Origin of the sequence: Gordonia sp. NPDC127522 (genome assembly GCF_042672305.1) — a bacterium.
Taxonomy (GTDB): domain Bacteria; phylum Actinomycetota; class Actinomycetes; order Mycobacteriales; family Mycobacteriaceae; genus Gordonia; species Gordonia hongkongensis.
This window is the reverse complement of the sequence record NZ_JBHXVK010000006.1, coordinates 115,344-165,004: the sequence shown is the minus strand read 5'-3', so window position 1 is coordinate 165,004 and position 49,661 is coordinate 115,344. Positions and strand designations below refer to the sequence as shown.

At 68.8% G+C, this 49,661-nt stretch carries 44 protein-coding genes (1 of these 44 only partly in view); 14 read left to right on the top strand and 30 right to left on the bottom strand.

Features of this window, described 5'->3' with window-relative positions; genetic code table 11:
- Window positions 1–495 precede the first annotated feature (495 nt).
- From ACFVHY_RS13500 to ACFVHY_RS13490, 3 genes are all read left to right on the top strand, one after another.
- On the top strand, window positions 496–2,133 hold the full coding sequence (locus ACFVHY_RS13500) for a DUF222 domain-containing protein (RefSeq protein ID WP_390272467.1): 1,638 nt from the start codon (window positions 496–498) through the stop codon (window positions 2,131–2,133).
- Between the two features lie 91 nt (window positions 2,134–2,224).
- Window positions 2,225–2,608: a DUF5655 domain-containing protein gene (locus ACFVHY_RS13495; RefSeq protein ID WP_390272465.1), complete on the top strand. Its 384-nt coding sequence runs from the start codon at window positions 2,225–2,227 to the stop codon at window positions 2,606–2,608.
- 73 nt (window positions 2,609–2,681) lie between these two features.
- Window positions 2,682–3,047 carry a hypothetical protein gene (locus tag ACFVHY_RS13490; protein ID WP_390272463.1) on the top strand — a complete coding sequence of 122 codons (366 nt, stop codon included), beginning with the start codon at window positions 2,682–2,684 and terminating at the stop codon, window positions 3,045–3,047.
- On the opposite strand, the gene nadC is transcribed toward ACFVHY_RS13490, so the two are convergent.
- From nadC to ACFVHY_RS13470, 4 genes are all read right to left on the bottom strand, one after another.
- Entirely contained in the window at window positions 3,007–3,936 is a 930-nt protein-coding gene (nadC, locus tag ACFVHY_RS13485; protein ID WP_390272461.1) for a carboxylating nicotinate-nucleotide diphosphorylase, read from the bottom strand. The two genes, ACFVHY_RS13490 and nadC, sit on opposite strands and share 41 nt — an antisense overlap.
- Complete coding sequence (gene nadA, locus ACFVHY_RS13480) at window positions 3,933–5,006, bottom strand: quinolinate synthase NadA (protein ID WP_390272459.1); 1,074 nt, start codon at window positions 5,004–5,006, stop codon at window positions 3,933–3,935. Before nadA ends, nadC begins: the two co-directional genes overlap by 4 nt.
- A gap of 195 nt (window positions 5,007–5,201) precedes the next feature.
- Complete coding sequence (locus ACFVHY_RS13475) at window positions 5,202–5,708, bottom strand: DUF1990 family protein (protein ID WP_390272457.1); 507 nt, start codon at window positions 5,706–5,708, stop codon at window positions 5,202–5,204.
- Window positions 5,705–5,965, bottom strand: a complete 261-nt coding sequence (locus tag ACFVHY_RS13470) for a helix-turn-helix domain-containing protein (protein ID WP_055476572.1) — start codon at window positions 5,963–5,965, stop codon at window positions 5,705–5,707. The genes ACFVHY_RS13475 and ACFVHY_RS13470 overlap by 4 nt, the downstream gene beginning before the upstream one ends.
- A gap of 101 nt (window positions 5,966–6,066) precedes the next feature.
- On the opposite strand from ACFVHY_RS13470, the gene map reads away from it, so the two are divergent.
- Complete coding sequence (gene map / locus ACFVHY_RS13465; RefSeq protein WP_390272454.1) at window positions 6,067–6,840, top strand: type I methionyl aminopeptidase; 774 nt, start codon at window positions 6,067–6,069, stop codon at window positions 6,838–6,840.
- A gap of 354 nt (window positions 6,841–7,194) precedes the next feature.
- Window positions 7,195–7,923, top strand: a complete 729-nt coding sequence (locus tag ACFVHY_RS13460) for an NUDIX domain-containing protein (protein ID WP_390272451.1) — start codon at window positions 7,195–7,197, stop codon at window positions 7,921–7,923.
- Here the strand turns inward: ACFVHY_RS13460 and ACFVHY_RS13455 are convergent.
- From ACFVHY_RS13455 to ACFVHY_RS13430, 6 genes are read right to left on the bottom strand one after another with little or no spacing between them, the layout of a single operon-like run.
- Window positions 7,886–8,482: a DUF2567 domain-containing protein gene (locus ACFVHY_RS13455; RefSeq protein ID WP_390272449.1), complete on the bottom strand. Its 597-nt coding sequence runs from the start codon at window positions 8,480–8,482 to the stop codon at window positions 7,886–7,888. The two genes, ACFVHY_RS13460 and ACFVHY_RS13455, sit on opposite strands and share 38 nt — an antisense overlap.
- The gene (locus ACFVHY_RS13450) at window positions 8,479–8,718 is read right to left on the bottom strand and encodes a hypothetical protein (protein ID WP_055476568.1); all 240 of its coding nucleotides are present in this window, start codon (window positions 8,716–8,718) and stop codon (window positions 8,479–8,481) included. Before ACFVHY_RS13450 ends, ACFVHY_RS13455 begins: the two co-directional genes overlap by 4 nt.
- Window positions 8,719–8,751: 33 nt before the next feature.
- On the bottom strand, window positions 8,752–9,789 hold the full coding sequence (bioB, locus tag ACFVHY_RS13445) for a biotin synthase BioB (protein WP_055476567.1): 1,038 nt from the start codon (window positions 9,787–9,789) through the stop codon (window positions 8,752–8,754).
- 41 nt (window positions 9,790–9,830) lie between these two features.
- Window positions 9,831–10,667, bottom strand: a complete 837-nt coding sequence (gene bioD, locus ACFVHY_RS13440; RefSeq protein WP_390272446.1) for an ATP-dependent dethiobiotin synthetase BioD — start codon at window positions 10,665–10,667, stop codon at window positions 9,831–9,833.
- On the bottom strand, window positions 10,664–11,863 hold the full coding sequence (locus ACFVHY_RS13435; protein WP_390272444.1) for an 8-amino-7-oxononanoate synthase: 1,200 nt from the start codon (window positions 11,861–11,863) through the stop codon (window positions 10,664–10,666). Before ACFVHY_RS13435 ends, bioD begins: the two co-directional genes overlap by 4 nt.
- On the bottom strand, window positions 11,860–13,188 hold the full coding sequence (locus tag ACFVHY_RS13430; protein ID WP_390272441.1) for an adenosylmethionine--8-amino-7-oxononanoate transaminase: 1,329 nt from the start codon (window positions 13,186–13,188) through the stop codon (window positions 11,860–11,862). Before ACFVHY_RS13430 ends, ACFVHY_RS13435 begins: the two co-directional genes overlap by 4 nt.
- Before the next feature lie 132 nt (window positions 13,189–13,320).
- Between ACFVHY_RS13430 and ACFVHY_RS13425 the strand changes: the two genes are divergently transcribed.
- The 4 genes from ACFVHY_RS13425 (at window position 13,321) to treY (ending at window position 21,353) form a co-directional block, all read left to right on the top strand.
- Window positions 13,321–13,878 (top strand): TetR family transcriptional regulator, encoded by a 558-nt coding sequence (locus ACFVHY_RS13425; RefSeq protein WP_055476563.1) that lies wholly within the window; start codon window positions 13,321–13,323, stop codon window positions 13,876–13,878.
- 161 nt (window positions 13,879–14,039) lie between these two features.
- Window positions 14,040–16,217, top strand: coding sequence for an acyltransferase family protein (locus tag ACFVHY_RS13420; RefSeq protein WP_390272437.1), 2,178 nt, complete (start codon window positions 14,040–14,042; stop codon window positions 16,215–16,217).
- Between the two features lie 115 nt (window positions 16,218–16,332).
- Window positions 16,333–18,924, top strand: coding sequence for a glycogen debranching protein GlgX (gene glgX, locus ACFVHY_RS13415; protein WP_390272435.1), 2,592 nt, complete (start codon window positions 16,333–16,335; stop codon window positions 18,922–18,924).
- Between the two features lie 5 nt (window positions 18,925–18,929).
- Complete coding sequence (treY, locus tag ACFVHY_RS13410) at window positions 18,930–21,353, top strand: malto-oligosyltrehalose synthase (protein WP_390272433.1); 2,424 nt, start codon at window positions 18,930–18,932, stop codon at window positions 21,351–21,353.
- 81 nt (window positions 21,354–21,434) lie between these two features.
- Here treY and ACFVHY_RS13405 read toward each other — a convergent pair whose 3' ends face one another.
- From ACFVHY_RS13405 to ACFVHY_RS13365, 9 genes are all read right to left on the bottom strand, one after another.
- Complete coding sequence (locus ACFVHY_RS13405; RefSeq protein ID WP_390272431.1) at window positions 21,435–22,292, bottom strand: hypothetical protein; 858 nt, start codon at window positions 22,290–22,292, stop codon at window positions 21,435–21,437.
- Window positions 22,293–22,390: 98 nt separating this feature from the next.
- Window positions 22,391–23,563, bottom strand: a complete 1,173-nt coding sequence (locus ACFVHY_RS13400; protein ID WP_288812389.1) for an MlaD family protein — start codon at window positions 23,561–23,563, stop codon at window positions 22,391–22,393.
- Complete coding sequence (locus ACFVHY_RS13395; RefSeq protein WP_390272428.1) at window positions 23,560–24,708, bottom strand: MlaD family protein; 1,149 nt, start codon at window positions 24,706–24,708, stop codon at window positions 23,560–23,562. The genes ACFVHY_RS13400 and ACFVHY_RS13395 overlap by 4 nt, the downstream gene beginning before the upstream one ends.
- A gap of 11 nt (window positions 24,709–24,719) precedes the next feature.
- A complete protein-coding gene (locus ACFVHY_RS13390; RefSeq protein WP_390272426.1) occupies window positions 24,720–25,820 on the bottom strand; it encodes an MCE family protein in 1,101 nt (366 codons plus the stop codon).
- 26 nt (window positions 25,821–25,846) lie between these two features.
- Window positions 25,847–26,836, bottom strand: a complete 990-nt coding sequence (locus ACFVHY_RS13385) for an MCE family protein (RefSeq protein WP_055476590.1) — start codon at window positions 26,834–26,836, stop codon at window positions 25,847–25,849.
- Window positions 26,833–27,867: an MCE family protein gene (locus ACFVHY_RS13380; protein ID WP_390272423.1), complete on the bottom strand. Its 1,035-nt coding sequence runs from the start codon at window positions 27,865–27,867 to the stop codon at window positions 26,833–26,835. The genes ACFVHY_RS13385 and ACFVHY_RS13380 overlap by 4 nt, the downstream gene beginning before the upstream one ends.
- Complete coding sequence (locus ACFVHY_RS13375) at window positions 27,864–29,201, bottom strand: MlaD family protein (RefSeq protein ID WP_390272420.1); 1,338 nt, start codon at window positions 29,199–29,201, stop codon at window positions 27,864–27,866. Before ACFVHY_RS13375 ends, ACFVHY_RS13380 begins: the two co-directional genes overlap by 4 nt.
- 10 nt (window positions 29,202–29,211) lie before the next feature.
- Window positions 29,212–30,078, bottom strand: a complete 867-nt coding sequence (locus tag ACFVHY_RS13370) for an ABC transporter permease (RefSeq protein ID WP_055476553.1) — start codon at window positions 30,076–30,078, stop codon at window positions 29,212–29,214.
- A gap of 1 nt (window position 30,079) precedes the next feature.
- Window positions 30,080–30,937, bottom strand: coding sequence for an ABC transporter permease (locus ACFVHY_RS13365; RefSeq protein ID WP_211539312.1), 858 nt, complete (start codon window positions 30,935–30,937; stop codon window positions 30,080–30,082).
- Window positions 30,938–31,250: 313 nt separating this feature from the next.
- Here ACFVHY_RS13365 and treZ point away from each other — a divergent pair, with 313 nt between their 5' ends.
- Window positions 31,251–33,041, top strand: coding sequence for a malto-oligosyltrehalose trehalohydrolase (gene treZ / locus ACFVHY_RS13360; RefSeq protein ID WP_390272418.1), 1,791 nt, complete (start codon window positions 31,251–31,253; stop codon window positions 33,039–33,041).
- 45 nt (window positions 33,042–33,086) lie between these two features.
- Here treZ and ACFVHY_RS13355 read toward each other — a convergent pair whose 3' ends face one another.
- Together ACFVHY_RS13355 and ilvA are read right to left on the bottom strand one after the other, a co-directional pair.
- The gene (locus ACFVHY_RS13355) at window positions 33,087–33,413 is read right to left on the bottom strand and encodes a hypothetical protein (protein ID WP_390272415.1); all 327 of its coding nucleotides are present in this window, start codon (window positions 33,411–33,413) and stop codon (window positions 33,087–33,089) included.
- A gap of 147 nt (window positions 33,414–33,560) precedes the next feature.
- Window positions 33,561–34,937, bottom strand: coding sequence for a threonine ammonia-lyase IlvA (ilvA, locus tag ACFVHY_RS13350; protein WP_390272413.1), 1,377 nt, complete (start codon window positions 34,935–34,937; stop codon window positions 33,561–33,563).
- 233 nt (window positions 34,938–35,170) lie between these two features.
- Between ilvA and ACFVHY_RS13345 the strand changes: the two genes are divergently transcribed.
- A complete protein-coding gene (locus ACFVHY_RS13345; protein WP_390272411.1) occupies window positions 35,171–36,157 on the top strand; it encodes an SMP-30/gluconolactonase/LRE family protein in 987 nt (328 codons plus the stop codon).
- Here ACFVHY_RS13345 and ACFVHY_RS13340 read toward each other — a convergent pair.
- The 5 genes from ACFVHY_RS13340 to lspA form a co-directional block, all read right to left on the bottom strand.
- A complete protein-coding gene (locus ACFVHY_RS13340; RefSeq protein ID WP_055476140.1) occupies window positions 36,100–36,369 on the bottom strand; it encodes a hypothetical protein in 270 nt (89 codons plus the stop codon). The genes ACFVHY_RS13345 and ACFVHY_RS13340 overlap by 58 nt on opposite strands.
- Window positions 36,370–36,512: 143 nt before the next feature.
- The gene (gene dnaE / locus ACFVHY_RS13335; protein ID WP_390272409.1) at window positions 36,513–40,055 is read right to left on the bottom strand and encodes a DNA polymerase III subunit alpha; all 3,543 of its coding nucleotides are present in this window, start codon (window positions 40,053–40,055) and stop codon (window positions 36,513–36,515) included.
- A gap of 219 nt (window positions 40,056–40,274) precedes the next feature.
- Window positions 40,275–41,846: a serine/threonine-protein kinase gene (locus tag ACFVHY_RS13330; protein WP_390272407.1), complete on the bottom strand. Its 1,572-nt coding sequence runs from the start codon at window positions 41,844–41,846 to the stop codon at window positions 40,275–40,277.
- A 172-nt stretch (window positions 41,847–42,018) separates the two neighbouring features.
- A complete protein-coding gene (locus tag ACFVHY_RS13325; RefSeq protein ID WP_055476137.1) occupies window positions 42,019–42,945 on the bottom strand; it encodes an RluA family pseudouridine synthase in 927 nt (308 codons plus the stop codon).
- On the bottom strand, window positions 42,938–43,591 hold the full coding sequence (gene lspA, locus ACFVHY_RS13320; RefSeq protein ID WP_390272405.1) for a signal peptidase II: 654 nt from the start codon (window positions 43,589–43,591) through the stop codon (window positions 42,938–42,940). The genes ACFVHY_RS13325 and lspA overlap by 8 nt, the downstream gene beginning before the upstream one ends.
- Before the next feature lie 40 nt (window positions 43,592–43,631).
- Here lspA and ACFVHY_RS13315 point away from each other — a divergent pair, with 40 nt between their 5' ends.
- Window positions 43,632–44,579: a hypothetical protein gene (locus ACFVHY_RS13315; protein WP_390272403.1), complete on the top strand. Its 948-nt coding sequence runs from the start codon at window positions 43,632–43,634 to the stop codon at window positions 44,577–44,579.
- Between the two features lie 182 nt (window positions 44,580–44,761).
- On the opposite strand, the gene ACFVHY_RS13310 is transcribed toward ACFVHY_RS13315, so the two are convergent.
- The gene (locus tag ACFVHY_RS13310) at window positions 44,762–45,241 is read right to left on the bottom strand and encodes a hypothetical protein (RefSeq protein WP_390272572.1); all 480 of its coding nucleotides are present in this window, start codon (window positions 45,239–45,241) and stop codon (window positions 44,762–44,764) included.
- A 337-nt stretch (window positions 45,242–45,578) separates the two neighbouring features.
- Between ACFVHY_RS13310 and ACFVHY_RS13305 the strand changes: the two genes are divergently transcribed.
- The gene (locus ACFVHY_RS13305) at window positions 45,579–46,613 is read left to right on the top strand and encodes an asparaginase (RefSeq protein ID WP_390272401.1); all 1,035 of its coding nucleotides are present in this window, start codon (window positions 45,579–45,581) and stop codon (window positions 46,611–46,613) included.
- Window positions 46,614–46,678: 65 nt separating this feature from the next.
- On the opposite strand, the gene ACFVHY_RS13300 is transcribed toward ACFVHY_RS13305, so the two are convergent.
- Together ACFVHY_RS13300 and ACFVHY_RS13295 are read right to left on the bottom strand one after the other, a co-directional pair.
- Window positions 46,679–48,124 (bottom strand): DNA polymerase IV, encoded by a 1,446-nt coding sequence (locus ACFVHY_RS13300; RefSeq protein WP_390272569.1) that lies wholly within the window; start codon window positions 48,122–48,124, stop codon window positions 46,679–46,681.
- 91 nt (window positions 48,125–48,215) lie between these two features.
- A complete protein-coding gene (locus tag ACFVHY_RS13295; RefSeq protein WP_390272398.1) occupies window positions 48,216–48,671 on the bottom strand; it encodes a nitroreductase/quinone reductase family protein in 456 nt (151 codons plus the stop codon).
- A 115-nt stretch (window positions 48,672–48,786) separates the two neighbouring features.
- On the opposite strand from ACFVHY_RS13295, the gene ACFVHY_RS13290 reads away from it, so the two are divergent.
- On the top strand, window positions 48,787–49,479 hold the full coding sequence (locus ACFVHY_RS13290; RefSeq protein WP_390272395.1) for a TetR/AcrR family transcriptional regulator: 693 nt from the start codon (window positions 48,787–48,789) through the stop codon (window positions 49,477–49,479).
- A 68-nt stretch (window positions 49,480–49,547) separates the two neighbouring features.
- On the opposite strand, the gene ACFVHY_RS13285 is transcribed toward ACFVHY_RS13290, so the two are convergent.
- Window positions 49,548–49,661 carry the 3' end of an RNA polymerase subunit sigma-24 gene (locus ACFVHY_RS13285; RefSeq protein WP_390272393.1) on the bottom strand. The gene runs 798 nt beyond the window's last position, so the window shows 114 of its 912 coding nt (coding positions 799–912); the start codon falls outside the window, past its right edge; it ends in the stop codon at window positions 49,548–49,550.

Below are 49,661 nucleotides of genomic sequence, written 5' to 3'. Positions count from 1 at the left end.
ACGGCGCCGGGAGCGAAGCGAGCGGGCCGGATGACACGGCGCCGGGAGCGAAGCGAGCGGGCCGGATGACACGGCGCCGGGAGCGAAGCGAGCGGGCCGGATGACACGGCGCCGGGAGCGAAGCGAGCGGGCCCGATTCCGGAGCGAGGTCGACGGACTCCACCGGCGCATCGCGAAAGAGGAGGACGCCCTGTTTTCGTTCGGTGACGACTCTCGACTGCGATCAGTGGGCACCGCGACTAGCGCGTGGAGCGCGCACATCCCGGCGACTCGCTGCTCGACCACGGCGCGTAGGCGTCGGGAGGGTGCCCACACGCCGGCCTGACGTCGGTGGTCAGCCTGATTGAATGGCGCCTATCACAGCACACCGACAGTTCCCGCCATCCGCGTATCGAATCAATAACTCTGTGCGACAATATGATTCGAATCGAGCGCAGCCCGGTTTTCGTGTACACTCGAACGTACATTCGCAGCAACGGTTCTCGGGGGGTGGCCATGTCTGACGAGTCCGCGACGCCGCAACCGCGTGCCGTCGAGTTGGCAAGCGAGCTGCACGCGATCCTCGACGAAATGCAGTCGGTGGATCTGTCGCCGTGTACCGATGCCGAGTTGGCCGAGGTGGCCGCGGAGACCGAACGCGCCATCGCGCGCCTGACCGTTGCCGGTGACCGGCAGATCGATCAGGTCGAGGCCCGCGACCTGCCCCGCAAAACCGGGTGCCGAACACTCATGCAGTACATGACCCACCGGCTACGCGTCTCCAACCCGATGCGCCGCCGTAAGCAAATGGACGCCACCACCACCCGCACCAGCCTCGGCGGCGACATCCTGGAACCCGAACACCCCACCCTGGCCGAAGCATTCGCCGCCGGAGCGGTCGGCTCCGCACACGTACAGGCCGCCCTCGACGTCCTCGACCAGATCCCCCACGGAATCGACCACGACGTGAAAGTCGCGGCCGAACGGCAGATGGCCGAGATCGCCACCGACCACACACCCGCCGACATCACCCAACTCGGAGCCCGGCTGCTCGCCCACCTCGACCCCGACGGCACCCTCGCTGATGACACCGACCAGAAACGACGCCGCAACCTGTGGATCGGCCGGCAACGCGCTGATGGCACCGCCAAGATCTCCGGCACCCTCACTGCCGAACTCGCCGCCCGGCTGACGATGATGTTCGCGGTCTGGGGCAAACCCGGACTCAACAACCCCGACGACCCCGCCTCGCCCAGCGGGCCGGCCGGCGCCGCCGACCCCGACGCCCTGACCACCGCCGCCGACCGTGACAGCCGCACTCCCGCGCAGATCAACCACGACGCCCTCGACGCCGCACTCGCCGCAGGTTTCGCCGACGGAACACTCGGCACCACGCACCGCGGACTACCCGTCCAACTGATCGTCAAAGCCGACCTCGATGACCTCATCCGCGAAGCCGGACTCGCCACCACCGCCACCGGCACCCTGCTCCCCATCCCCGACCTCATCGCCATGGCCGGCGACATCCAACCCTGGTTGGCGATCTTCAAAAACCACACCGCCGTCCCGCTGCACTTCGGACGCGGGAAACGACTCGCCACCCGCGAACAACGACTCGTCTCCTTCGCCCGCCCCGACGGGGAAGTATGTTCGGCACCCGGCTGCGATCAGCCCGCCACCCACGTCGACATGCACCACGCCCAGAAAGACTGGGCCAAGGGCGGTCTCACCGACATCGACGACCTCGCCCCCGCCTGCCCACGCCACAACCGCATGGTCGGCGACCAACCCGGCCAGTACACCACCCGCATCGCACGGTCCGGACCCGACGAAGGCCGCTGCATCTGGCGACTCAACGCCGAACCCGGCACACCACCCAACCCCGACCGACTCAACCGCCGACCCGACATACCCCGGCGATTCACACACCACCTGAACACCGTGCGCGAGCAGATCCACGGACCCCCAACCAGGTCCGGCGATCAAACACGCCCAAACCAGTCGCGCCCCGAGTCGGCCCACCACCAAGACGCGCGCCGCTCATGGTCTAAAGCCAGCCACGTCATCGACGTCCGACCACCACGACCCGGCCAACGACAGCTTCGGGCCTCCCTCGTCGAAGGACACCTCATGAAGTTACTCGCCACCCTCTGACCGCCGCCCGGGATCACATCCTGCCGGCGGCAGAACCCCGGCCCTCCCGGACACGTCGACCACAGGATGAGGGGACCGGTCAGGTGGCACCATGAACACTGCGATGGGAACAGTTCCTGACGATGCCGCCGACTTCTTCTCCGGCTCGCCGACGGGCCTGGCGATCTTCCTCGCCATCACGAAGGCGGTCCGCGCAGTCGGCGAGGACGTCACCATTCGGATCACGAAGAGCCAGATCGCATTCCGGCGAAGGTCCGGCTTCGCCTACGTCTGGCGGCCGGGCCGCTATTTGCGATCCGAGGTGCCTGCGGTGCTGTCGATCCCCCTGCACCGATGCGTGAATTCGGCCCGCTTCAAAGAGGTTGCACACCCGTCTCCAGGCATCTGGATGCACCACATCGAGATGCACACAGACACCGAGGTCAACAGCGAGGTCCGTGACTGGCTGTCCGAGGCCTACGACGACGCGGGATGACGTGGCAGTGACGCCGGCGTACGACGCCGACAAACCCGTCGCCGGTCGCGACACACCGCGATAGCCTCCGGTCGTGCCGAACTCACGGTTGCCGATCCACCTCTGCTGTCTGCTCTGGGCGCACGACGACACAGCCGACGCGCTGACCCGGTACGAGGACACCGTTCTCGGCCTGCTCCCCGAGCACGGCGGCGCCGTGCTCAGCCGGGCAATCGGTGACGGACATGGTCGCGCTCCGCACGAGGTGCAGCTCCTGACGTTCCCGGACAGCTCGGCGATGGATGCCTTCCTCGCTGACCCGCGCCGCGCGGCGCTCTCCGACGAACGGGATCGGGTGATCGCGCGGACGGAAGTGTTCGGGGTCGAGGTCCGAACCGACACCGGGGTAGCCGAGCGACCTAGGGCGCCGGGATGTCCAGACCGAGGTCCAGGACGGTGACGGAGTGCGTCAGCGCGCCGACGGCCAGGTAGTCGACGCCGGTGCGGGCATAGTCGGCCGCGACGTCGAGCGACAGGCCTCCCGAGCTCTCCAGCTTGGTGCCCGGCGACCGGGTGTTGCGGCGCTGGACGGCCATCTGGGTCTCCCACGGCTCGAAGTTGTCCAGCAGGACCAACTGCGGTTCGAGTCCGAGGACCTCGTCGAGCTGGGCCAGCGAGTCGACCTCGACCTCGACCGGTAGGCCCGGCGCCGCCGCCCGGACCGCCTCCAGCGCCGCGGCGACCGAACCCGCGGCGACGACGTGGTTGTCCTTGATGAGGGCGGCGTCGCCGAGCCCCATCCGATGGTTGACTCCCCCGCCGGCACGAACGGCGTACTTCTGCAGATGCCGAAGACCCGGAAGTGTCTTGCGCGAGTCGCGGATTCGGGCGTCTGTACCCTCCACCGCCGCCACCCAGGCCGCGGTGGTCGTGGCGATCCCCGACAGGTGCGAGATCAGGTTGAGCGCCGTGCGTTCCGCGGTCAGCAGCGCTCGCGTCGGAGCATGGACGGCGAGCACGACGGTGCCGGGTTCGACGCTCGTCCCGTCGTCGACGCGCGACGTGATCGTGTACCCGCCAGCGCCGATCACCTCGTCGAAGACCGCCTCGACCACCGGTACACCGGCGATCACACCATGCCCGCGGCTGATGATCGCCGCGTCGACGACCGCGTCGGCGGGGACCGTGGACGTGGTCGTGACGTCGGGTCCGTATCGCAGATCCTCGTCGAGTGCGGTGCGGATCAGCGCGCGGACCTCGTCGGTGACCGCGGCGCCGAGTTCGCCGCCTGCGGCCTGGCCGACGAAGCCGTCGGCCGGGGCCGTCGTCGAGGGGGTGGAGCTGCTCACTCGCCCGATCCGGGGTTGCCGATCGCGATCATGCGCTCGACGCTCTTGCGCGCCTTCTCGGCGACATCGGCGTCGACGAACACCTCGTCGCGGCCTTCCCGCAGACACCGGAGCATGGCCGCCGGGGTGATCATCTTCATGTAGGGGCACGATGCCCGGTCGTTGACGGCCTGGAAGTCGACACCCGGTGCGGCCTTGCGCAACTGGTGCAGCATCCCGACCTCGGTGGCGACGAGCACCTGCTTCGCGCCGGTCTCGCGCGCGGCGTCGAGCATGCCGCCCGTGGACAGGATCTTCACCTTCTCCTCGGGCACGAAACCCTCGCCGGCCAGATACAGCGCCGAGGTCGCGCAACCGCATTCGGGGTGGATGAACAGGTCGGCGTCCGGGTGCGAGTTCGCCTGCGCGGTCAGCTCGTCACCGTTGATGCCGGCGTGCACGTGGCATTCGCCCGCCCAGATGTGGATGTTGTCGCGGCCGGTCTCGCGCTTGACGTGCGCGCCGAGGAACTGGTCCGGCAGGAACAGGACGTCGCGGTCGGGATCGATCGACGCGACCACGTCGACCGCATTCGACGACGTGCAGCAGATGTCGGTGAGGCCCTTCACCTCGGCGGTGGTGTTCACGTAGGACACCACCAGCGCATCGGGGAACTCGGCCTTCCAGGCCCGGAGTTCGTCCGCGGTGATCGAGTCGGCCAGCGAGCATCCGGCTCGCTCGTCGGGGATCAGGACCCGCTTCTCGGGACTCAGGATCTTGGCGGTCTCGGCCATGAAGTGGACGCCGCAGAAGATGATCTCGTCGGAGTCGACCTCGGCGGCGATCCGCGAGAGGGCCAGGGAGTCGCCGACGTGGTCGGCCACATCCTGGATGGCCGGGAGCTGGTAGTTGTGCGCGAGCAGCGTCGCGTTTCGCGCCTTGGCGAGGCGGCGGACCTCGTCCGCCCACTCCTGCGTCGGCTCCACGCCGGTGTAACCGCCCGGCGCGTCGTACCACGTCGCATCGACGAGCGCCGAATCCTCGACTGCGGGCGCGGTCATCGACGCGGGGCGATCACTGGTGATGCTCATGTGCCACTCCTCTGGCTACCCGGCGACGAGTTCCGTCCCCGGGACGCTGGTTCCCCAGATCACGGGCCGTGTGTCCGAGGCAGGTTTTCGACTCATGGTCGAAAACGCTATGCATCGTAACATTCGCCACACTCACGGCATTCCCATGACCTCGTCGCCGGCGTTCTCGGCCCGCGATTCAGGTGGACGACGAGTTCAGCCACACATCAGCGCGTCGAGGTAGCGCTCGGTGAATCGCGACTGCGCAACCCGCCCGATCGGCCCGCCCAGACGCGTGAACCAACGCCCCGGACGCGAGAACGCGACGACATGCCCGACCACGGTGTCGTCGTCGACCCATTCCACCCAGAAGCGCTCTTCGCCGATCTCGGGATGACCGAGCAGCGTGCCGTACGCGAAGCCGCGCTCGCGCGGGGCGTCGATCACCTCGACGACCCGGCACCGTGCGGTGATCGCGAGGGGGCCGAGACCGGCGCGCAGGTCGACGTCGGCGCCGACGGTGGCCGCGGGGGTCGATTCGTCGACACCGAAGCCGGCACGACGATGCATGTCCCAGTTCATGATTCGCCGGCCGGCCGTGGAGAAGCAGGCAGATCCCGAGCCGATGACCCGAGACCGGCGCAGATGGTGGTAACCGGACGGGAGCGTCCCCGCCGTCGCCCCGACCTCGGGATAGGTGAGACCCGATCGGTTCGCGGTCACCCGACTCGTGCCACCTCGGCGTCGAGCACGAGCGCCAGATCGTCGAGTGAGGTACCCAGCGCGCGAGCAAGCGCCGCGATCGTGGCGAAAGCGGGCGTCGGCATGCGTCCGGTCTCGATCTTGCGCAGGGTCTCCGGCGAGATACCCGCGCCCGACGCCACGTCGCCCAGCGGACGATCGCCGCGCAACTCGCGGAGACGGGCGCCGAGCCGGCGGCCGGCCGCGATCTGTTCCGGGGTCAGGGGGTTACGCACCATGTGGCGATTCTAGCGGGCCCGGTATACAAATACCGAGACGCGGTGGTATTTGTATACCGACCAGCGATCCGAGAGAACGCAATGACCACGAGAGGACGGGAATGGTCGAACTGAAGTCGCCTGCCGAGGTGGCCGCCATGGGAGTGACGGGGGCGTTCATCGCAGATCTCCTCGACGACCTCGCCGGACGCGCCGATGTCGGGGTCAATCTCCTCGAGCTCGAGGAACGCGCGCGGAAGCTCGTCAACGACCGCGGTGCACAGTCCTGCTATTGGGACTACTCGCCATCCTTCGGCCGCGGCCCGTTCCGCAATGTGACCTGCTTGTCGGTGAATGACGCTGTCCTACACGGACTCCCGCACGACTACGTCCTCGCCGACGGAGACCTGCTCTCGATGGACATCGCCGTCGGCATCGACGGCTGGGTGGCCGACTCCGCGCGCAGCGTCATCGTCGGCACCCCGCGGCCCGACGATCAGCGACTCGTCGCGGCCACGGAAGAAGCACTGGGCGCAGCCATCGACGCCGCTCGTCCGGGCGGTCGGCTCGGCGACATCTCGGCCGCGATCGGAGCGGTCGCCGCCGCACACGGGTATCGGGTCAACACCGAGTTCGGCGGACACGGGCTGGGCCGCACCATGCACGAGGATCCGCACGTGGCCAACGTGGGCCGGGCCGGACGCGGCATGAAACTACGCCCCGGCCTGACCCTCGCACTCGAACCGTGGTTCACGCTCGGTTCCGAGCGCATCAAGTTCGACGCCGACGGGTGGACCATCCGGTCGTTCGACGGCTCCCGCGGCGCGCACAGCGAACACACGATCGCCGTCACCGACGGCGAGGCGATGGTCCTCACGGCGCACGGGGGCGGGTAGTCGGGGTCACCAGGTGGCTTCGACACGGCGCCTCGCTTCGCTCGGAGCCGGCTCAACCAGCAGGAGGGTCGCCAGCACAACCAGCAAGGGGGCGCCGGCACAACCAGCAGGGGGTCTCCCACACACCCAGCGGGGGTAACCAGCACAACCAGCAGGAGGGTCGCCGGCACAACCAGCAGGGGTAACCGGCTCAACGAGCAGGAGGTCGCCGGCACAACCAGCAGAAGGGTCGCCAGCACAACCAGCAGGAGGGTCGCCAGCACAACCAGCAGGAGGGTCGCCAGCACAACCAGCAGGGGGTCTCCAACTCAACCAGCGGGGGTCACCAGCAGGGTGCACCCTACAATCGGGCGCATGCCATCCGCCGGGTCCGAGCCACCCATCGCCGACGGTGCGACCCTCCGGGTGGAAGTGCTGAGCGTCGTCTTCCAGATCCGCGTACCCCAGACCCGGAACACGCCGGACACCGACCACCCGTCGCTGTGCGTCCTGCTGTCGCGGTCCGCCGCCGGCGTGTGGACACTCCCCGGCGGCGGGGTCGGCGCGGAGGAGACGTTGTCGGCGAGCGCACGCCGGCTGGTCGCGGACGCGCTCGACGTCCGTGAGATCGCGCATCTGGAACAACTGTCGGTCTTCTCCGACCCGCATCGGGTGCCCACGGTCCGCACCATCGCGTCGACCTACATGGGCCTCGTGCCCTCCGACGCCGACGCGACACCACCCGACGCCGCGGGCTGGTTCGCCGTCGACGACTTACCGGCCCTGGCCTTCGATCACGCCGGGATCGTCGAGGCCGCCCGGCATCGACTCGCCGCCAAACTCTCCTACACCAACATCGCGTTCGCGCTGGCCCCCGCCCGGTTCCCGATGTCGGCGCTGTCGGAGATCTACTGCGCCGCACTGGGTTATCCCGTGGACACGACCAACCTGCTACGCATCCTGAGCCGGCGCGCGGTGGTGGTCGCCACCGGGACCGTCGGCAAGACCGGCCGCAACGGGGGTCGCCCGCCGGCGCTCTACGCCTTCGCGGAGAAGGAGTTACGCGTCACGGATGAGTTCGCGACGCTGCGCCCACCGATGTGAACACGTCCGCCGGCGGCTCGTCGGACTCGAGATCTCCGACGCCCAGATCGGCTGTCCGCGAGGACAACACGCAGACGAGGTACACCACGGCGAACGCGAACGGGGCACAGATGAGCAGCGTCCACGGCTCGCTCGAGCCGGACCGCGTCGCGCCGTCGAGCCACAGCTCCGGCGCGACTCGGTAGACGGCATCGACCGGCAGTGCGGTCGGATCGTCGTCGAAACGCAGGCCCGCGACCCACATCCCGACCGACGCCGCAAGCGCCGAACCTGCCACCGTCGCGAGTGCGGGCCACACGAATCCGACGACCCCGCGCCACGTCCGGGCCGCGAACCACACGGCGACGGCGGCGACCGCGCCGTACGCGAACATCGTCAGGGCGAAGGCGCCCACGCCGGCGAAGTCGGCGGGGATGTCCTCGCGACGCAGACCCTCGAACACGACGCCGGTGGTCGGCGGGGTGAGGAGCGCCCAGACCACCCCGGCGACGACGCCGATCAGGGCCACGCCGACGGTGACCGCGGCCAGTCGCGAGACCGTGCGGACCGGCGGTTTCACCGGCGACCCAGCTCCGACGAGTCGACCGTCCCGTGCCGCGAGCAGCGGGCATCCCATCCGTCGGGCCGCACCTGGACCACCATCCGGCGCCCGCACTGGCCACAGAAGCGAGGGGGTTCGAGACCCAACCGGGCGGCCGGCGGCACGGCGTCGGGAGCCTGCAGTTCCAGTTCGAGTCCGGTGAACACACCGAACCGGCACGGCTCGGCGAGAGGACCCGGGACGGTGTCGATCATGAGAACACGCTACCCATCGCTGCGACGAACCCGTCAGATCGTGTCGTTCAACGACTTGATCGGCATGGACAGATCACTGAGGAGATCGAGATCGTCCTCGGCGGGCCGGCCGAGGGTCGTCAGGTAGTTGCCGACGATGACGGCGTTGATGCCGCCGAGGATACCCTGCTTGGCCCCCAGGTCGCCGAGTGTGATCTCACGACCGCCGGCGAAGCGCAGGATGGTGCGCGGCAGCGCCAGACGGAAGGCAGCCACCGACTTGAGGGCCTCCGCGGCGGGGAGCACGTCGAGATCGCCGAACGGGGTGCCGGGGCGCGGGTTCAGGAAGTTCAGCGGCACCTCGTCGGGCTCGAGCGTCGCCAGTTCGGCGGCGAACTCGGCCCGTTGCTCCAGGGACTCGCCCATACCGAGGATGCCGCCGCAGCAGACCTCCATGCCCGCCTCCCGGACCATGCGCAGGGTGTCCCAGCGCTCCTCCCACGTGTGGGTCGTCACCACGTTCGGGAAGTGGCTGCGCGCGGTCTCGAGATTGTGGTTGTAACGGTGCACACCCATGTCGCGGAGCTGGTCGACCTGCTCCTGGGTGAGCATGCCCAGGCTGCACGCGATCTGGATGTCGACCTCGTTGCGGATGGCCTCGATACCTGCCGCGACCTGACTGAGCAGCCGCTTGTCGGGACCGCGGACCGCCGCGACGATGCAGAACTCGGTCGCACCGGTCTTCGCGGTCTGCTTGGCCGCCTCGACGAGGGAGGGGATGTCGATCCACGCACTTCGTACCGGCGAGGCGAAAAGTCCGGACTGGGAACAGAAATGGCAGTCTTCCGGGCACCCGCCGGTCTTCAGCGAGATGATGCCCTCGACCTCGACCTCGGGCCCGCACCAGCGCATCCGCACATCGTGGGCGAGCTGGAGCAGTTCGGTCAGCCGGTCGTCGGGCAACCGCAGAACCCGGAGAACCTGCTCCTGATCGAGCGGCTCGCCGCGGTCGAGCACCTGGTCACGGGCGATGGCGAGGATGTCGTCCGACGCCGGTGCCGAGGTGGTGGCGTCGACTGTTGCCTGGGTCACTGGTGATACTCCTTGGATGATTGTTCCCCTGCGGGAACGTGTTACGGCGTCCGGACGAGCTGTTCCGGATGGCTGGGAGAAAGGGTCGCGAGCCACTCGTCGTCGAACCACGACGCTGCGTGGCGGCGGAACTCGGCGGGTTCGAGGTTCGCGGCGCCGGCGGGCAGGACCCCGACGACCGGCACCCCGGTCACCCGCGGGAGGTCGGTGCGGTTGCACCGCATCGCGAGGTCGGGATCGTCCGGCCACCAACCGATCACGAGTCCGGCGGGACGCAGACCGCGCGCCCGCACCGCGTTCACGGTGAGCTCGGCGTGATTCAGCGCGCCCAGCCCCGGCGCCACCACGACCACCACACCGTCGACGGTGTCGGGGACGAGGGTCGCCGCGGCGATGTCGAGGATCGTGGCCGACTCCCCCAGCCGCACCAGCACTCCGCCGGCACCCTCGACGAGGGTCAGGTCGTGTGACGCGGCCAGATCGTCCACGGCGCGGACGATCACCGCCGGATCGGCCGGTGGCATCCCGGCGCGGCGCGCGGCGGTGTCGGGCGCGAGGGGTTCCGGGTAGCGGAGGAGCTCGACCGCGGTGACGTCGCCCGCCAGGCGTTGCACCTCGGCGAGGTCGCCGGGTTCGTCCGGACCGACGCCGGTCTGGACGGGTTTGCAGACGGCGACGCGGGTCACCGGCCCTTCGTGGCTCGTCGCTATCGCTCCCCGCACCTCAGGGAGCAGGGGGTCGGCCACCTCAGGGAGCAGAGGGTCGGCCACCTCGTGGAGCAGGCAGGCAGCGGCGAGTGCCGCGGTGGCGACGGTCTTTCCGACGTCGGTCGACGTCCCGGTGACGGCGAGGACCCTGCCGCGGCGTGCGGCGGTCACCGCGCACCGACTTCGCGCAGCGCGGCGTCGACGACGGCGGCCACGTGGTCGAGGGCAGCGGCATCGAGGTCGGCGCGCACCGTGATCCGCAGCCTCGAAGTCCCGTCCGGGACCGAGGGCGGACGGAAACACCCGACGAGGACGCCACGGTCCCGGCACGCGGCAGCAGCTGCCACCGCGCGTTGCGGATCCCCGACGACGATCGAGATGACCGCCGCGGCGGGCTCTTCGACGCCACACGCGAGCGCCAGGCGACGGGCGTTGTCGCGCAGTCGGTCCGGCAACCCGGGTTGCGCCCGCAGGATCGTCAGGGCGGCATGCGCGGCGCCGACCGCGGCCGGGTTCAGGCCGGTGTCGAAGATGAAGGTGCGGGCGCAGTCGATGAGGTGCGAGCGCAGCAGCTCCGACCCGAGGACCACACCGCCCTGCGCGCCGAGCGATTTCGACAGCACGGTCGTGACGACGAGATCGGGAGCACCCGAAAGTCCCTGTTCGGCGACGAGTCCGCGACCACCCGGACCACGCACCCCGAGAGCGTGGGCCTCGTCCACGAGCAGGACGGCCCCGTGCGCGCGTGCCGCGGCATACAGATCCGCGACCGGCGCCGGTTCACCGTCGATGCTGTACACCGAATCGGTGACGACGAGCGCCCGGGCCTCGGTACGTTCGGCGAGGGCCCGCCGGACCGCCTCGTGATCGCCGCGGTCGACGACCACCACCCGGGCACGCGACAACCGGCAACCGTCGATCAGCGACGCATGGGTGCCGGTGTCGCTGACGATCAGGTCGCCGCGCGTCGCCAGCGCGGTGATCGCACCGACATTCGCCAGATAGCCGGACGAGAAGACGAGTGCCGCATCGAATCCGAGGAAGTCGGCGAGATCGTGCTCGAGATCGATGTGTGCGCGGGTGGTGCCGACGACGAGGCGCGACGCCGTCGAGCCACCTCCCCACCGTTCCGCGGCGGCCCGCGCACCGGCGACCACCGCGGGGTGGGTCGACAACCCGAGGTAGTCGTTGGAACCGAGGTTGATCTCGTCGCCGGCCGCCCTGCGGACGTGTGGGCTGCGATGCAGGCCGGCCTCGGCGCGCGCACGGGCGGCGCCGGCCAGCCACGCCAGACCGATCTCTCCCCCGCCGCTGACCCGCGCATCGCCGTCGACCCTCGAATCCGGCTGCACCTGAATCGAAGTCATGACCGCACCACTGCCGGCTCGCGATCGCCGACCGTGGCATGCACGGCAGCGGACACTCCGCGCACGATCACCCCGATGTCCTCGGGTGTGCAGATGAACGGCGGCATCGTGTAGACGAGATTGCGGAACGGCCGCAGCCATGCCCCGGCCTCGACGGCCGCGTCGGTGGCCGCCACCATGTCGACCGGGCGATCGAGTTCGACGACGCCGATCGCGCCGAGGACCCGCACATCGACGACGCCGTGGCGATCACGCAGCGGTTCGAGTCCGTTGCGGAGCCCTCGCTCGATCGCCGAGACCCGCTCGGCCCAGGGCGTTTCCAGCAGCAGTTCGATCGCTGCGACGGCCACCGCGCAGGCCAGCGGGTTGGCCATGAAGGTCGGGCCGTGCGCGAGTCCGCCCGCCTCCCCCGCACTGATCACCTGAGCGATCTCGGACGTGCACAGGGTCGCGGCGAGCGTGAGGTAACCACCGGTGAGCGCCTTGCCGACACACATGATGTCGGGCGCGACGCCGGCGCCCGGCGCCGCCTCGGCCCCCGGGGCGGCGTCGGCCGCGAACAACGTTCCGGTGCGGCCGAATCCGGTCGCGATCTCGTCGAACACGAGCAGGACGTCGTGGCGGTCACAGATCTCCCGGAGCGCACGCAGATATGCCGCGTCGTGGAATCGCATGCCGCCCGCGCCCTGGACCACGGGTTCGACGATGACCGCGGCGAGCTCGTCGCGATGCGCGCGCACGGTGCGCTCGAACTCGGCGACGTAGTCGGGCCGGAACTCGGCCGGCGGGGCGTCGACGAAGATCTGTTGTGCGAGAACACCCTTCCACATCGCGTGCATGCCGCCGTCGGGATCGCAGACGCTCATCGGGGTGAAGGTGTCACCGTGGTAGCCGCCACGCCAGGTGAGCAGACGCGTGCGGCCGGACCGACCGCGGCTGCGCCAGTACTGCAGCGCCATCTTGACCGCCACCTCGACCGACACCGATCCCGAGTCGCAGAAGAACACCTTCTCCAGGCCGGCCGGGGTGATCTCGACGAGGAGCTGCGCCAGCCGGGCGGCCGGTTCGTGGGTCAGACCGCCGAACATGACGTGCGACATCCGACCGAGCTGAGCCGCCGCGGCGGCGTCGAGTCGGGGGTGTCCATAACCGTGGATCGCCGCCCACCAGGAGCTCATCCCGTCGACCACCGATCGGCCGTCCGCGAGTTCGAGGCGGGCACCCGAGGCCGAGGCCACGACCAACGGCCGGGTGGCCGCCGGCAGCGCACCGTAGGGGTGCCAGATGTGGTCGGCGTCGATGCGACTGATCGCGTCGTGATCCATGAGGCACCTCCCGGCCTGTCGTTACGCAGTCCTGGACACCGTCCAGGACCCTGAACACCGTACAGGGCGTCCTGAACGCTGTACAGGCCCGGGGTTCGATGCCCTGCCTCCGGGGTCACTACGCTGACGCGGGTGAGCAACAGTCGCACCGACGTTCTGCGCGCCGCCCGCGACATCCTGGGCGAGCACAGCCTGGCCGACCTGTCGATGCGACGCCTCGCCACCGAACTCGGCGTCCGTCCCAACGCGCTGTACTGGCACTTCCCCAACAAGCAGACCTTGCTGGCCGCGCTCGCCGACGACATCCTGGGTGCGGTCGCCATCCCCGACACCTCGCTGGCCTGGGACGAGCGCCTCGACCTGCTCGCGACCGACATGCGTAGTGCGCTCCTCGGAGTGCCCGACAGTGCCGAGGTCGTGTCGTCGAGCTGGGCGAGCGGCCTGTCGTCGAAGGCCATCACCGCCGACATCATCGCCGCCGGCACGGCCGGCGGTTTGTCCGTCCGCGACGCCGAGGCGGTCAGCACCGCACTGTGTCAGCTGGTCATCGGGCTCACCATCGAGGAACAGACGCGCGCGCAGATGGAGCGTCTGGGTGTCACCGGGCCGTCGGGTCGCGACTTCGCGGGCGAGTTCCGCGACGGGCTGGCCATCATCCTCGACGGGGCCCGGACACGCCGCTCGCGGTGACCCCGCGCGGCACGGTAGGCCGGCGCCGCGCGAGTGTCGCGGTCGTCCGAATCGGTGTTTCACAGCTTCGGCGAGTACATTGCTAGCCGGTCATCCCGGCCCCGAGACCGATCTGTCCCCCACCGGAAAGAACACGCCCTGTGGCATCGACGACGCGAGTAGTGGCGCCGGAGTCGTCCCCCTCGACGCCGACGACGCCCGCATACCGCACCGACCTCGACGGCCTGCGCGGTATCGCCATCGCCCTCGTCGCCTGCTTCCACGTGTGGTTCGGCAAGGTCTCCGGCGGCGTCGACGTCTTCCTCACCCTCTCGGGATACTTCTTCGTCGGGTCGCTGCTGCGGCACGCGATCACGAGCCAGGCTCCGCACGTCTCGTTCCGAGACACGCTCAACCCGTGGCCACGGCTCAAACGTCTCCTCAAACGGCTGCTGCCGGCGCTGCTCACCGTCCTGATCGCGGTCACGGTGCTGACCCTGCTGATCCTCCCGCAGACCCGGTGGGCCAATGTCGGCCGCGAGGTCATCGCGAGCGCGCTGTACTACCAGAACTGGTATCTCGCGCAGAACTCCCAGGACTACCTCGCCGCGAGTTCGGCGAACAGCCCGCTGCAGCACATCTGGTCGATGTCGGTGCAGGGCCAGTTCTTCGTCCTGACCCTGCTCGTCGCCCTCGCGTTCGCGGCATTGCTCAAGGTCGGTGCCCGCGTCGCCCGGCCGTTCGCCGAGCCGCGGGTCATCAGGTTCCTCGTCGGCGGCGCGGTGTTGGTCGTCGCGCTCGCCTCGTTCTACTGGGCGCACCGCGGCCTGGCGATCAACCAGCCGTACAACTACTACGACACGATCTCCCGTCTGTGGGAACCGCTGGCCGGCGGCCTGCTCGCGATCTGGTTGCCGTCCCTGCGAATCCCCAACTGGCTGCGCAACATCGCGACCGTCTTCGCGCTCGCGCTGATCGTCAGCTGTGGGTTCTGGATCGACGGCGTCAACGCCTACCCCGGTCCGATGGCGCTGGTGCCGGTCGGCGCGACGCTGCTGATCATCTGGGCCGGCGCGACGGCGTTGCAGAAGCCACCTCGGGGGTCCCATGCCGCGGCCACCGAGATGCCCGTCACGAACCGCTGGCTCGCGAGCAGGTGGCCGGTCTGGCTCGGGACCATCGCGTATTCGCTGTACCTGTGGCACTGGCCGCTGCTGATCTTCTACCTGACCTGGCGCGACAAGAACCATGCCAACTTCGTCGAGGGCGTGCTCATCCTCGCGGCGTCGGTCGGGCTCGCGTGGCTCACCAAGCGCTACATCGAGGACCCGCTGCGCGGCGGCGATCGTTCGGCGCTGAGCCGCGGCCGCCGCGACGGACGGTCTCCCTGGCTGTCGTACACGTCGGTCGTCACCTCGATCCTCGTGGTGGCGACGCTCGTCACCGGCGTCGGCATCACCGTGTGGGAGCGGCACGTCGCGAACATCGTCGTCGACACCAAGAACCTCGACCCGAGGTCGTACCCGGGGGCCCGAGCACTGCTCGACGGCTGGCCGGTGCCCGCCCTCGATCCACAACCGTCGGCGCTGGAGGTCATCAAGGACTTCCCCGAGACCTCCACCGACGGGTACATGAGCGACTTCACCGACAACGAGATCCACGTCGGCACCTACGGCGATCCGACCGCGACGCGCACCATCGCGCTCGCCGGCGGCTCGCATGCCGAGATGTGGATCTCGGCGCTCGACGCCCTCGGCAAGCGCAACGGTTTCAAGGTGAAGACCTACCTCAAGATGGGGTGCCCGCTGTCGACGAACCGGGTACCGAAACAGCGCGGCGTGCCCTACCCGGAGTGCTACGACTGGGGACAGCGCGTCATCGATCGCGTCATCGCGGACAAGCCGGACGCGGTGCTGACGAATTCGACGCGACCGCGGGACTACGAACCCGGCGACTGGGTGCCACCGGACTACGTGCCGATCTTCGACCGTTTCCTCGACGCCGGGGTGCCGGTCTTCGGCATGCGGGACACCCCGTGGCCGAAGAACGCGAAGGGCACCATCGACACCCCGATCTGCCTCGCCGACGGCGGCGACGCCGAGAGCTGCGGGTCGCGCCGCAGTGCTGTCCTCTCACCCGAGGACCCGGCGGCGGAGCTGGCCGCCACGCGACCCGACTTCCATCCCCTCGACATGTCCGACGGGATCTGCGACGCCGAGCGGTGCCCGGCGATCGTCGGCAACATCACCGTCTACAAAGACCCGCACCACCTGAGTGCGACCTATGTCCGCAGTCTCACCGACGAGCTGGGGCGCCAGATGGAGGCCGAACTGCCGTGGGCCGGTCCCGCGGTGCCGTGACGGTCGGCGGAAGTCGCGGGCTTCCTCCGGAAGCGGCGGGTGGGGCAGCCCACATCTGACCCGACCGGCCGCGTCCTGAGATGACCGCCCGCGGCAACGCGACTAGGGTCGACCCATGACGTCGTCGAAGGCGGGTAAGACCGGACCGCCGGCCTCCGGTGAACAGCCGGGTGATCCCGACTCCACTCCCGATTCAGATTCCACTGCCGATCCCGGCTCCCCCTCGGAGCCCCGCGCACCGGAGTCCGACACCAACTCGACAACGGCAGCACCTCCGAGCGGCGGCAAGACCATCGCCGACCCCGTACCGATGCCGTCCGACCCGATCCAGGCCGAGGCGCTGGTCCAACCGGAACCAGCCCCGATCCCGGTGTGGCCGGGTACTCCATACCCCCTCGGCGCCACCTATGACGGTGTGGGAACGAATTTCTCGCTGTTCTCCGAGGTGGCCGAAGCCGTCGAACTGTGCCTGATCGACCGCGAGGGCCACGAGCGTCGGATCCGGCTCGAAGAGGTCGACGGTTACTGCTGGCACTGTTACCTGCCCAACGTCGGCCCCGGCCAGTTCTACGGCTTCCGCGTCTACGGGCCGTACGACCCGTCGCAGGGATTGCGTTGCGACCCGAGCAAACTCCTGCTCGATCCGTACGGCAAGGCCTTCCACGGCGACTTCGACGGCGACGCATCGCTGTTCTCCTACCCGCTCCCGACGCCGCCCGAGGACACCGACGAATCGGCGGTCGACGACGACGCATCCGAAACCCCCGAGACCGGGGCCGCCGACGCCGGGACCGGCGGTGGCGGGACCGACGATGGCGCGGTCGACGATGCCGACGAGCCGACCGTCGAGGCAGGCGATGCGGCCGATCCCGCCGAGGAGGCAGGCGAGTCCGACGGCGATGCCGCGCCCGCGGAGCACGAGGACATCCCCGATCCCGAGCCGGTCAATCCGATGCCGCAGTTGGACTCACTCGGGCACACCATGGTCTCGGTGGTGATCAACCCCTACTTCGACTGGCAGAACGACCGGTCGCCCAATCGTCCGTACCACCAGACGGTCATCTACGAGGCGCACGTCAAGGGCATGACGGCGACCCATCCCGACATCCCCGAGTACCTGCGCGGCACGTACGCGGGGCTGTGCCATCCGGTGATCATCGATCACCTCAAGGAGTTGGGCATCACCGCCATCGAACTGATGCCCGTGCACCAGTTCATGCAGGACTTCGTACTGCGCGATCAGGGTCTCCGAAACTACTGGGGTTACAACACCTTCGGGTTCCTGGCACCACATATCGAGTACTCGTCGAACCCGGACCAGCCGGCCAGCGCGGTGACCGAGTTCAAGGCGATGGTGCGCGAGTTCCACAACGCCGGCATCGAGGTCATCCTCGACGTCGTCTACAACCACACCGCCGAAGGCAACCACCTCGGACCCACCGTGTCCTTCCGGGGCATCGACAACGCCGCCTACTACCGGCTCGTCGACGGTGATCCCGAGATGTACATGGACTACACCGGAACCGGCAACAGCCTCAACGGTCGTCACCCGCACACGCTGCAGCTCATCATGGATTCGCTGCGCTACTGGATCCTCGAGATGCACGTGGACGGCTTCCGCTTCGACCTCGCGTCCACGCTGGCCCGCGAACTGCACGACGTCGATCGACTGTCCGCGTTCTTCGATCTGGTGCAGCAGGACCCGGTGGTCAGTCAGGTGAAGCTGATCGCCGAGCCCTGGGACATCGGCGAGGGTGGTTATCAGGTGGGCAACTTCCCGCCGCTCTGGACCGAGTGGAACGGCAAATACCGCGACACCGTCCGCGACTACTGGCGCGGCGAGCCGTCCACCCTGGGCGAGTTCGCCTCCCGGCTCACCGGATCGTCGGATCTGTACGAGGCGACCGGCCGGCGACCGCTCGCGAGCATCAACTTCGTCATCGCCCACGACGGCTTCACGCTGCGGGACCTGGTGTCTTACAACGAGAAGCACAACATGGCCAACGGTGAGGACAACCGGGACGGCGAGAGTCACAACCGGTCGTGGAACTGCGGAGTCGAGGGACCCACCGACGATCCCGAGATCAACGCGCTGCGCGCACGGCAGCAGCGGAACATCCTGGCGACGCTGTTCCTGTCGCAGGGCACGCCGATGCTGGCGCACGGCGACGAGATCGGGCGTACGCAACAGGGCAACAACAACGTCTACTGCCAGGACTCCGAACTGTCCTGGATGGACTGGACTCTCGCCGAGGAGAACGCCGACCTGCTGGAGTTCACCCGCAAGGCCATCGCGCTGCGCACCCGGCATCCGGTGTTCCGACGCCGGAAGTTCTTCGGCGGGAAGCCGATCCGGTGGGGCGACCAGGCACTCGACATCGCCTGGCTCACCCCGGCCGGCCAGGAGATGACCGCCGAGGACTGGGACAGCGGGTTCGGCAAGAGCCTCGCCGTGTTCCTCAACGGAAACGGACTGGGCGAGAAGGACGAACGTGGCGAACTGGTCGTCGACGACTCCTTCTTCATCTGCTTCAACGCCCACTACGAGGACCTGGACTTCACGCTCCCGCCGACGTGGTACGGCAACGAGTGGGTCGGCGAACTGGACACGACGCATCCCGTGGGGGACAGCGAGCTGACGGCCTCCGCCGGTGAGTCGGTGACCGTTGGTGCCCGCTCCGTCCTGGTCCTGCGAAAGACCTCGTGACTCCCATGGGCAATCGTCCGACCCCGCGCGCGACGTACCGGCTCCAACTACACCGCGACTTCGGATTCGCCGATGCCACAGCACAGCTCGACCACCTCGTCGAGTTGGGGATCAGCCACGTCTATCTCTCCCCGATCGGCACGGCGTCGGCCGGGTCGACGCACGGCTACGACTGGTTGCCGCCGCCGGCGGTCTCCGCCGTGCTGGGTGGGATCGACGGGCTGCGGACACTGCGTTCCGCCGCCGCCGAACGCGGACTGGGTCTGATCATCGACATCGTCCCGAACCACACCGGAGTCGCCGATGCGCTCGCCAACCCGTGGTTCGCCGACCTGCTCCGCCACGGGCCCGCATCGGACTACGCACACTATTTCGACGCCGACTTCAGCGACGACAACGGTGCCGACGGGAAGCTGGCCCTGCCGATCGTCGCCGCCGATGGGGACCTGAGCCCACTCGAGATCGACGAGCACGGGAATCTGCGGTACTACGATCACGCGTTCCCGATCGCCCCCGGCACCGCGGGAGACATTCGGCCCGCTCGCTCCGCTCCCGGCGCCGGGGACACTCGGCCCGCTCGCTCCGCTCCCGGCGCCGGGGACACTCGGCCCGCTCGCTCCGCTCCCGGCGCCGGCGGAACACCGGGTGAGGTCCACTCCCGCCAGCACTATCGGCTCGTGCCGTGGAACAGCGGCCTGATCGGCTACCGGCGGTTCTTCACGGTCAACGAACTCGCCGGTCTGCGCCAGGAGGACCCGGAGGTCTACGACGCGACGCACCAGTGGCTGCGTGAGCTGCTCGACGCCGACCTCATCGACGGTGTGCGCGTGGATCATCCGGACGGACTGTGGGACCCCCAGGATTATCTGCGCCGATTGCGAGCGGACGTGGGCGACGACCGCCTCCTCTACATCGAGAAGATCCTGGCGCCGGACGAGCCACTCGAACCGACCCTGCCGGTCGAGGGCACCACCGGGTACGACCACATGCGCGTGATCGATGCCGTGTTCGTGGCGCCGGCCGGCGTCGCCCAGCTCACCGAGCTACACGAACGGATCACCGGCGAGAGCGGTGACGCGCGGTGGGTGGAGGCCGCCGAGCACGATCGCAAACTCCGCACCGTGCGGGAGTCGTTCCCGGCGGAGCTCAGACGTCTCGTGCGCGCCGTCACCGCGCGCGTCGAGGGGTCACCGGCCGCGGATCCGGACGTGATCGCCACCGCCTGCGCCGAACTGATCGCCGCGCTCGGGGTCTACCGGGCGGACTACCCGTCGTTGCGTCCACGTCTGCTCGCCGTCGCCACCGGGATCGCCGAGGCGAAACCCGAACTGCGTGCCGCGATCGACCTCATCGTGCGGGAGACTGCGGTGCCCGGTGAGGCGACCTCGAGGCTGGCGCAGACCTGCGGGGCGGTGACCGCGAAGAGCGTCGAGGACAGTTTGTTCTACCGGACGGCCCGGCTCGTCTCCGCCCAGGAGGTCGGTGGCGATCCCGCGAATCCCGTCATGTCGCTGGCCGATTTCCACGAGCACAACGCCGAGCGCGCCGCGCGGTGGCCGCTGGCCATGACGGCCACGTCGACGCACGACACCAAACGCGGTGAGGACGTGCGCGCGCGGATCGCGGTGCTCGCCCAGATCCCCGACCGCTGGTCCCAGCTCGTCGACAAGGTCTGGCGCGAGACCGACGTGCCGGATGACCTGACCGGCTACTTCCTCCTGCAGAACATCGTCGGGGTCTGGCCCACCGGCGCCCCGGTCACCGACGAGTTGCGGGGCCGGTTGATCGAGTACGCCCGTAAGGCGACTCGCGAGGCCGGTCTGCGCACCACGTGGACCGAGGTGAACGAGGAGTTCGAGACCGCAGTCGAGACCTGGATCGGCCAGGTCACCAGCGGGGACGTCGCATCCTCGGTCGCCGAACTCGTCGACCGCATCGGACCGGCGTGGGAGCAGGAAGCGCTGGCGCGCAAGGCGATCGCGATCCTCGGGCCCGGGGTCCCCGACATCTATCAGGGCACCGAGTGGTGGGAGGACTCCCTCGTCGATCCCGACAATCGACGACCGGTCGACTTCGGCCGGTCGACCGAGCACCCGAAGACCCGACTCGTCCAGGAGGCTCTCCGTGTCCGAACCGCGCATCCCGATGCGTTCGGCGTTGCGGGCACCTATCAGCGACTGACCGCCGACGGTCCGGCCGCCGACCACACCGTGGCGTTCGTGCGCGGCACCCGCGACACCCCCTCGGTCGTCGTGGTGACCGCCCGGTTCACCCACAGCCTCGACCACGATGCCGCGGCCGCGACGTCGATCGCCCTGCCCCCGGGGTTCCGGTGGCGCGACGACCGAACAAGGTCGGTGTACGAGGGATCGGTCGACCTCGCCTCGGCCCGTGCCGAACACCCCGTGGCGATACTCGTCCGAACGTGACGTCCACCCACCACTGATGGACGAGCGCGCCCCCGAATCGGTGGCGCGCTCGTCCATTGCCAGTGAGTGTGTCGGCCCGGATCAGCCGCCCGGCGCGGGCTGCGGTGCCGGCGACGGCTGGGGTGCCGGCGCACCTGCGGCGCCGGGCAGCGACTGCGACGGATCGATCTGACCGCTGGGGCTCCCCGGCGGACCGTCGACCTCGGACACCAGCCACTTGCCGTCTTCCTTGCTGAGGTCCAAGCGGAAGACCATCAGGCTGGTACCGCCGCTGGGCAACTTGACGCTGCGGCCGGTCACCTCCGCCATCACCACGGTCTTGGCGGTGTCGGCATCGACGGTCTCGACGGCGACCACGCTGATCGTCGAGGACACCTCGATGTTCAGGGACTCCACATTGGCCTCGGTGTCGGCCCGTTCCTGCTCGAGGCGGTTGCGCAACTCCCCCGTCGACAGCGGACCCAGCAGTTCCTTCGAGTTGCCCGCGTTGTCGGCGTTGAGCGTCGTCACGAGCTTCGTGACGAAGTCGGCCGAGGCCACCTTGGAATCGGCGAACGCGTCGGCCTCCCGCTGGAGGTCGTAGGCGCGCCAGCCGAAGAACACCACCAGCGCGATGAGGGCGACCGCGACGATGGCGGCGAGAACCTTCTTGATCCCGCCGCCGGTGACCGTGAACGAGATCTCGCGACGATCCGAACCCGCCTTCGATGAAGCTGCCGGCGACAGGTCACCGGCGGCGGCGGAGGCATCGGCACCGTCGGTCTTGGACGTGCTCGCCGCCATGCCGGTTCCGCTCCGTCGAGCCGACTTCCCCCGCGGCGTCGCCGCGGTCCCGGCGTCGTTCGTGTCCTCCGCGCTCGTCGCCCCATCGGTGTGATCGGCTGCGACAGTCCCGCTCTCGGGCGACGTGCTGTCGGCCTTCTCGTCCGTTGGATTCATGTCGGGATCAGTACGATCTGGGTCATTCCGGTCAGTCATCTACAGGTCACACAACTTGTCTGTCGTCGTCGAGTGGCCGTCAGTCGTCGAGCGGCCCATCACTTGTCGAGCGGAACGGTACGGGCGTTCGGGTCGTAACCCGGCGGCGGTCCCGCGGTGTCGTCGCCCGGTGGCCGCGGCGCATTGGCCGAGCCACGGATCTGCTGACGCGGATCCTCGGTCACACAGTACAGATTGGTCGGGATGGTCAGCTCGAGGATCTGCGTCGGCCGCCGCGGCGTCACCGGGTAGTTGCAGCTCGGACGCGGGTACACCGACCCGAAGGCCCACCACGCACCGTCGTGGAACATGGTGAGGCTCTTGACACTGGCATCGCGGATCGCGGGGAACAGCGTCGCGAGCGCCGGCGCACGCAACGCACCCTGCTCGGCGATGTCGACGAACTGCTTCGTCACATCGGTGATCGGATCCGTCAACTGGTTGATCGACCCGGCCAGGCTCGTGAACTGCGAGGGACCCCGGTCGAGGAGCTCGCGGAGTTCCTTGTCGGAGGCAGCCGCCGAGTTGACCAGCGAACTCAATCCCGCCACCGTCGTGCCGAGGTCGGGCTGGATCTGTGCCGTCGTCTTGAAGATGGTCCCCGCGTTCTGGATGAACTTGGTGGTCTCCGGCAGCGCGGTGTACAGCTTCGCGAAGATCGTGCCACCGGAGTCGAAGATGACGGACAGGTCGTTCGTGCCGTCCTCGTCGTAGAGGGCGATCTTCAGATTGTCCACAGCGGAACGGAGTTTCGCCGGATCGATCTGGTTGATCAGTTCCAGCGAGGACTCGAGCAGCTGCGAGAACGGCACGGTGACCTCGGTCTGGTCGGCCCGGATGACGTCCCCGTCCTCCAGGTAGGGACCGTCGGAGGTGTCCGGCTGGAAGTCGACGTACTGCTCTCCCGCAGCCGACAGACCCAGTGCCGCAACCGTGGTGTCGCGGTTGATCTTGTACCGGTCCTCGACCGTGACGACGACCTCCACCGAATCCGGTTGCACCCGAACGGTGTCGACGTCTCCGATGCGCGCGCCGCGCAGCGTGACCCCGGACGTCTCCTGCAGACCGCCGGAGATCGGGAACTGGATGGTGAGCTTGTACTTGTCGGCGAACGGCTGCCACCGCAGGATGCCCAGGGCGAGATAGCTGAGTCCGACGACCATGACCAGTACCAGGGCGATGTTGCCCACGAGTACCGAATTCCGGCGTAGGACACCGAATATGCCGCTCATCCGCAACACCCCCTCGTCCCCGTGATCCGCGCCAGCAGACGGGTCAGTGTCTGCTGCAACGCCGCCGAACCCTCATCCACGTCCTGGATCTCGGGCAGTCTGCTCGCCGAGTCGAAGCCGACACCCGGGCTGAGCCAGTAGACCTTCGACGACACCGCCGCCGCGCTACCCGGTGTGGACTTGACCCACTTCGGCGTGAGCTCGTGCAGGTTGTCGGCCAGCGATCCGAGCGGACCGGCGGCCTGCCGGAGCCCGGCCAGCACCGTCGACAGATGGCCCAGCATCTCGACCAGGTTGTCCTGATCGCTGTCGAGGAAGTCGTTGGTGGCCGCGGTGACCTGCTGGGTCTTGTCGAGGGTGGTCAGGATCGTGGCGATCTGACCGTTCAGCGACTCGAGCGCCGGACCCAGTTTGTTGATCGACGCCATGATCTGCGCACGCCCGTCGGCGAGCTGTCCACTGAGCACCCGCGTGGCGGCCAGCGACCGATCGACCGCCGCCGAACTCTGGTTCAGCTTCCGGATGCCGGTGGTCAGGCCCCGGATGGCGCCGTTGAGATCCGACGGGTTCGTCGCGACCGCGCTGCTCAGCTCGGTGAGGATGATCGTCAACGAGTTCAGCGAACCGCTGTCCACGACCCCGCTCATGCTGATCAGCAGATCCTCGACCGTCGCCGCAGCCGACGTCGGGCCGGTGAGCGTGTCCCCGTCCACCATCAGACCGTCGCGCGCCTCGATCGGCGGGAGCAGGGCCACGAAGACGTCACCAAGCGGTGTGGCCTGGCGGAGTTCGGCGCCGGTGCCCACCGGGAGCTTGGTCTTCTTGCTGACCTGCATGGTCACCACGGCGGTGTAGTCCTTGGCGACGAGGTCGGTGACCTGTCCGACATCGGTTCCGTTCAGCTTCACCTTCGCCTGCGCCGGCAGATTGAGCGCGTTGGCGAATTTCGCGGTGATCGTGATCGAGTCCCCGATGCCGCCCGGTGCGGGCAGCGGGATCTGCTCCACCGTGAGACTCGGGAGGAGTCCGCAACCGGTGAGCCCCATGAGCGCCGCGAGCAGCACCGCCATCACTCCGCCTCGGCGGACTCGGCCCTGGGATCGCGCAGGGCGCCCGGGGCCGTCCGAACGGCTCAGCGAATCCATTGTCGCCGTTCTCATTTCGTCAGCTCCAGCATCGCCGAGTAAATACCGAGGTCGGGACCGAAGTCCTTGAGCTTGCCCGTTCGGCAACCGTCCTTCTGCAGGTTGATCGCCTCGCAAAACTCGGCGAGCAGTTCGTTGTCGAGGAGCGACTTGTCGAGCAGCACCTGCGCGCGCCACGCACCCTGTTCGGCCGAGATCGAGTTGCTCAGGTTCTGGAATAGCAGCGGGCCGACGTCGATCGTCTCGACGACCTGCCGCGAGTAGTCGCCGAGGTTGGCGGTCAGCGCGGCAAGCCGGTCGAACGACACCGACATCGTGTTGGTGTTGTTCTGCAGGAACACGGTGGTGTTCTGCAGCGTCTGGTTGAGGTTGGCCAGGGTGGCGAGCAGGCCGGGCGCCTGGTCGCCCAGCAGCTGCGAGACCTGGTTGACCGACTCGGAGAACGCCGTCATCTTCGGATAGTTCTGCACGAGGGTGGTGGTCAGACCCTCGATGGTCTCGAGGATGTCGACGAGGGCATCGCTGTTGCCCGCCACCACGTCCGACGCTCCGCCGAGTTCGTCGAGCGCCGCCCGGATCTCCTCGCCGTTGCCGGTGGCGATGCCGGAGGTGATGTCGATCATCTCCGCGAGCGGGCCGGGGCCTTCTCCCTCACCCTTGAGCGCAACCACCAGACCGTCGATGGCGTCGAACAGTTCGCCGACCGACACCGGAGCCTTCGTCTCCTTCAGGACCGACCCGTCCTCGAGCTTCGGTCCGCCGTCGTAGGCGGGTGACAGCTCGACGTGGCGGGTGGTGACGATCGAGGTGTTGACGATCGCCGCCGTGGCGTCGGCCGGGACGGGGACGTCGCTGTCGATCGTCATGGTCACCTTGACGCGCTCGCCCTGCGGTTCCACCGCGGTGACCTGACCGACCGGCATGCCGAGGACGGCGACGTCGTTGCTCACGTAGAGCCCGGCGACGTTGTCGAAGTAGGCAGTCACCTCGATGGCCTGGCCGACCGCCGCCTTCCAGCTCCCCGGGATCATCGAACAGCCGGAGAGCCCGAGGATGCCGAGCAGGGCGACCCCGACCAGCAGGATCGGGCGGCGGAGCCCATGGGCGTGCATCGTCGTACCTGCTGTCGTGTCCGCGCTCAACATCCGTCCACCACCCGGGCCAGGCACAGCCAGTTGTCGGGGAAGATGCCCCACGGCAGGTAGCCGTTCGCGTAGGGCCCGTCACCGATGACGTTGTTGGTGAGGCGCGCGGTGACCGGGAGGATCTCCAGCAATTTGCGGAGGTTGTTGCGGTTCTTCTCCAGGCCCTGGGTGATCGTGTTCAGGTTCGCCATGATGGGCGCGAACTGGTTGGCGTTCTCGCCGGCCACCGCGGTCGCCTGCTCGGTGAGTTCGGCGATGCCGTCGAGCATCCGGGTGACCAGCTCTTCACGCGCGACGATCTTCTGGGTCAGGTCGCGTCCCTGACCCACGATCACGGCGAGCTGGGCCTGATTGTCGTTGACGATGTTGGTGATCGTCTTGGTGTCGGCGATCAATTGGTTGATCTGGTCCTTGCGATTGGTGATGACCTTCGACATCTGGGTGAGCGCCTCGAAGGTCGGCTCGGTGATCGCCGGTACGCCGGCGAGCTGCCGGTTGAGGGTGCGGATGCTCTCGGAGAGCGTCCGGTCGTCGATCCCGGTCAGGATCGGCGCGCCCGCCTCGATGGTGCGCTGGAGATCGTAGGGCACGGCGGTCTTCGCGATGTGTCCGTCGGGTGCATCCTCCGGCGAATCCCCCAGCGACACATCGATGTAGCGCTGACCCAGCAGCGTCGACATCTTGATCTCGGCAGAACCGTTGGACGTCACCCGGACGTCGCTGTCCACCTTCATGGTGATGGCCACGTGCTGTCCGGCGAGTTCGGTGTCGGTGACCTCACCGACGTCGATACCGGCGACGCGGACCTTGTCCCCCGGCCGGATACCGCCGGCCTGGGCGAAGTCGCCGGTGAGCGTCTTCTTGCCCAGATGCGCAGTCGCGAGAGCGGTCACGCCGAGCAACAGGGCGACGATGACCACGGCGCCGATCACACCGAACCACACGCGCCGGTTGTCACGGAAACTCCTGCGGAACCAGCTCATCGGCACACCACCGAGTGATTCGTGCCGCCGATCTTGTTGAAGATCCCGGGCGGTAGCAGGACGTCGCCGATCGCGACGTCGAGATCACATGCGTAGATGTTCAAGTAAGCGCCCTCACCGAGCACGAGCGGGAAATGACCGAGGAAGATCGGCGCGTCGACCGCCATCCGATCGAGTTTGGAGCCATTGCTGATCAGCGTGTTGGTCGCGATCCGGCCGTCCGTCGCGGCGTCGGCCAGACTCTGTCGGCTCTCACTCAGCACGTCGGCGAATCCGCTTGCGGTGCGGCCGATGTCGGTCACCGCACTACCGAACGCCGCCGAGTTCGAGTTGAGGTTGGCGATCAGCGCCGACATCGACTCGATGACGGTGCCCAGCTGACCGCCCTGGCGCGACAGGTCGCGCATGACCGCGCTCAGGTTGTTGATGATCGCGCCGAGCACGACGTCCCGGTTGGCCGTGTCCTCCGCGAGGCGGCCGACCTCGGCGACCGTGTAGCTCAAGGACACCGAATTGCCCTGGAACGCCTGGATCAACCCCTCGGACAGGGCGTTGACCTGTTCCGGGGTGAGGGTCTCGAAGACCGGCTGGAACCCGGCGAGCAACGTGGTGACGTCGAAGGAGTCCTCGGAGGGCAGCTCGAGCGTCGACCCCGGGTCGAGGGGTCGGCTCTCCCGGTCCGGGACCAATGTCAGGTTCAGATATCGCTGCCCGATGAGGTTCTGGTACCGGATCGCCGCCCGCGTGTTGGTGTAGACCTGCTGGTTGTCCTGCACCTCGAAGGTGACCCGGGCACGGCCGTCGGCGAGTTCGATCTGGTCCACACGACCGACGCGGACACCGGCCATGCGGACGTCGTCGCCCGTGGCGAGACCCGAGGCGTCACCGAAGTAGGTGGTGTAGCCGTTGGTGGTCCCCGGCACCGAGCGCTCCAGCGTCGAGAAGATCACGTAGGTGACCAGCAACGCGGCGATCCCGAAGATGGTGAAACCGATCAGCGGTTTGCGGATCGACCCCGAAGCCGCGCTCATCGTCCTCCTCCTTGACCTTCGCCGCCCCGGCCCGCCTCGGCGGCGTTGCGCACCTCGAGCGTCTGGACCAGCGGTCCCAGCATGATCGTGTCCGCCGCCGACGGGGTACGGCGCAGGACGGTGCCGAGCGTCTTGTTGTCGGCATCGGTGGTGACGTTGCCGACCGGCTTGTTCCGGCGCATCCCGTCGGAGGGATAGATCGCCAGCGGACCCGACATCGTCGGCCCCGTGCCCGTGCCCGGTCCCACGCAGCCGGGGCCGCGCAGGGTGCCGTAGGGGCCGCCGTCGTACACCGGGCAGTTCTGCCGGGTGTAGCGCTGGAAGGCGCCGAAGCTCACACCGATGTTGAGCTGCACGTGGCCGTTGGTGCCGGTGAACACCGTCAGCACCCGGGCGGCCAGGTTGTTCAGTGCGATCACGCCCTGCGGCAGCGAGTTCGGCTCGAGGACGAGCGCACCCAGCATCCGGTTCAGATCGGTCACCAGACGCTGACCGCTGTCGCCGTTGCGCGCGAACAGCAACTGGGTCTGGTCGAGCAGGCCCTGACTCGCCGTCAGCACCGCGGTCAGGTCACGCTGCTTCTCGGCGATGGTGATCGCCGGGATCACGCTGCGGCCCAGGGTGTCCAGCAGTTGCGGCGCCGATTGCGAGAGGCCGGTGAGAGCGGCGTCGAAGTTGTCGAAGCCCGGGGGCGCGCCCGGCGGGAACTGGGCGTTGATCGAGTCGAAGTAGTTCCGCAGCACGGGGACGAACGACCCGAACACCGAGCCGCCGCCCTTGAGCGCGTCGGCGATGACGCCGAGCACCTGCGCCAGTTCCTCCGGCGGCACCGCGTCGAGGATCCGCTTCAGCTCGTTCTGGGCGTCCTGCAGCTTGATCGTCTCGAGCGAGTCGTCGGCCGGGATCACGTCGCCGGCGGACAGCCGGTCGGCACCCACCTCGGCGGGCGGGACCAGCTCGACCGAGTTGACGCCGAACAGGTTCGACGGAACCGTACGCGCGGTCACCGAGGCGGGAATGCCCTCGGCCTGCGCCGGCTCGATGTCGATGGCGACGTTCTTGATCAACCGGGAGGCGTCGGCCTGTGCGGAATCCTCGACGCTGATCGACTTGACCGTGCCGACGATCAGCCCGTTGTAGCGGACGTCGGCACCGGTGGACAGCCCGTCGCCCACATCGACGAGGTCGGCGGTCACGGCCACCGTCTTGCTGAACGTGCCCTGATACCGCATGAAGAGCAGCACGAAGATCACCAGCAGGACGAGCAGGAAGGCGACTCCGCGCAGCACGTATTGCAGCAGCGAGGGATTGCGCCCGTCGGTCGCGATGTTCACGGTCTCCCCCTCATCCCGAGATCTTGATCCCGGGCGACGTGCCCCAGAACACGAGTGTCATGACCAGGTTCGCGAACACGATGACGATGATCGCGAGTCGGATGGCATGTCCGGCAGCAACTCCCACTCCTTCGGGACCACCTGAGGCGAAGTAGCCGTAGTAGCACTGGATGAACGTCGTCAGCAGGACGAAGACGATCACCTTGAAGAACGAGAACAACATGTCCCACGAGACGAGGAACTGGTTGAAGTAGTACAGATACGTGCCCTCGCCCTGACCGCTCTGCAGCATGAACATGAACTGGCAGGCGAGGTAGTTGGCGGCCAGCGACACCGAGTAGAGCGGGATGATCGCCAGGACGGCCGCACACATCCGGGTGGTGACCAGGTACGGCAGCGGCCGGATCGCGATCGCCTCGAGGGCGTCGATCTCCTCGGCGATGCGCATCGAGCCCAACTGTGCGGTGAACCGGCAACCCGACTGGGCCGTGAACGCGGTCGCGGCGAGCAGCGGTGCGATCTCGCGGGTCGTCGCGAAGGCCGACAGGCCGCCGGTCACCGGGGACATGCCGAGCAGGTTGAGGGCGGTGTAGCCCTCGATGCCCACGGTCGCGCCGCCCATGATGCCGAGGATCACCATGACGCCCACCGTGCCGCCACCGACGACGATGGCGCCGTTGCCCCACGCCACGTCGGCGAGCAGGCGCCACACCTCTTTGCTGTAGTGACGGAACGCCAGCGGCACCGCGGCGATCGAGCGGACCAGGAAGGTGATCAGATGGCCCATCGCGGCGAGCGCGTCGCGCGGCCCGCGGTACACCGCCTTGGCGGCCTCGAGCGGCCGCAGGGCCGGAGGTACATACCGTGACGCGGTCATCTCACACCACCCTCGACGGGAACAGGATCGCGAACAGCTGGGTGAGGATCACGTTCACCGTGAACAGCAACAGGACCGAGTTGACGACAGCGGCGTTCACCGAGTTGGCCACACCCGCGGGCCCGCCCTTCGTCGAGAGGCCGCGATCGCAGGCGACGATGGCCACGATCGCGCCGAATATGACGGCTTTGGCCAACGCGAACATGAGGTCGGCGGTGGTGGCGAAGGACGCGAAGGTGCCGGTGTAGCTACCCGGTGTGCCGCCCTGGAAGTAGACGTTGAAGACGTAGCCGGTGATGAACCCGACGAAGCACACGAACCCGCAGAGCAGGAAGCTGACGACCATCGTCGCGAGCAGTCGCGGTGAGATCAGGCGCTCGATGGGGTTGACGCCCATGACGCGCATCGCGTCGATCTCGTCGCGGATGGTGCGGGATCCGAGGTCTGCGGCGATCGCCGAGCCGACGGCGCCCGCGAGGAGCAGCGACGTCACCAGCGGTGCACCCTGCCGGATCACACCGAGACCCGTTGCCGCGCCGGAGAACGACGTGGCACCGACCTGACCGGCGATGTTGGACACCTGGATCGACACGATGACGCCGATCGGGATGGCGACCAGGAGGGTCGGGAAGACCGAGGTGCTGGCCATGAAGGCGCACTGACGGATGAACTCCCCGAACGGGAACCGTCGCTTGAAGAGATCGACGAAGAGGGTCCGGAACACCTCGACGAACATGCCGAGCTGGCGACCGAACGTGTCGAACGAGGCGACGACATGGCCGTCCACCCACGACCGCACCGCCCCCGGCCTCTTGCGACCCACCTCCTCGTCGTCCGAGGTGACTGCGTTAGTGCTCAATCCCTACCCTTGCGTCTCGGCTTACCCGTTCACCGGCCGTCAGGTCGCGATGGCGCGTGTCGACGTCGACGCGCGTTCTCGTTTCCGCAGACCCGCTTCGCGTGCCCCCCGTGGGCATGAGCGCCGCGGGTAAAATACCCCATTCCCCTCGTCCGAATGTGTCCGGCCTCACACTAGCGCCCGACTGCACCTGTCCGAGGTCCGACATACCTTGCATGATGTGACGAATCCCCCGACCGCTGCCGCTGTTGCCCAGAGCACAATAACTTGGTCGGACGACCAGCGGGAACAAAACCTACCACTTCGTTCCAATGTGGAGCCCTTCCGATCACCGCGATCACTGGGCGAACTCCGGGTCTGGGCACCGAACGCGCAGGTCGTCGAGCTGGTGATCGGGTCGTCCGCGCAGGACCCGGCCGCGGACCGGATCGCCATGACGGCAGCCGCGGGCGGGTGGTGGCAGGTGGACACCGCACCGGGAACCGAACCCGTCGGGGGACTGCGCTACGGATTCTCGATCGACGGCGGACCGGTGCGTCCTGATCCGCGGGCCGTGCGCCTGCCGGACGGGGTGCACGAACTGTCGGCGTTGTTCACCGTCGACGACGCCGGCTGGACCGACGCCGGCTGGGCCGGTCGCGACATCCGGGGAGCGGTGGTCTATGAGCTCCACCTCGGCACCTTCACCCCGGAGGGCACGCTCGACTCCGCCATCGGCCGGCTCGACCATCTCGTCGACCTGGGGGTCGACTTCGTCGAGCTGATGCCGGTCAACGCGTTCAACGGGGTTCACAACTGGGGTTACGACGGCGTCGGCTGGTACGCGGTGCAGGAGACCTACGGCGGACCGGCGGCGCTGGCCCGGTTCGTCGACGCCTGTCACGCCCGGGAACTCGGTGTCGTCCTCGACGTCGTCTACAACCATCTGGGTCCGTCCGGCAACTACCTACCCGACTTCGGGCCCTACCTCTCCGCGGGCGTCACATCCTGGGGATCGTCGGTCAACCTGTCCGATCCGGACTCCGACGAGGTCCGTGCGTTCATCGCCGGTACGGCCCTGCGGTGGTTCACCGAGTTCCATGTCGACGCCCTGCGCCTCGACGCGGTGCACGCGCTGGCCGACCACCGCGCCGTGCACATCCTGGAAGAACTCGCCGCCGCCACCGACGATCTCACCGTCGAACTCGGGCGGCCGCTGTCCTTGATCGCCGAGAGCGACCTCAACGATCCCCGCATGATCTCCCCGCGCAGCGTCAACGGACTCGGACTCGCCGCGCAATGGGACGACGACATCCACCACGCGATCCACACGCTGGTGTCGGGCGAACGGCAGGGCTACTACCGCGACTTCGGAAGCTACGACTGCCTGGAGAAGGTTCTCACCGGCGGGTTCTTCCACGACGGCACCTATTCGTCGTTCCGCAAACGCCGCCACGGACGACCGATCCCGACCGACCGGCTGCCCGCGTCGGCCCTCCTCGCCTACACCTGCAACCACGATCAGATCGGCAATCGGGCGATCGGCGACCGCCCGAGCGCCTACCTCGACGGCGGACAGCTGGCGATCAAGGCGGCGCTGGTCCTGCTGTCCCCGTTCACCCCGATGCTGTTCATGGGTGAGGAGTGGGCGGCGGCGACACCGTTCCAGTTCTTCACCTCCCACCCGGAGCCCGAACTGGGCCGAGCCACCGCGGAGGGGCGCAAATCGGAGTTCGCCGAGCACGGCTGGGACAGCGACGACGTGCCCGATCCGCAGGACCCGGCGACGTTCGAGCGGTCGAAGCTGGACTGGACCGAACTCGACGATCCCGCCCACGCGCGTGTGCTCGAGTTCTACCGAGCCCTCATCGCCTTGCGGAAAGCCGAAGCCGCACTGTCCGATCCGGCCTTCTCGTCGGTGTCCGTCGACTTCGACGAGGCGGCCGGATGGTTCGCGATGCATCGCGGTGACTGGTCGGTGGTCTGCGTTCCCGGCGCCACACCGGTGACCATCCCGATTTCGCTCGACGTCGAAATGGCTTGGCAGTCACCGAGTTCCGAGGACTCCGGACTCGCCTCGCCGGGACACAACGTGATCGTCGGCCGCCGTGGTGACGGCCCATAGCCCGAAGTCGCGTGTACCGCGGCTCCGGGCCATGAAGTCAAGTGGTCAGATGGCGTCGCCGCCGTCGATGCTGCCGAAGTCGCCGACCTCGACGTTGCCCTCGTCGTCGACCGCGGTGTCGAAGGTGCCGTCGCAATCGGTGTCGGCGACGGCGATGTCGGTGTAGCCGTCGGCGTCGGTGTCGGCCTCGATGATGTCGATCTCGCCGTCGGCGTTGGTGTCGTAGGCGATGGAGTCGGCCTGGCCGTCGCCGTCGGTGTCGAGGATGGCGTCGGTGGTGCCGTCACCGTCGACGTCGGTGAGTGCGGCGTCGACGGCTCCGTCGCCGTCGGTGTCGACGAGAACGGCGTCGGCGGGGATCTCGGTGCTCATGGGGTTGTCCTTCCAAGTGACGAGGCGCTGTGGTGGTGCAGTGCTTCTGGGCGGTTCATGTACTTGGAGGCGGCACCGGACGCGAATGTTCCCGTGGTCTGGTGAGTCATCCGAATGGTCGACGCCGGAATTTCGCGGCCCCGGCTCTCAGGTCAGGTAGGCGTACGCCGGACTACCCGGTTCGAGCCGCTCACAGTGCAGCCGGGAGTGGGCCATCCGGTCCATCAGGTCGCCGAGCCCGTCACGGTGTCCCAGCTCGACTCCGACGAGGGCGGCGCCGGTCTCCCGGTTGTTGCGTTTCACGTACTCGAACAGCGTGATGTCGTCGTCGGGTCCGAGAACCTCGTCGAGGAAACGCCGCAGCGCACCCGGCTCCTGCGGGAAGTCGACCAGGAAGTAGTGCTTGAGTCCCCGGTGCACCAGCGAGCGCTCGATGATCTCGCCGTACCGGGACACGTCGTTGTTGCCGCCGGAGACCAGGCACACCACGGTGGAGTCCGCGGGCAGCTGCAGTTTGTCGAGGATCGCGACCGCGAGCGCACCCGCGGGTTCGGCGATGATGCCCTCGTTCTGGTAGAGCTCGAGCATCGCCGAGCAGATGGCGCCTTCATCGACGTGGGTGATGTGCGCGGTTCCCGGCACGGGCGCGTGGCGTTGGTCGGGTACCACGCGTGCGGCCGGGGCGTCGGTGATGCTCGCCAGCACCGGGTGATCGGTCACGGTCGCGCCCATCTCCGACAACACCCGGTGCCCGATGGTCCCGATGCGCTTCACCGCTGCCCCGTCCACGAACGGGTCGATCTCGGCGAGGGTCACCGGTCCCCCGTTGACGAGGGCGGCGCTCAGCGACACCGCGCCGGTCGGTTCGACACCGACGATCGTGATGTCCTCGGACAGGCCGCGGAAATAGGTGGCCATCCCGGCCAGGCATCCCCCGCCGCCGACCGGTGCGACCACGACGTCGGGAACACGACCGAGCTGTTCGACGATCTCGTGCGCGATGGTCCCCTGCCCGGCCGCGGTCCGCGGGTCGTCGAATGCATGGATCCACGCGGACCCGGTACGCATCACGTCGTCCTGAGCAGCGGCCGCGGCGGCGTCGTAGGTGTCGCCGACGGCCTTGAGCTCGACGAAGTCACCACCGTGCCAACGGATTCGATCGCGTTTCTGCTTGGGCGTGGTGGTCGGGACGTAGATGCGTCCGGGCACCTGCATGCTCCGGCATGCGAACGCGACCCCCTGGGCGTGATTGCCGGCGCTCGCCGCGACGACGCCACGCGACAGCTCCTCGGCCGACAGCTGCGCCATCACGTTGTAGGCGCCGCGCAGTTTGTAGGAACGGACGGCCTGGAGGTCCTCGCGCTTCAGGAAGATCTCGGCCCCGGTGTCGGCGGACAGCCGCGGGCAGATCTCGAGCGGGGTACGCGCCACCGCGTCGGCGATACGGATCGACGCGGCTTCGATCGCGTCTACCGACAACGCCTGCTGATGGACCGGGACGTGGTGCGTACTCACGACAGCCATGTTCTCACTGTCTGCCGGTGATCCGATGTCGCGGGTTCCGACGCCCGTCCGCGACCGCGTCGTGGGTCGTGGCATCGCGGCGCCGGATGAATCGGCATCGCGGCACATTCGCGCACCCGATGGCGTAACACTGGACGGGTGCGTTTGACAGCGGGCCGGACGGGAATCTTCCCGACGACCGTCTCGCCCGACCATCGCCGACGGCGACCAGCCTCACCGACCAGGGAGCAGCCATGACAGCTCGTCGAACCTTCCCACCCCGCGCGCGACGCCTGTCGCGACTTGCCGCGCTCGGCGCGGCCGCCGCCCTGGCGGTCGGGCTCGGAGCCGCCGTCGACCCCGCCCCGGCCTCGGCCGCCCCCGTGTGCGCTGGTGCCGGGCAGCCGGCGCGACTCGTCGGGTCGGTGCCCGGCGCGGCGCTCGAGGGCCTGACCGTCGACGCCGCCGGACGCCTCTACACCACCGACCTGATCACCGGTCGCGTGTATCGCCTGGCCGGACCGGGCGCACCTGCGGTTCCGATCGCACGCGTGCCGGGCGGGAGCGGAGCGGGCGCGCTGGCGTGGACCCCCGGCGGCACCCTGCTCGTCGGATACGGCGCCGACCCGCGTGTCTTCGTGGGCGACGCGCTGCGACACGCATCCATCGCCCGGCTCGACATCAACACCCGCGCACTGCGGCCCTGGGTGACGGGACTCTCGGCGGCCAACGGGATGGACGTGTCGGCACGCGGAAATGTGTACGCCACCAACGACTTCGGCAATCTCATCGGTCGGGTGAGCCCCAACGGCGCCGTGCAGGCCGGATGGGGAGCGCTACCGAGCGCGAACGGAGCAGTTCTCGGACGCGGCGACGGGTGGCTGTACGTGTCGAGGACCTTCGTGAACCCGGGCGTCAGCCGGATCTCCACCGCGAATCCGCGCGTCGTGCAGAACCTGCTCAACGTGGGTGCGCCGTCGACGCCGGACGGACTGACCCTCGATTCACGCGACCGACCTGTGGTGCCCTTCAACGCGACGGGTGAGATCGTGCGCGTGACGGCGCCCGGAAGCCACTGCGTGCTCGCGACGGGCCTACCGACCTCGAGCGTCGTGTCCTACGGGCGAGGAGACCGCGGGTTCTCGGCCGGACGTCTCTTCCGCGCCGGATTCGACGGAAGGATCTACGAGATCCCCGGCGGGTTCGATGCCGGCGCGACGGCCGCCGTCCCCGGCAGGTAGCGCTCGCCCCACCACACCGCGAGCAGCGTCAGTCCGCTCGCCCAGGCGGTGACTGCGAGTGAGCCGAGGAGAACGAGGCTGACCAGTGCCACCACGACCGCGGCGGCGACGGCGTGCGCCTTGTGGACCGGCCACTGCGCACCCAGGACATCGACGGTGCGGGGCTGCCGCGATGCCGGACGACCGGGGTCGACGTCGATCAGGGTCGCCATGGCGGATCACTCCCTCACTGGCCGGGTGCGCTGGACGTGCCGTCGAGTGTAGCGCAGAACGAACGAAAATGTTCGGCGACCCGAATCCTGCGTCACGGCCGGGTGAAGTCGGTCGAGCAGGCAACCCTCATCTCAGAACGTCGTCACCCCAGGCAGCTGGGCCCCAGGAGGGCTTTGAGGTCGCCCATCAGGGCCGAACTCGGGGCCACACGTAACGACTCGGTCAGTTTCAGCTGGGTCTGCCGCTTGTCGCTGACGAGCGTCACGTGCACGTCGGCCATGCCGGGATGCCGGGTCAGCACCTGCTTGAGCGCCGCCACGCGGTCGGGGGTGCAGAGTCGCGCCGAGAGTGTCAGGGCCACCGGTTTGGTCGCCCCCGCGGTTTCCAGATCCGGCACCGCCAGATCGTTCGCGCTGATCATCATGCTGTCGTCGCGCAGGTTCACGCGGGCCTTGATCAGGACGATGTTGTCGGCGACGATGTCCATCCCGTACGCGACATAGGCCCGCGGGAAGAAATACACCTCGACTCCACCGACCATGTCCTCGAGGGTCACCGCGGCCCACGGCTCGCCCTTCTTGTTCACCCGCCGGGTCACCGAGGAGATGATGCCGCCGATGGTGATCTGGGCGCCGTCGGCGACGTTGCCCTCGAGGAGCGTCGAGATCGAGGTGTCGGTGTGCGCGGCGATCGCATGCTCGACGCCACTGAGCGGGTGGCCGGACACGTAGAGTCCCAGCATCTCCCGCTCGATGGCGAGCTTGTGCTTGGTGTCCCATTCCTCTTCGGGCACCTTGACCGCGAACACCTCGGCCATCGAGTCATCGGCACCGCCGGCGTCGCCGAAGAGGTCGAATTGTCCGATGGCCTCGGCCTTCTTGGTCCCGATGACCGATTCGACGGCCTCCCCGTGTACGAGGAACAGGCCCTTGCGCGGATGCCCGAGTGAGTCGAAGGCGCCCGCCTTGATCAGCGACTCGGTCACCTTCTTGCTGCAGGCGGTGACATCGATCTTGCCGAGGTAGTCGGAGAAGTTGGTGAACTTCCCCTTCTCCTCGCGCGCGGCGATGATCGAACCGACGACGCCGGAGCCGACGTTGCGGATCGCGGCGAGACCGAATCGGATGTCCTTGCCGACCGCGGCGAAGTTCCGCTGGGATTCGTTGACATCGGGCGGCAGCACGGTGATCCCGAGCTTGCGACAGTCGGCCAGGTAGATCGCGGCCTTGTCCTTGTCGTCGCCGACCGAGGTCAGGAGGCCGGCCATGTACTCCGCGGGATAGTTCGCCTTGAGGTACGCGGTCCAGAAGGACACCAGCCCGTAGCCGGCGGCGTGCGACTTGTTGAACGCGTAGCCGGCGAACGGTAGGACGGTGTCCCACAGCGCGGTGATCGCGGCCTGGGAGAACCCGTTGTTGCGCATGCCCTCCGCGAAGCCGTCGTAGGCCTCGTCGAGGATCTCCTTCTTCTTCTTGCCCATCGCGCGACGCAGCAGGTCGGCCTGTCCGAGCGAGTACCCGGCGACCTTCTGCGCGATCTGCATGATCTGCTCTTGGTAGACGATGAGGCCGTAGGTCTCCGACAGGATCTCCTTGAGCGGCTCCTCCAGCTCGGGATGGATCGGCCGGATCTCCTGCAGACCGTTCTTGCGCTTGGCGTAGTCGGTGTGCGCGTTCACACCCATCGGGCCGGGACGGTACAGCGCGAGCACGGCGACGATGTCCTCGAACCCGGTGGGCTGCATCATCTTCAGGAGTTCGCGCATGGCGGCGCCGTCGAGCTGGAACACCCCGAGGGTGTCGCCGCGGGCGAGCAGTTCGTAGGTCTTCTCGTCTTCGAGCGGCAGCGAGTCGAGGTCGAGGTCGATTCCCCGGTTGAGCTTGATGTTCTCCAGGGCGTCGCCGATGACGGTGAGGTTGCGCAGACCCAGGAAGTCCATCTTCAGCAGGCCGATCGCCTCACACGACGGGTAGTCCCAGCCGGTGATGATGGCGCCGTCCTGCGCGCGCTTCCACACCGGGATCGCGTCGGTCAGCGGCTCCGAGGACATGATCACCGCACACGCGTGCACACCGGCGTTGCGGATCAGACCCTCCAGTCCGATCGCGGTGTCGTAGATCTTCTTGACGTCCGGATCGGTCTCGATGAGCGTGCGGACCTCGGCGGCCTCGTTGTAGCGCTCGTGTTCGGGGTTGGTGATACCCCAGACCGGGATGTCCTTGGCCATGATGGGCGGCGGCAGCGCCTTGGTGATGCGGTCGGCGATCGCGAATCCCGGCTGACCGAACTGGACGCGCGCCGAGTCCTTGATCGCGGCCTTCGTCTTGATGGTGCCGAACGTGATGACCTGGGCCACCTTGTCGCTGCCCCACCGGTCGGTCGCGTACCGCACCATCTCGCCGCGACGACGGTCGTCGAAGTCGATGTCGATGTCGGGCATCGACACCCGCTCGGGGTTGAGGAACCGCTCGAAGAGCAGGCCGTGCGGGATCGGGTCGATGTTGGTGATGCCCAGCGCCCAGGCCACGAGCGAACCGGCCGCCGAGCCACGGCCCGGGCCGACCCGGATGCCGACCTCGAGAGCGTGACGGATGAGGTCGCCGACGACGAGGAAGTAGGCCGGGAACCCCATCTGGATGATGACGTCGAGTTCGTAGTTGGCGCGCTGCAGGTATTCCTCGGGCACCTCGGTGCCGGCGAAACGGCGCTCCGCGAGTCCCTTCGCGACCTCCTTGCGCAGGAACGTCTGCTGCGTCTCGCCGTCGGGCACCGGGAAGACCGGCATCCGGTCGCGGTGGGTGAAGACCTCTTTGTAGGACTCGACGCGCTCGCCGATCTCCAGGGTGTTGTCACACGCCCCGGGGACGATCGAGTCCCACTGCTCGCGCATCTCGGCTGCGGACTTCAGGTAATAGCCGTCGCCGTCGAACTTGAACCGGGTCGGATCGGAGAGGGTCTTGCCGGTCTGCACGCACAGCAGCGCCTCGTGCGCCGCGGCGTGCTCCTTGGTCACGTAGTGGCAGTCGTTCGTGACGATCGGCTTGATGCCCAGCTTGCGACCGATCTCGAGCAGACCGTCGCGCACACGCCGCTCGATCTCGAGCCCGTGCTCCATGAGCTCGAGGTAGAAGTTGTCCTTGCCGAAGATCTCCTGCCACTTCGCCGCGGCCTCGAGCGCCTCGCGGTCGTGGCCGAGCCGGAGCCGGGTCTGCACCTCACCGGACGGGCATCCCGTCGTCGCGATGATCCCCTCGGCGTGCTCGGCGATCAGGTCCACGTCCATCCGCGACCACTTGCCGAGCTGCCCCTCGATCGACGCGAGGGACGACAGCTTGAACAGGTTGCGCAGCCCGGTCGCGTTCTCGGCAACCATCGTCATATGGGTGTAGGCACCCGAGCCGGAGACGTCGTCGCTCTTCTGATCGCGGGTGCCCCACTGGATTCGTTTGGTGTCGAATCGCGAGCCGGGGGCGATGTAGGCCTCGATGCCGATGATCGGCTTGATGTCGTTCTTGACCGCCGTGTTGTAGAACTCGCTGGCGCCGAACATGTTTCCGTGGTCGGTCATGCCGATCGCGGTCATTCCCAGACGTTTGGCCTCGGCGAACAACGGGGACACCTTCGCCGCACCGTCGAGCATCGAGTACTCGGTGTGGTTGTGCAGGTGTACAAACGAGTCCGTCACGGCGCCTCTTCTGTCGAGATCAGTCGGTAGATGTCGGGTCAGTCGTCAGATGTCGGTTCGGTCGGCGGTCATCGGCACCCGGGAGAGTGCGCCCGAAGGCGGTCGGGCGGGTCCGAGTCCGGGTCCACTCTAGGCGCGTGCACCGACACCGCCGGGCTCCCACTCCGCGTCGTGACGGATGGGACAGCTGTGGTAGCGAAGCCGGTTCGCTCACCGCGCTCACAGGGCCATGAACACGATGACGATCGCGACCAGCAACACCACGGCGACGATCGCCAGCACGATGGGCAACCGGTTCGACGACGACGGCGTCGATGGTGTCGGACCCGCCGGTCCGGCCCAGCCCCGGGGACCCTGACCGGGCAGCCCGCCGGGTCCCGCGGCATCCAGGCCGCGCGGCGGGGTGCCGGGCGGCGTCGGGCCGACGCCGCCCGGGCGGCTCCGGTCGGGCCGCAGGTGGTCGTTGCTCTGCCGGAACGGATTCGACGGCGGGTGCTGCCACACCGCCGGATCGGCACCGGTCGTCGGCCTCGATCTCGGGCCGGGCCCGGGCACCCGCGACCCCGGCGCGGGGCCCGCGGACGGCGGGGCCGCACCCGGTGGGGCGTTCGGAGGACCGCCGCGCGCCGGGCCCGCGCGCTGCGTCGCTTCGAGTGCCGGGTCCACGTTCGCCGCGGGACGGCCGGGCCCGGGCCGGCGGGGCTCGGCCGGCCCGGACCGTGATCGACGCCCTGCGGGTGCCCGGTCGGGGGCCGCGGCGCGACCGGCGGGCGGCGGTGTCGGCCGGTCGGACCGTCCCGGCATGCCCGGCGCGCGCGGACCCGGGACGGCGCCGCCGGCCATCCGACCGGGGAGCCCGCGGACCGTCTCCGCGTCGAGGTCGGCGGCCGACCGCGGCCGCACGTTCCGCAGACCCGTCGCCAGCGCGTCGGCGAACTCCCGGCAGCTGGCGAAGCGCTCGTCAGGGGACTTCGCCATCGCACGCGCGATGACCGCGTCGGCGTCGGGCGAGAGTCCGGGCACGAGCTCGGATACCCGCGGTACGGGTTCTTTCAGATGGGCTCCGATGACGGCGCCGTTGTCGCGGTCGTCGAAGGGCACGCGCCCGGTGAGCAGGTGGAATGTGGTGGCCGCCAGCGAATACTGGTCGGTCCGGCCGTCGAGTCGACGACCCGTCAGCTGCTCCGGCGACGCGTACGACAGCGTGGCCAGGACCGTGCCGACCGAGGTGAGCGCCTCGGTCTCGTCGGACAGTTTGGCGACCCCGAAGTCGGTCAGCAGGACCCGCTGCTCGTCGAGCGACGAATCCTCGTCGACCTCGGCGAGCAGGATGTTGGCGGGTTTCACATCGCGGTGCAGCAGTCCGCGCCGGTTGGCGTGGTCGATCCCCCGCGCCACCTCCGACACGATGTGCACCACGCGACGCGGGGCGAGGCGGCCGCGTCCGGCGAGTTCGCGCGCACAGTCGGTTCCCGGGACGTACTGCATGGCGATCCAGAGCAGATCGGACTCCGCCGACTTGTCCGGTCTCGACGCCACCGGCACACTCGCACGCCCGCGGTTGAACACGGTGACGATGTTCGGGTGGTCGAGCGTGGCCGCGACCTCCGCCTCACGCAGGAACCGCCGGCGAAAGTTGCCGTCCGTGAGTCCGGCCGAAGCCTTCAGCACCTTCAGGGCGTCGTACCGGGGCAGCTCCGGATGCCGGGCGAGGAACACCGCACCCATGCCGCCGCTGCCGAGTACCCGTTCGACGCGGTACCCGGCGACGAGGGTTCCCGGCTCGAGCACTCCCCCAATCTAGCGGTGTGTCTCGGAAATAGTCGATCGAACGGCCTGGTCGCGCGAGACATCAGGCCCGCTCGCTCCGCTCCCGGCGCCACGTGACATCAGGCCCGCTCGCTCCGCTCCCGGCGCCACGCGACATCAGGCCCGCTCGCTCCGCTCCCGGCGCCACGCGACATCAGGTCGCGCGCAAGACCTCGAGTGCGTGCTGCAGGTCCTCGGGGTACGACGAGGTGAACTCCACCTGTCGGCCGTCGGCCGGATGGGCGAATCCGAGCGACCGCGCGTGCAGCCACTGGCGTTCCAGACCCAGCTTCTTGGCCAGGACCGGATCGGCGCCGTACGTGGGATCACCGCAGCACGGATGGTGGAGGGCCGAGAAGTGAACCCGGATCTGGTGTGTGCGACCGGTTTCGAGGTGAACGTCCAGCAGCGACGCCGACGCGAACATCTCCAGGGTGTCGTAGTGGGTGACACTCGGTTTGCCGTTCGCGGTCACCGCGAACTTCCAGTCGTTGCCGCGGTGGCGGCCGATCGGCGCGTCGATGGTCCCCGACGGCGGATCGAGGTGCCCCTGGACGAGCGCGTGGTAACCCTTGTGCACGGTCCGCTGTTTGAACGCCCGCTTGAGCAACGTGTACGCGCGTTCGGACACCGCGACCACCATGACCCCCGACGTGCCGACATCGAGACGGTGGACGATCCCTTGGCGTTCATGCGCACCGGAAGTCGAGATCCGGAAACCCGCAGCCGCGAGGGCCCCGATGACCGTCGGGCCGCTCCAGCCGAGGGACGGGTGGGCAGCGACACCCACCGGCTTGTCGACGACGACGATGTCGGAGTCGTGGTAGATGACCTCGAGGTCCTCGACCGGGGTCGGCTCGACGCGCAGCGGCTCCTCCGGTTCGGGCAACGTGACGTGCAGCATCGTGCCCGCGGCGAGTTTGTGTGACTTCCCCACCGCCACGCCGTCGACGACGACGTCGCCTTCCTCGGCGAGGGTGGCGACGACGGTGCGCGACAGCCCGAGCATCCGGGAGACGCCGGCGTCCACACGCATCCCGTCGAGGCCGTCGGGCACCGGCAGGAAACGCGATTCACGCATGCGCGCCGCCCTCGGTGCCGGCGGGATCGCGCTGCTCGCGGCGGGCCGCCCAGCCGGTGCGGGTGCCGTCGTAGTCGAAACCGAGTGCGGAAAGGACGACCAGCAGGATCGCCCCGCACACCACCGCGGAGTCGGCGACGTTGAACACCGGGAACCACCCAACCGACACGAAGTCGACGACATGACCCTGAAGTGGCTGGGGGGCACGGAAGATGCGGTCCGCCAGGTTGCCGATGGCGCCGCCGAGCACGAGCGCCAGACCGGCCACCCACCATCGGGAACGCAGCCGGCCGCTATAGCGGATGATCACGAGCACGACCACCAGGGCGATGATCGACAGCACCCACGTGTACCCGGTGGCCATGGAGAAGGCCGCGCCGCTGTTGCGGACCAGACGTAGCGTGACGACGTCGCCGATGATCTCCACCGGACGCATCGGGTCGATCGCGGCGACCGCGATCGACTTCGTCAGCTGGTCGAGTCCCAGGACCACGAGCGCGACGCCGAGCACCACGATCGTCGCCTTCGGCACCCGACGGCCGGGACGCGCGGCGACGTCGGTGTCGTCGGGTCGGCGGTCGGCCCCGGGTTCGACACGGTCGTGCGGGTCCACATGCTCTCGATCCGTCAGGGGTTGGTCATCCACAGCATCATTGTCCACGACACGTCGAATACGCTGGCTACCCGTGTCCCCGCATCCCCGTCGCCTCCGGTCCGTCGTCTCGTCGATCGCGGCGGTGACCGCACTGTCCGTCCTGGTCGCGGGATGCGCATCGGGTCCCGACGAGTCGGCCGGCGCTCCGTCGTCGGCCACATCGGCGGGCTGCAGCACCGACTCGCCGTCCCGCGCCGCCGGCGCGGCGCCGGTCCCGATCGCGCCGGCGACGGTGACGATCGTCGACGCGGGAACCGGTGAGCGCCGCGCGCCGACGACTGCGCCGGACATCGCAACCGCCCAGTCGGTGACACTGGTGACGACCTCGGAGGTCGCGTCGCCGGGCAACTCGGACGCCCAGACCGTCGAGATGCCGCTGACCGCGCGGTTCGGTTGCGCCGACCTCGCCGACCTCGAACTCGACCTCGGCACGGTCACGTCCCCCGACACGACGCTGAACGACGAACTGTCGGCGATGGCCGGCGCGAAAGCCGGTCTCACGCTCGGTCCGGGCCTTGCGCCGGTGTCCCTGCGGATCGCGCCGCCGGAGCCGGCCGGCGGCGAGGCACGACTGGCGGTCGAGCAGGCGCTGGTGTCGGCGTTCAACGCGGCGGTCGTGCTCCCGACCGAACCGATCGCGGTGGGTGCGACGTGGCGGAGCGAGCGGGTGATCGCGGCCGCGGCGACCGTCACCCAGACCATCGAGGCACGGCTCACGGGCTGGGACGGCAACCGGCTGACGATCGAGTACACCGCCGACGAGACCCCGGTGAACTCGGTGTTCGCGATACCTGGCGGCAGTGACAGCCTCACCATCAGCCGCTACAGCTACACCGGTCAGGGCTCGGTGACCGTCGACGTGACCCGCGGGCTGCCCATCGCCGGCGAGGCCACCTATCGGGGCGCTCGCGAGTTGGTCGGTGCCGACCCGAACCGGCCGCTGGTGCAGCGGACCGGACTGTCCGTCACCTGGCGCTGAACGCCGACGGCCCCGGGTCACCGACTACGGTCGGCGACCCGGGGCCGCGGATCATGCTGTGCGCGAGACCGGCCGGAAGGCGCCGTCGGGAACACAACCCCACTCGGTGGCAGGGCGGCGACAGACGGGCCGGAAGGCGCCGCCGGGAACGCAACCCCGCTCGGCGGCGAGGCGGCAGGAGGTCAGCTCGCGGGCGCGCACATGGCGCTCTCGACCTGGTAGAGGCCGAGGAGATTGCACACGGTCTCGTTCGAGAGCTTCCAGCGTCCGTCGTCGTAGACGATGGTCGACTCGGCGTTGGTCGGCGGGTTGCCCGCGGTCTCGATCCGGACCTTGACGCGAGCCTTGTTGGGGCCGGCGCTGATCACGGGGTTGACGAGGACCCAGTCGACGTCGGAGTTCTCGGCACGTGCCTTGACCAGCTCGTCGAAGATCGCCGGGTCCTTCTCCGAACCCTCGACCAATTCGATCTTCTCGGCCCGCGGGATGTCGGGGTCGACGGCCTGGTCGACCATCTCGTTGAGCGCAGCGATCGACGGCGGGTTGCTGCCGTCGGTGATCTCGGAGCCATCGCCGCTCGCGGCCGCGGTGTCGGCGCTGGTGAGCGTCGGTGCGGGCGGCGCGTCGGCGTCATCACTTCCGCAGGCCGCGACGGTGGTCATCAACGCGGCCGCGATCATGGTCGCGCCCAGAAATTTCCGATACTTCAACGATCTCCCTCACTGTGTTCTCGGGCATGGGGTGCGCCGGCGGGCGCTCTCGTACCGCGATGCCGGACGCGTCTGCCGGGTTCGGCCCGACCGGACGTGTCTGCCGGGGTGTGCCCCGACCGGACGTGTGTGCCGGGTTCCCCCCGGCGACGGCCCACACCACTATGCCAAACGGCGGGCACCAGGGGTCCCCGATGCCCGACGACACGCGACGACGGTCCGCCCTGCCGGTGGCGCCGAGCAGGCAACGCTTGACGGGCCGACCGGGTTCCGGTGACCCTTGGGCACCATGACAGGCATCCCGCCCGCGGCCGCCGGAGTCACCGTGCTGATCAGCACCGGAGGCACGATCGCCGCCCACACCACCGACGACGGCGCGGTCCCGGCGCTCGGCTCGGCAGCTCTCCTCTCCGCCGCCGGGACGATCGCCACCGCCACCGGGACCGGGGACAGCGGGACCGGGGACAGCGGGACACCGCGCACTCCGTCGCCCATCCGCACCGTCGACCTCATGTCGGTGGACAGTTCCGCGATGACCGTCGCCGACCAGTTCGCGGTGGTCCGCGCGATCGCCGACGCGCTTGCCGACCCCGCCGTCCGCGGCGTGGTGATCACGCACGGGACCGACACGATGGAGGAGACGGCCTACCTCGCCGACCTGTATGCCACCGACGAACGGCCGGTCGTGTTCACCGGGGCCATGCTGCCGTCCGACTCCCCCCGCGCCGACGGGCCGTCGAATCTCACCGCCGCGTTGGCCGCGATCGACGACCCGACCGCTCGCGGTCGAGGAGTCCTCGTGGCGATGGGTGGCCGGCTTCTGCCGGCGCGGGGGTTGTTCAAGGTCTCCACCACCGACCCCGTGGCCTTCGACACCGTGCAGGGCACCGGTCGGGCCGACGACCCGCCGGTGCCGCGACGAGTGCTCGCCGGATCGGTACCGGTGGGCCGGCCGGCTCGTGTCGACGCCTTCACCCTGTACCCGGGCGTGTCACCGGGACTGATCGCCGCGTCCGTCGCGCAGAACGCTGCCGGCGTGGTCCTCGCGGCCACCGGCTCCGGGAACACCCACCCGGACATCACCGCCGAGGTGGCACTCGCCGTCCAGCGCGGGGTGATCGTCGTCGTCACCAGCCGTGTCCCGTACGGCGAGGTGACCGCAACCTACGGCGGGGGCGGCGGCGCGGTCGATCTGCGCCGAGCCGGGGCGATCGTGTCACCCTGGCTGCGCGCACCGCAGGCGCGCATGGCGCTCATCGCACTGCTGACCTCGGGCCATGATCCTGCCTCGATCACGGAATTCTTTGTCGCACGACAACACTGATGGACGACGCCGGCACCCGCCGGGTGGCGTCCAGGGCGCGGCCGGTCGACACCGTGTCCGATCGGTCAGTCGTCGCCGGGGAGATCCCATTCGAGGCTGGCGAGCGGATCCGCCGGACGGAGGTTCGGATCGTCGACCGGAAACGTGCGCGTACGCCCCGGCCCGCTCGTGCGGGTCTCGAATCGCACGGTGACGACCCCGTGCCCACTCCCCTGGACCCAGCCGTGCCCGTGGGCGGGGTGGGTCACGTCGGCGCCGGGGCCGAAGCGGCCGACCGGCATCGAACTTCCTCCCGGCGCGAACCGCGGAGGTTCGGGAGCCGAGTCCGCCACGTGGACGGCCGGCACCTCGGCCCCGGCCGGGTCCGGTGACGCCGTCACCTCGGCGCGGTCTCCCGCTGCTGCACCGCGGCCTGCGGCGGTGTCGTGGTGGGTGGTCTCGACATCGGCCGGTCCCTCGCTGCCGAGCTCGTCGAAGAGGGCGTACTGCTGCACCGCGGTCAACCCCGAGAAGCTGACGCCGACAAGGCGAATGGCCCCGATGGAACGCGGATCGAGCGCGAGCCGCTGCGCCGTCCGCTCGAGGTCGTCGAAGTCGGTGGTGGCCGCCGCGGTCGTCGCCGAGCGCGTCAGGACCGACATATCGGATCTCTTCAGTTTGAGCACGACGGTGCGCGCGCCCCGGCCGTCGGCGAGCAGTCGGCGGTGAGCGTCGGCGGCGGCCTTGCGGATGGCGGGACGCAGCGCGTCGAGTTCGACGATGTCCTCGGCGAAGGTGGACTCGGCGCTGATCTGCTTCGAGGAAGCACGTTCGGCGACCGGCCGGTCGTCGATGCCGTGGGCGAGGCGATGCAGCGCGGGACCGACGGTGCCGCCCAGCACGGAGGCCACCTCCACCGGCGACATCGCTGCGAGGTCACCGATGGTCGCGATTCCCAGGCGCGCCAGCCGATCGCCGGACACGGGTCCGATGCCCCACAGCTTGCGGACCGGGAGCGAATGCAGGAACTCGAGCTGACCGGACGGTGGGATCACCATAACCCCATCGGGTTTGGCCATCCCCGAGGCGATCTTGGCGAGTTGCTTTCCGCTCCCGAGTCCGACCGACGCGGCGAGTCCGACCTCATCCCGAATCCGGGCTCGGAGTCGCTCGGCGAACTCGCGGGCCGCGTCGACGGTCGCCCCCTCGAGTTCTTCCGGCTCACCGAACGCCTCGTCGAACGACAGCGTCTCGATGACCGGAACAGCGTCGCGCACAAGGCCGAAGACCCGTTTGCTGACCGTGCTGTACACCGATCCGCGCGGCGGGATGACCACGCCGGTCGGCCCGATGAGCCGGCGCGCCTGGTGCATCGGCATCGCCGAGCCGGCACCGAACACGCGCGCCTCGTAGCTGGCGCCGGCGACCACCCCGCGCCCACCGGACCCGCCGACCAGTACCGGGCGGCCGCGCAGCGTCGGTCGGGTGAGCTGTTCGACGGAGGCGAAGAACGCGTCCATGTCGAGGTGCATCACCCAGCGCGGGCTGCGTTCGGACCCCCGCCCCGACACCGCACCGACCGGGCGCGACGGTTCGGGTTCGAGGCGTGACACCTCACCGAGTCTAGTGAGCAGCGGTGACGGCGAAGACGGGGATCAACCCGGCGTGGGCGGCGAGATCCTCGTCCGACGACGCGAGCTCGAGGCCCGCGGGCAGGAACCGCCCGACCTCCCACCCCCAGCGGCGCAGGTACTCCCGGATGAACGGCGGACGAAGCGCGGGGTCGAGCTCGGTGAGGGTGACGACGGCCCGACGTCGGCCGCGGCGAAGTTCGACCGTCCCGGCCACGCGCGCGTTGCGGACCCATTGCGTGTCGCCTCGGACGGCGACCAGGTACTCCACCCCGTCGAGTCGCAGCACGTTGACCGGCACTCGCTGCGGCGTGCCGGTCTTCCGGCCGACGACGGTGAGCGTCTGGGCCCCGGCCAGGTTGACCCCGCGGTCGGCGAGCCAGCGCACTGCGCGGTTGAAGGCGGCCTCGAATCCGCTCGGGGCCTTGTAGTGGGTGGTTGGGGTCATGATCGGCCTTTCGTCGAGGTGACAATTCCGAGAGCACTGCTCTCGGAATTGAGTATGCGGCCGCGCCGCCCGGAAATCAAGAGCACCGCTCTCGGTTTGTGGCAGGATCGTCGCCATGGCCACCGGACGAAGCCGCGCGGAGAACCGCGCGATGATGACCGACGAGATCCGTCGGCTGGGACGCGAACACCTGACCACCTACGGCGCCGCCGGGCTCTCGTTGCGCGCCATCGCCCGCGACATGGGCGTCGTCTCCTCGGCGGTGTACCGGTACGTCCCGAGCCGCGACGAGTTGCTGACCATGTTGCTGGTGGAGGCCTACACCGATGTCGCGGACGCCGTCGATGCCGCGGCCGATTCCGTTGCCACCTCCCGACGACGCGATCGACTCGCAGCCGCGGCCGGGGCAGCGCGGACCTGGGCTCTCGCCGAGCCATCCCGATGGGCGCTGATCTACGGAAGCCCGGTGCCCGGTTACTCCGCCCCCGGCGAGCGGACCGTCGGGCCCGGCACACGCATTCCCGTGCGGCTCCTCCGCGAGTGCTCGGCCGCCCACTCCGAAGGCGTGCTACGCGCCGACCTACCCTCTCCCACAACGGATGTCGCCGCGGACATGGACGCGATCCGCGACGAGTTCGACCTCGACACACCCGCCGCGGTCCTGGCCGCGGCCACCACGTTGTGGGCCGTACTCGTCGGCGCGATCAGCCTGGAGACCTTCGGCCAGTACGGGACCGACACCTTCGCGCATCCCGAGCAGCTGTTCCGGTTCCAGGTCGAGCAGACGCTGTCGGGCCTGTTCGCCTGAGATCTGGACAGAGTGCGGTATTCGTACCGGTTTCCGGTACAGATCCCGCACTCCGCGCGGTGGGTTGATCAGCGGGTGACCGATCGCCGGCGTTCGACACCGACGAGCTTGTCGGGGTTGCGCATCACGTAGATGTCGACGGTCAGGTCATCGACGACGCGGAGGGTCATCGCGGTCTGCAA

Bases quoted from the DNA above. Each gene is read 5' to 3' on its own strand.
- ACFVHY_RS13500 (WP_390272467.1), top strand. From the start codon at position 496: ATGTCTGACGAGTCCGCGACGCCGCAACCGCGTGCCGTCGAGTTGGCA.
- ACFVHY_RS13495 (WP_390272465.1), top strand. From the start codon at position 2,225: ATGAACACTGCGATGGGAACAGTTCCTGACGATGCCGCCGACTTCTTC.
- nadA (WP_390272459.1), bottom strand. From the start codon at position 5,006: ATGAGCATCACCAGTGATCGCCCCGCGTCGATGACCGCGCCCGCAGTC.
- ACFVHY_RS13470 (WP_055476572.1), bottom strand. From the start codon at position 5,965: ATGGTGCGTAACCCCCTGACCCCGGAACAGATCGCGGCCGGCCGCCGG.
- map (WP_390272454.1), top strand. From the start codon at position 6,067: ATGGTCGAACTGAAGTCGCCTGCCGAGGTGGCCGCCATGGGAGTGACG.
- ACFVHY_RS13460 (WP_390272451.1), top strand. From the start codon at position 7,195: ATGCCATCCGCCGGGTCCGAGCCACCCATCGCCGACGGTGCGACCCTC.
- ACFVHY_RS13450 (WP_055476568.1), bottom strand. From the start codon at position 8,718: ATGATCGACACCGTCCCGGGTCCTCTCGCCGAGCCGTGCCGGTTCGGT.
- ACFVHY_RS13435 (WP_390272444.1), bottom strand. From the start codon at position 11,863: ATGACTTCGATTCAGGTGCAGCCGGATTCGAGGGTCGACGGCGATGCG.
- ACFVHY_RS13430 (WP_390272441.1), bottom strand. From the start codon at position 13,188: ATGGATCACGACGCGATCAGTCGCATCGACGCCGACCACATCTGGCAC.
- glgX (WP_390272435.1), top strand. From the start codon at position 16,333: ATGACGTCGTCGAAGGCGGGTAAGACCGGACCGCCGGCCTCCGGTGAA.
- treY (WP_390272433.1), top strand. From the start codon at position 18,930: ATGGGCAATCGTCCGACCCCGCGCGCGACGTACCGGCTCCAACTACAC.
- ACFVHY_RS13405 (WP_390272431.1), bottom strand. From the start codon at position 22,292: ATGAATCCAACGGACGAGAAGGCCGACAGCACGTCGCCCGAGAGCGGG.
- ACFVHY_RS13400 (WP_288812389.1), bottom strand. From the start codon at position 23,563: ATGAGCGGCATATTCGGTGTCCTACGCCGGAATTCGGTACTCGTGGGC.
- ACFVHY_RS13395 (WP_390272428.1), bottom strand. From the start codon at position 24,708: ATGGATTCGCTGAGCCGTTCGGACGGCCCCGGGCGCCCTGCGCGATCC.
- ACFVHY_RS13390 (WP_390272426.1), bottom strand. From the start codon at position 25,820: ATGCACGCCCATGGGCTCCGCCGCCCGATCCTGCTGGTCGGGGTCGCC.
- ACFVHY_RS13385 (WP_055476590.1), bottom strand. From the start codon at position 26,836: ATGAGCTGGTTCCGCAGGAGTTTCCGTGACAACCGGCGCGTGTGGTTC.
- ACFVHY_RS13380 (WP_390272423.1), bottom strand. From the start codon at position 27,867: ATGAGCGCGGCTTCGGGGTCGATCCGCAAACCGCTGATCGGTTTCACC.
- ACFVHY_RS13370 (WP_055476553.1), bottom strand. From the start codon at position 30,078: ATGACCGCGTCACGGTATGTACCTCCGGCCCTGCGGCCGCTCGAGGCC.
- ACFVHY_RS13355 (WP_390272415.1), bottom strand. From the start codon at position 33,413: ATGAGCACCGAGATCCCCGCCGACGCCGTTCTCGTCGACACCGACGGC.
- ilvA (WP_390272413.1), bottom strand. From the start codon at position 34,937: ATGGCTGTCGTGAGTACGCACCACGTCCCGGTCCATCAGCAGGCGTTG.
- ACFVHY_RS13345 (WP_390272411.1), top strand. From the start codon at position 35,171: ATGACAGCTCGTCGAACCTTCCCACCCCGCGCGCGACGCCTGTCGCGA.
- ACFVHY_RS13340 (WP_055476140.1), bottom strand. From the start codon at position 36,369: ATGGCGACCCTGATCGACGTCGACCCCGGTCGTCCGGCATCGCGGCAG.
- ACFVHY_RS13325 (WP_055476137.1), bottom strand. From the start codon at position 42,945: ATGCGTGAATCGCGTTTCCTGCCGGTGCCCGACGGCCTCGACGGGATG.
- ACFVHY_RS13310 (WP_390272572.1), bottom strand. From the start codon at position 45,241: ATGACCACCGTCGCGGCCTGCGGAAGTGATGACGCCGACGCGCCGCCC.
- ACFVHY_RS13305 (WP_390272401.1), top strand. From the start codon at position 45,579: ATGACAGGCATCCCGCCCGCGGCCGCCGGAGTCACCGTGCTGATCAGC.
- ACFVHY_RS13300 (WP_390272569.1), bottom strand. From the start codon at position 48,124: ATGCACCTCGACATGGACGCGTTCTTCGCCTCCGTCGAACAGCTCACC.
- ACFVHY_RS13295 (WP_390272398.1), bottom strand. From the start codon at position 48,671: ATGACCCCAACCACCCACTACAAGGCCCCGAGCGGATTCGAGGCCGCC.
- ACFVHY_RS13290 (WP_390272395.1), top strand. From the start codon at position 48,787: ATGGCCACCGGACGAAGCCGCGCGGAGAACCGCGCGATGATGACCGAC.